The sequence below is a fragment of the Roseomonas sp. HF4 genome (assembly GCF_005222755.1).
GTDB lineage: Bacteria > Pseudomonadota > Alphaproteobacteria > Acetobacterales > Acetobacteraceae > Neoroseomonas.
In genome coordinates, this window is sequence record NZ_STGD01000002.1 from 56162 (window position 1) to 111786 (window position 55625).

51 protein-coding genes (1 of these 51 cut by a window edge) are annotated in these 55625 nt (G+C 72.1%); 26 read left to right on the top strand and 25 right to left on the bottom strand.

Annotated features, from left to right (window positions below; translation table 11 throughout):
* The 7 genes in view from phnH to E8M80_RS03265 are tightly spaced (at most 3 nt apart) and all read left to right on the top strand, a layout consistent with a single transcriptional unit that may run on beyond the window.
* Positions 1-245, top strand: partial view of a phosphonate C-P lyase system protein PhnH gene (gene phnH, locus E8M80_RS03235; RefSeq protein WP_137124228.1) — the 3' portion only. The gene continues 331 nt to the left of window position 1, outside the view; only the last 245 of its 576 coding nucleotides appear in the window; the start codon falls outside the window, past its left edge; it ends in the stop codon at positions 243-245.
* Between the two features lie 3 nt (positions 246-248).
* On the top strand, positions 249-1337 hold the full coding sequence (locus E8M80_RS03240; protein WP_137124229.1) for a carbon-phosphorus lyase complex subunit PhnI: 1089 nt from the start codon (positions 249-251) through the stop codon (positions 1335-1337).
* Positions 1334-2191 carry an alpha-D-ribose 1-methylphosphonate 5-phosphate C-P-lyase PhnJ gene (locus E8M80_RS03245; RefSeq protein WP_170979172.1) on the top strand — a complete coding sequence of 286 codons (858 nt, stop codon included), beginning with the start codon at positions 1334-1336 and terminating at the stop codon, positions 2189-2191. Before E8M80_RS03240 ends, E8M80_RS03245 begins: the two co-directional genes overlap by 4 nt.
* A complete protein-coding gene (gene phnK / locus E8M80_RS03250; RefSeq protein ID WP_137124230.1) occupies positions 2185-2931 on the top strand; it encodes a phosphonate C-P lyase system protein PhnK in 747 nt (248 codons plus the stop codon). The genes E8M80_RS03245 and phnK overlap by 7 nt, the downstream gene beginning before the upstream one ends.
* Entirely contained in the window at positions 2928-3626 is a 699-nt protein-coding gene (gene phnL / locus E8M80_RS03255) for a phosphonate C-P lyase system protein PhnL (RefSeq protein ID WP_137124231.1), read from the top strand. The genes phnK and phnL overlap by 4 nt, the downstream gene beginning before the upstream one ends.
* Entirely contained in the window at positions 3623-4765 is a 1143-nt protein-coding gene (locus E8M80_RS03260; RefSeq protein WP_137124232.1) for an alpha-D-ribose 1-methylphosphonate 5-triphosphate diphosphatase, read from the top strand. The genes phnL and E8M80_RS03260 overlap by 4 nt, the downstream gene beginning before the upstream one ends.
* Complete coding sequence (locus tag E8M80_RS03265; RefSeq protein WP_137124233.1) at positions 4762-5442, top strand: DUF1045 domain-containing protein; 681 nt, start codon at positions 4762-4764, stop codon at positions 5440-5442. The genes E8M80_RS03260 and E8M80_RS03265 overlap by 4 nt, the downstream gene beginning before the upstream one ends.
* On the opposite strand, the gene phnN is transcribed toward E8M80_RS03265, so the two are convergent.
* Positions 5408-5959, bottom strand: coding sequence for a phosphonate metabolism protein/1,5-bisphosphokinase (PRPP-forming) PhnN (phnN, locus tag E8M80_RS03270; protein WP_137124234.1), 552 nt, complete (start codon positions 5957-5959; stop codon positions 5408-5410). The genes E8M80_RS03265 and phnN overlap by 35 nt on opposite strands.
* Before the next feature lie 134 nt (positions 5960-6093).
* Between phnN and E8M80_RS03275 the strand changes: the two genes are divergently transcribed.
* From E8M80_RS03275 to E8M80_RS03280, 3 genes are read left to right on the top strand one after another with little or no spacing between them, the layout of a single operon-like run.
* Positions 6094-7878 (top strand): gamma-glutamyltransferase family protein, encoded by a 1785-nt coding sequence (locus E8M80_RS03275; RefSeq protein ID WP_137124653.1) that lies wholly within the window; start codon positions 6094-6096, stop codon positions 7876-7878.
* Positions 7878-8720, top strand: coding sequence for a calcium-binding protein (locus E8M80_RS25720; protein WP_170979173.1), 843 nt, complete (start codon positions 7878-7880; stop codon positions 8718-8720). Before E8M80_RS03275 ends, E8M80_RS25720 begins: the two co-directional genes overlap by 1 nt.
* Before the next feature lie 2 nt (positions 8721-8722).
* The gene (locus tag E8M80_RS03280) at positions 8723-9547 is read left to right on the top strand and encodes an amidohydrolase (protein WP_170979174.1); all 825 of its coding nucleotides are present in this window, start codon (positions 8723-8725) and stop codon (positions 9545-9547) included.
* On the opposite strand, the gene E8M80_RS03285 is transcribed toward E8M80_RS03280, so the two are convergent.
* Complete coding sequence (locus E8M80_RS03285; RefSeq protein WP_137124236.1) at positions 9544-10035, bottom strand: flavodoxin family protein; 492 nt, start codon at positions 10033-10035, stop codon at positions 9544-9546. The two genes, E8M80_RS03280 and E8M80_RS03285, sit on opposite strands and share 4 nt — an antisense overlap.
* Before the next feature lie 38 nt (positions 10036-10073).
* On the opposite strand from E8M80_RS03285, the gene E8M80_RS03290 reads away from it, so the two are divergent.
* Positions 10074-10484 carry a carboxymuconolactone decarboxylase family protein gene (locus E8M80_RS03290; protein WP_170979175.1) on the top strand — a complete coding sequence of 137 codons (411 nt, stop codon included), beginning with the start codon at positions 10074-10076 and terminating at the stop codon, positions 10482-10484.
* 65 nt (positions 10485-10549) lie between these two features.
* On the opposite strand, the gene E8M80_RS03295 is transcribed toward E8M80_RS03290, so the two are convergent.
* The 7 genes from E8M80_RS03295 to E8M80_RS03325 all read right to left on the bottom strand — a co-directional run bounded on the left by E8M80_RS03295 (position 10550) and on the right by E8M80_RS03325 (position 21137).
* Positions 10550-11668 carry a glycosyltransferase family A protein gene (locus E8M80_RS03295; protein ID WP_137124238.1) on the bottom strand — a complete coding sequence of 373 codons (1119 nt, stop codon included), beginning with the start codon at positions 11666-11668 and terminating at the stop codon, positions 10550-10552.
* Positions 11665-12879: an FAD-dependent oxidoreductase gene (locus tag E8M80_RS03300; protein WP_137124239.1), complete on the bottom strand. Its 1215-nt coding sequence runs from the start codon at positions 12877-12879 to the stop codon at positions 11665-11667. The genes E8M80_RS03295 and E8M80_RS03300 overlap by 4 nt, the downstream gene beginning before the upstream one ends.
* A gap of 34 nt (positions 12880-12913) precedes the next feature.
* Positions 12914-14677, bottom strand: a complete 1764-nt coding sequence (locus E8M80_RS03305; protein ID WP_137124240.1) for a thiamine pyrophosphate-dependent enzyme — start codon at positions 14675-14677, stop codon at positions 12914-12916.
* Between the two features lie 64 nt (positions 14678-14741).
* Entirely contained in the window at positions 14742-17867 is a 3126-nt protein-coding gene (locus E8M80_RS03310) for an efflux RND transporter permease subunit (protein WP_137124241.1), read from the bottom strand.
* A gap of 16 nt (positions 17868-17883) precedes the next feature.
* Entirely contained in the window at positions 17884-18999 is a 1116-nt protein-coding gene (locus E8M80_RS03315; RefSeq protein WP_137124242.1) for an efflux RND transporter periplasmic adaptor subunit, read from the bottom strand.
* A 75-nt stretch (positions 19000-19074) separates the two neighbouring features.
* Positions 19075-20055, bottom strand: a complete 981-nt coding sequence (locus tag E8M80_RS03320) for an ABC transporter ATP-binding protein (protein ID WP_137124243.1) — start codon at positions 20053-20055, stop codon at positions 19075-19077.
* 8 nt (positions 20056-20063) lie between these two features.
* The gene (locus E8M80_RS03325; RefSeq protein ID WP_240789870.1) at positions 20064-21137 is read right to left on the bottom strand and encodes an ABC transporter ATP-binding protein; all 1074 of its coding nucleotides are present in this window, start codon (positions 21135-21137) and stop codon (positions 20064-20066) included.
* A gap of 1053 nt (positions 21138-22190) precedes the next feature.
* Between E8M80_RS03325 and E8M80_RS03335 the strand changes: the two genes are divergently transcribed.
* Both E8M80_RS03335 and E8M80_RS03340 read left to right on the top strand, forming a co-directional pair.
* Positions 22191-22445: an Lrp/AsnC ligand binding domain-containing protein gene (locus E8M80_RS03335; protein WP_137124245.1), complete on the top strand. Its 255-nt coding sequence runs from the start codon at positions 22191-22193 to the stop codon at positions 22443-22445.
* A gap of 90 nt (positions 22446-22535) precedes the next feature.
* Positions 22536-22844, top strand: a complete 309-nt coding sequence (locus E8M80_RS03340; RefSeq protein WP_137124246.1) for a hypothetical protein — start codon at positions 22536-22538, stop codon at positions 22842-22844.
* A 6-nt stretch (positions 22845-22850) separates the two neighbouring features.
* On the opposite strand, the gene E8M80_RS03345 is transcribed toward E8M80_RS03340, so the two are convergent.
* Genes E8M80_RS03345 through ggt (E8M80_RS03355) form a run of 3 tightly spaced genes read right to left on the bottom strand, consistent with a single transcriptional unit; the run spans position 22851 to position 26511 of the window.
* Positions 22851-24347 (bottom strand): amidase, encoded by a 1497-nt coding sequence (locus E8M80_RS03345; protein ID WP_137124247.1) that lies wholly within the window; start codon positions 24345-24347, stop codon positions 22851-22853.
* The gene (locus E8M80_RS03350; RefSeq protein WP_137124248.1) at positions 24344-24847 is read right to left on the bottom strand and encodes a macro domain-containing protein; all 504 of its coding nucleotides are present in this window, start codon (positions 24845-24847) and stop codon (positions 24344-24346) included. The genes E8M80_RS03345 and E8M80_RS03350 overlap by 4 nt, the downstream gene beginning before the upstream one ends.
* A 59-nt stretch (positions 24848-24906) precedes the next feature.
* Positions 24907-26511: a gamma-glutamyltransferase gene (ggt, locus tag E8M80_RS03355; protein ID WP_137124249.1), complete on the bottom strand. Its 1605-nt coding sequence runs from the start codon at positions 26509-26511 to the stop codon at positions 24907-24909.
* Positions 26512-26688: 177 nt separating this feature from the next.
* Between ggt (E8M80_RS03355) and E8M80_RS03360 the strand changes: the two genes are divergently transcribed.
* Together E8M80_RS03360 and gpt are read left to right on the top strand one after the other, a co-directional pair.
* Entirely contained in the window at positions 26689-27030 is a 342-nt protein-coding gene (locus E8M80_RS03360; RefSeq protein ID WP_170979176.1) for a tRNA-binding protein, read from the top strand.
* Positions 27030-27506 (top strand): xanthine phosphoribosyltransferase, encoded by a 477-nt coding sequence (gpt, locus tag E8M80_RS03365; RefSeq protein WP_137124251.1) that lies wholly within the window; start codon positions 27030-27032, stop codon positions 27504-27506. The genes E8M80_RS03360 and gpt overlap by 1 nt, the downstream gene beginning before the upstream one ends.
* Here gpt and E8M80_RS03370 read toward each other — a convergent pair whose 3' ends face one another.
* On the bottom strand, positions 27507-28808 hold the full coding sequence (locus E8M80_RS03370; protein WP_137124252.1) for a hemolysin family protein: 1302 nt from the start codon (positions 28806-28808) through the stop codon (positions 27507-27509).
* 185 nt (positions 28809-28993) lie between these two features.
* Here E8M80_RS03370 and E8M80_RS25725 point away from each other — a divergent pair, with 185 nt between their 5' ends.
* The 3 genes from E8M80_RS25725 to E8M80_RS03385 all read left to right on the top strand — a co-directional run bounded on the left by E8M80_RS25725 (position 28994) and on the right by E8M80_RS03385 (position 30923).
* Positions 28994-29296: a hypothetical protein gene (locus tag E8M80_RS25725; RefSeq protein ID WP_170979177.1), complete on the top strand. Its 303-nt coding sequence runs from the start codon at positions 28994-28996 to the stop codon at positions 29294-29296.
* Between the two features lie 69 nt (positions 29297-29365).
* Positions 29366-29992, top strand: coding sequence for a bifunctional 4-hydroxy-2-oxoglutarate aldolase/2-dehydro-3-deoxy-phosphogluconate aldolase (locus E8M80_RS03380; RefSeq protein ID WP_137124254.1), 627 nt, complete (start codon positions 29366-29368; stop codon positions 29990-29992).
* Position 29993: 1 nt separating this feature from the next.
* A complete protein-coding gene (locus tag E8M80_RS03385) occupies positions 29994-30923 on the top strand; it encodes a sugar kinase (RefSeq protein WP_137124255.1) in 930 nt (309 codons plus the stop codon).
* 458 nt (positions 30924-31381) lie between these two features.
* Here the strand turns inward: E8M80_RS03385 and ggt (E8M80_RS03390) are convergent, their stop codons facing one another.
* Complete coding sequence (gene ggt / locus E8M80_RS03390) at positions 31382-33064, bottom strand: gamma-glutamyltransferase (protein WP_137124256.1); 1683 nt, start codon at positions 33062-33064, stop codon at positions 31382-31384.
* 18 nt (positions 33065-33082) lie between these two features.
* Here ggt (E8M80_RS03390) and E8M80_RS03395 point away from each other — a divergent pair, with 18 nt between their 5' ends.
* Positions 33083-33475 carry a YraN family protein gene (locus E8M80_RS03395; protein ID WP_137124257.1) on the top strand — a complete coding sequence of 131 codons (393 nt, stop codon included), beginning with the start codon at positions 33083-33085 and terminating at the stop codon, positions 33473-33475.
* Positions 33476-33643: 168 nt separating this feature from the next.
* Here E8M80_RS03395 and E8M80_RS03400 read toward each other — a convergent pair whose 3' ends face one another.
* The 3 genes from E8M80_RS03400 to E8M80_RS03410 are packed head-to-tail and all read right to left on the bottom strand — an operon-like array spanning position 33644 to position 37271.
* On the bottom strand, positions 33644-35158 hold the full coding sequence (locus tag E8M80_RS03400; protein WP_137124258.1) for a YifB family Mg chelatase-like AAA ATPase: 1515 nt from the start codon (positions 35156-35158) through the stop codon (positions 33644-33646).
* A 44-nt stretch (positions 35159-35202) separates the two neighbouring features.
* The gene (locus E8M80_RS03405; protein WP_137124259.1) at positions 35203-36240 is read right to left on the bottom strand and encodes a dipeptidase; all 1038 of its coding nucleotides are present in this window, start codon (positions 36238-36240) and stop codon (positions 35203-35205) included.
* Positions 36237-37271 carry a histone deacetylase family protein gene (locus E8M80_RS03410; RefSeq protein ID WP_137124260.1) on the bottom strand — a complete coding sequence of 345 codons (1035 nt, stop codon included), beginning with the start codon at positions 37269-37271 and terminating at the stop codon, positions 36237-36239. Before E8M80_RS03410 ends, E8M80_RS03405 begins: the two co-directional genes overlap by 4 nt.
* A 97-nt stretch (positions 37272-37368) precedes the next feature.
* Here E8M80_RS03410 and E8M80_RS03415 point away from each other — a divergent pair, with 97 nt between their 5' ends.
* The 3 genes from E8M80_RS03415 (at position 37369) to E8M80_RS03425 (ending at position 41488) form a co-directional block, all read left to right on the top strand.
* Positions 37369-38664, top strand: coding sequence for an ArgE/DapE family deacylase (locus tag E8M80_RS03415; RefSeq protein WP_137124261.1), 1296 nt, complete (start codon positions 37369-37371; stop codon positions 38662-38664).
* Positions 38661-39920, top strand: a complete 1260-nt coding sequence (locus E8M80_RS03420; RefSeq protein ID WP_137124262.1) for a Zn-dependent hydrolase — start codon at positions 38661-38663, stop codon at positions 39918-39920. Before E8M80_RS03415 ends, E8M80_RS03420 begins: the two co-directional genes overlap by 4 nt.
* A 65-nt stretch (positions 39921-39985) precedes the next feature.
* Positions 39986-41488 (top strand): M81 family metallopeptidase, encoded by a 1503-nt coding sequence (locus E8M80_RS03425; protein ID WP_137124263.1) that lies wholly within the window; start codon positions 39986-39988, stop codon positions 41486-41488.
* Between the two features lie 4 nt (positions 41489-41492).
* Here E8M80_RS03425 and E8M80_RS03430 read toward each other — a convergent pair whose 3' ends face one another.
* The 6 genes from E8M80_RS03430 to E8M80_RS03455 all read right to left on the bottom strand — a co-directional run bounded on the left by E8M80_RS03430 (position 41493) and on the right by E8M80_RS03455 (position 48196).
* The gene (locus E8M80_RS03430; protein WP_240789871.1) at positions 41493-42524 is read right to left on the bottom strand and encodes an ABC transporter ATP-binding protein; all 1032 of its coding nucleotides are present in this window, start codon (positions 42522-42524) and stop codon (positions 41493-41495) included.
* Positions 42517-43503 (bottom strand): ABC transporter ATP-binding protein, encoded by a 987-nt coding sequence (locus E8M80_RS03435; protein WP_137124264.1) that lies wholly within the window; start codon positions 43501-43503, stop codon positions 42517-42519. The genes E8M80_RS03430 and E8M80_RS03435 overlap by 8 nt, the downstream gene beginning before the upstream one ends.
* Entirely contained in the window at positions 43503-44417 is a 915-nt protein-coding gene (locus tag E8M80_RS03440; protein WP_137124265.1) for an ABC transporter permease, read from the bottom strand. The genes E8M80_RS03435 and E8M80_RS03440 overlap by 1 nt, the downstream gene beginning before the upstream one ends.
* Before the next feature lie 3 nt (positions 44418-44420).
* Positions 44421-45404 (bottom strand): ABC transporter permease, encoded by a 984-nt coding sequence (locus E8M80_RS03445; protein ID WP_137124266.1) that lies wholly within the window; start codon positions 45402-45404, stop codon positions 44421-44423.
* A gap of 54 nt (positions 45405-45458) precedes the next feature.
* The gene (locus E8M80_RS03450; RefSeq protein WP_137124267.1) at positions 45459-47042 is read right to left on the bottom strand and encodes an ABC transporter substrate-binding protein; all 1584 of its coding nucleotides are present in this window, start codon (positions 47040-47042) and stop codon (positions 45459-45461) included.
* A 65-nt stretch (positions 47043-47107) separates the two neighbouring features.
* Positions 47108-48196, bottom strand: a complete 1089-nt coding sequence (locus tag E8M80_RS03455) for an AI-2E family transporter (protein WP_240789872.1) — start codon at positions 48194-48196, stop codon at positions 47108-47110.
* 104 nt (positions 48197-48300) lie between these two features.
* On the opposite strand from E8M80_RS03455, the gene otnI reads away from it, so the two are divergent.
* Positions 48301-49083, top strand: coding sequence for a 2-oxo-tetronate isomerase (otnI, locus tag E8M80_RS03460; RefSeq protein ID WP_137124269.1), 783 nt, complete (start codon positions 48301-48303; stop codon positions 49081-49083).
* A 10-nt stretch (positions 49084-49093) separates the two neighbouring features.
* On the opposite strand, the gene E8M80_RS03465 is transcribed toward otnI, so the two are convergent.
* A complete protein-coding gene (locus E8M80_RS03465; RefSeq protein WP_137124270.1) occupies positions 49094-49654 on the bottom strand; it encodes a hypothetical protein in 561 nt (186 codons plus the stop codon).
* A 182-nt stretch (positions 49655-49836) separates the two neighbouring features.
* Here E8M80_RS03465 and E8M80_RS03470 point away from each other — a divergent pair, with 182 nt between their 5' ends.
* Both E8M80_RS03470 and E8M80_RS03475 read left to right on the top strand, forming a co-directional pair.
* Positions 49837-50721 carry a 2-hydroxy-3-oxopropionate reductase gene (locus E8M80_RS03470; RefSeq protein WP_137124271.1) on the top strand — a complete coding sequence of 295 codons (885 nt, stop codon included), beginning with the start codon at positions 49837-49839 and terminating at the stop codon, positions 50719-50721.
* 112 nt (positions 50722-50833) lie between these two features.
* Positions 50834-51712, top strand: a complete 879-nt coding sequence (locus E8M80_RS03475; RefSeq protein ID WP_137124272.1) for a helix-turn-helix domain-containing protein — start codon at positions 50834-50836, stop codon at positions 51710-51712.
* Positions 51713-51887: 175 nt separating this feature from the next.
* On the opposite strand, the gene E8M80_RS03480 is transcribed toward E8M80_RS03475, so the two are convergent.
* Positions 51888-54533 (bottom strand): GNAT family N-acetyltransferase, encoded by a 2646-nt coding sequence (locus E8M80_RS03480; protein WP_240789873.1) that lies wholly within the window; start codon positions 54531-54533, stop codon positions 51888-51890.
* 118 nt (positions 54534-54651) lie between these two features.
* Here E8M80_RS03480 and E8M80_RS03485 point away from each other — a divergent pair, with 118 nt between their 5' ends.
* Positions 54652-55605, top strand: coding sequence for an alpha/beta hydrolase (locus E8M80_RS03485; protein WP_137124273.1), 954 nt, complete (start codon positions 54652-54654; stop codon positions 55603-55605).
* The last annotated feature ends 20 nt before the right edge of the window (positions 55606-55625 follow it).

Consider the following 55625-nt stretch of genomic DNA (forward strand, 5'->3'; position numbering starts at 1 on the left):
AGGAACCCGAACGCGGCGCGACGCTGGTCGTGCAGGTCGCGTCGCTCGCGGAAGGCGACGGCTGGCGGCTCATCGGCCCGGGAATCGAGCGCGAACATCGCCTGGCGGTCGAGGGCCTGCCGCCCGGCTTCGTGCAGGCCTGGACCGCCAACCGCGCGCTGTTCCCGCGCGGCGTCGATGTCGTCCTCTGCGCGGGGGAGCATCTGGCCGCCCTGCCGCGCGGCATCACGATCGCGGAGGGCTGACGCATGTATGTCGCGGTCAAGGGCGGGGAGCGTGCCATTTCCGCCGCGCATGCCTGGCTCGACGAGACGCGGCGTGGCGACCCCGCCGTGCCGGAACTGACGGTGGCGCAGGTCGAGCAGCAGATGCCGCTGGCCGTCGATCGCGTCATGGCGGAAGGGTCATGCCACGACCGCTTCCTGGCCGCGCTCGCGATCAAACAGGCCAAGGGCGACCTGATCGAGGCCGCCTTCCTGCTGCGCGCCTATCGCACCACCCTGCCCCGCTTCGGCGCGTCCGCGCCGCTCGAGACCGGCGCGATGCGACTGCGGCGGCGGATCAGCGCGACCTACAAGGACCTGCCCGGCGGCCAGGTGCTGGGGCCGACCTTCGACTACACGCACCGGCTGCTCGACTTCGCGCTGGCCGCCGAGGGCACCGAGCGCGCCACGGCGCCCGAGGCCGACGCGCCGGTGCCCGCGGTGCCGCGCGTGACGGAACTGCTGGCGCGCGAGGGGCTGATGCAGCGGGAGGACCCCGGCGACGGCGAGCCCGGCGACCTGACCCGCGAGCCCCTGGCCTTCCCCGCGGCGCGCGACGTGCGGCTGCAGAACCTGGCGCGCGGCGACGAGGGCTTCGTCCTCGCGCTCGGCTATTCAACGCAGCGCGGCTATGGCGGCAACCATCCCTTCGTGGGCGAGATCCGCGTCGGCCACGTGGCGGTGGAATTCACGCCGCCCGAACTGGGCTTCCCGATCGAGATCGGCGAGATCGCCGTCACCGAATGCCAGATGGTGAACCAGTTCAAGGGCAGCCGCACGGAGCCGCCGCAATTCACCCGCGGCTACGGGCTGGTCTTCGGGCACGGGGAGCGCCGCGCCATGGCGATGGCGCTGGTTGACCGAGCACTGCGCAGCGCGGAACTCGGGGAGGACGTGACGGCGCCGGCGCAGGACCAGGAATTCGTGCTCTATCACTCGGACAACATCGAAGCGACCGGCTTCGTCGAGCACCTGAAGCTGCCGCACTACGTCGATTTCCAGTCGGAACTGGAGAACCTGCGCACCATCCGCGCCGCACTCGTGCGCGAAAGCCTGCGGGAGGCGGCGGAATGAACGCGCCATTGGAAGGCTACAACTTCGCCTACCTGGACGAGGCGACGAAGCGCATGCTCCGCCGCACCATCCTCAAGGCCGTGGCGATCCCGGGCCACCAGATCCCGTTCGGCGCACGGGAGATGCCGCTGCCCTATGGCTGGGGCACGGGCGGCATCCAGGTGACGGCCGCGATCCTCGGCCCCGCCGACACGCTGAAGGTGATCGACCAGGGCGCGGACGATACCACCAACGCCATTTCCATCCGCCGCTTCTTCACCCGCGTGGCGGGCGTGGCGACGACCGAGCGCACGGCGGAGGCGACCATCATCCAGACCCGCCACCGCATTCCGGAGGCGCCGCTGCGCGAGAACCAGGTCCTGGTCTACCAGGTGCCGCAGCCCGAGCCGCTGTCGAAGCTCGAGCCCCGGCGCGCCGAGACGAAGCGCCTGCACGCCCTGGCCGACTACGGGCTGATGCATGTGCGGCTCTATGAGGACATCGCGCGGCTCGGCCACATCGCCAAGGCCTACGACTATCCGGTGATGGTCGGCGGGCGGTACCTGATGTCGCCCTCCCCCATCCCGGCCTTCGACAATCCGAAGATGCACCGCATGGCGGCGCTGCAATTGTTCGGCGCCGGGCGGGAGAAGCGGATCTACGCGATCCCGCCGTATACGGACGTGCGCAGCCTCGACTTCGAGGACCACCCCTTCCGCCCGATCCGCGCGCCGCAGGATTGCGCGCTGTGCGGGTCGCGCGAGAGCTACCTGGACGAGGTGATCACCGACGACCGCGGCGGGCGGCTCTTCGTCTGCTCGGACACGGATTACTGCGGCGAGCGCGTCGCGGCCCGGGGGGCGGCGGCATGCTGACGGCCGAGGGGCTGACCCTGCATTTCGGCGTCATCCCCGCGCTGGTCGATGTCGCGATCGAGGTCGCCGAGGGCGAGGTCGTCGCCATCGTGGGCGAGAGCGGTTCGGGCAAGACCACGCTGCTGCGCGTGCTGTCGGGCCTGATGGCGCCGGATGCAGGCAGCGTTCGCTGGCTCGGCGCGGACGTGCACGCCATGGGGGAGGCCGCGCGGCGGCGCCTGATGCGCACGGACTGGGGCTTCGTGCACCAGAACCCGCGCGACGGCCTCCGCCTCAACGTCTCGGCCGGCGGCAATGTCGGCGAACGGCTGATGGCGGTGGGCGCCCGCCACTACGGCAATATCCGTGCGCAGGCGATCGAATGGCTGGCGCGGGTCGAGGTCGACGCGACGCGCATCGACGACCTGCCGCGCACCTTCTCGGGCGGAATGCAGCAGCGGCTGCAGATCGCGCGGACGCTGGTGACGAATCCGCGCCTGGTGTTCATGGACGAGCCGACGGGCGGGCTCGATGTCAGCGTGCAGGCGCGGCTGCTCGACCTGATCCGGACCCTGTCGCGGGAGCTGGGGCTTTCGGTGCTGATCGTGACGCACGACATCGCCGCCGCCCGGCTGCTGGCGGACCGCATCCTGGTGATGCGGCGGGGCCGCGTGGTGGAACAGGGGCTGACCGACCGGGTGCTGGACGACCCGCAGCATCCCTATACGCAACTGCTCGTCTCCTCGGTGCTGGCGGCATGAGCGCAGCGCTGCGGACCGAGGGACTTGCCAAGGCCTTCACGCTGCACCTGCAGGGCGGCGTGCGGATCCCCGTGCTGGGGGGCGTGGACCTGGCGGTGCATCCGGGCGAATGCGTCGCCCTGTGGGGGCCGTCGGGGGCGGGCAAGTCCACGCTGATGCGCTGCCTGTACGGCAATTACGGCGCCGGGGCGGGACGCATCCTGCTGCGGCATCGCGGCGCGGAGATGGACCTCGCGACCGCCGAGCCGCGCGCGGTGATCGCGGCGCGGCGGGAGACGATCGGCTATGTCTCGCAGTTCCTGCGCGTGATCCCGCGCGTGGCGACGCGCGACATCGTGGCCGAGCCGATGATCGCGCGCGGCATGGCGCGCGAGGAGGCGCTGGCGCGCGCGACCGCCCTGCTCCACCGGCTGAACCTGCCCGAGCGCCTGCATGGCCTGCCGCCGGCCACCTTTTCGGGCGGGGAGCAGCAGCGGGTGAACCTCGCGCGCGGCTTCGCGCCGGGCTATCCGGTGCTGCTGCTGGACGAGCCCACCGCAAGCCTCGACGCCGCCAACCGCGCCGTCGTCATCGCCATGATCAACGAGGCGAAGGCCGCCGGCGCCGCCATCATCGGCATCTTCCACGATGCCGAGGTGCGCGGGGCCGTGGCCGACCGCCTGTTCGACGTATTGCCCCACCAGGACGCCGCATGACCATCGAGACCATCCTGACCAACGCCATCCTCGTGCTGCCGGAGGAAGCGTTCCCGGGCACGCTGGTCCTGCGCAGCGGGCGCATCGCCGAGGTGCAGCCGGGTCGCAGCCACGCGGCCGGCGCGCGGGACCTCGAGGGCGACCACCTGATCCCGGGCATCGTCGACGTGCACACCGACAACCTCGAGCGCCAGGTGCAGCCGCGGCAGAATGCCCGCTGGCCGTCCCGTTCCGCCATGCTGGCGCATGACGCGCAATGCGCGGCCGCCGGCGTGACCACGGTGCTGGATGCGCTCTGCCTCGGGGACCTCGGCTTCGACACCGGGCGGCACCAGACCTTCCTCGACGGCGTGGCGGACCTCGATGCGCTGGCGCATACCGGGGCGCTGCGGTCGGAGCATTTCCTGCATCTGCGCTGCGAATTGCCCGCCGCCGACATGGTCGCGGCCATGGAGCCCGTCGCCGACCACCCGCTGGTGCGCATGGTCAGCCTGATGGACCACTCCCCAGGCATCGGCCAGTACCGGAACCTGGAGCGCTACCGCGCCATGCGCGTGCGCCAGGCCAACCTGACGCTGGACCAGGTGGAGAAGCGCATCGGCGAGCTGCTCGACCAGCGCGCGCGGCTGCGCGAGCCGCAGCGCGCCTGGCTGCTCGGGCGCATCCGCCACCGCGACCTGCCCATCGCCTCCCATGACGACGAGACGGCGGAGGATGTGCGCCGCAACCTCGCCGACGGCATCCGCATCAGCGAGTTCCCGGTGACCATGGTCGCGGCCGAGACGGCGCGCGACGCGGGGGTCGAGGTCATCGCCGGCGCGCCCAACATCGTGCGCGGCGGCAGCCATTCGGGGAATGTCGCTGCGGCCGACCTCGTGCGCGCGGGGGCGGCGGACGCCTTCGCGTCCGACTACGTCCCGGCGGCGATGCTCGAGGCGGCCTGGCGCACGGCTGAGGAGACCGGCGTCTCCCTGCCCGTGGCGGTGGCGATGATCACCGACCGGCCGGCGCGGATGGCCCGGCTCGACGACCGCGGCCGGCTGGCGCCGGGGCTGCGGGCGGACCTGGTGCAGTTGCGGCAGGTGGCCGGCCATCCCGTCGTGCGCCGCGTCTGGCGCGAGGGCGCGCGCGTCGCATGACGGCACATCGCGTCGCGCTCTACTGGGCGCCGGAGACGGACGACCCGCTGCATGCCCGCGGCAGCGCCTGGCTCGGGCGGGATGCCGCGGCGGGTGCCGCGCTGGCGCAGCCCGTGGTGCCCGGCATCGACCTTGCCGAGGTCACCGCCGACCCGCGTGGCTACGGGCTGCACGCGACGCTGAAGCCGCCGTTCCGGCTGGTGCAGGATTACGCCGCGCTGCTGGCCGAGGCGACGGCCTTCGCGGCGCGGGTCGCGCCCTTCGACCTGCCGCCGCTCGCGGTCCACGACCTCGACGGCTTCCTCGCGCTGCGCGAGACGGCGCCCTGCCCCGCCCTGCACGCGCTGGCGGATGGTTGCGTCGCGGCGCTTGACGCCCATCGCGCGCCGCCGGATGCGGCCGAGGTGGCGCGTCGCCGGCCCGAGCGGCTGGGCGCGGCACAGCGCGACAATCTCGACCGCTGGGGCTATCCTTATGTGTTCGGGGAATGGCGGTTCCACGTGACGCTCACGCGCCGGCTGGCCGCTGCCGAGAAGGCCGCGGTGATGCCCGCGGTCACCGACTTCCTGGGCGATGCGCCTGCCCGGCCGCGGCGCGTCGCGGCGCTGTCGGTCTTCGTGCAGCCGGCGCCGGGCGCCCACTTCACGATCGTCGCGCGTCTTCCGCTGCGCGGCTGAGCGCTTCGATGACCCGCGCGGCGCCGTCCTCCGGCGTCGTGTCGTTCGTCACGGTCGCGACATCTAGGCCCGGCGGCAGCGTCGCCTCGCGCGCCAGACGCGCGGCGATGTCGGCCGCGTCCTCCCGCCCCCGCGCGGCGAGGCGCGCGGCCAGAACGGCGACGGGCGCGGTGATGTTCAGCACGCGCAGCGGATAGCGCGCGGCGGCCTCGGCCAGCACGGCACGCGACAGGTTCGCCACCACCACGCGGCGCAGCGCGATGTCGGCCTCGATGTCGCGCGGAATGCCGTAGGACAGGCCATGCGCGCCCCACCACAGCGCGAAGGCATCGGCGGCGCGCTCGGCCTCGAAGGCGGCGGCGTCGAGGGCCCGGTGCGCCTCCCCGCCCGCTTCAGCCGGGCGCGTGATGGCGCGCTGCACGAAGCGGAAGCGCGCGTCCCCCGCAAGCCGCGCACGCGCCAGGCCCATCAGCGTGTCCTTGCCCGCCCCCGAGGGCCCGACCACCGCCAGCAGCATCGCCCTTCGCCCCCGCAGGATTGACGCGCCCCCTGTGCTGCGCGACGAACTTCCGCGCAAGTCCCCGAGGATGCACGCCGATGCCCGACGCCCGTCTGGAGATGATCGGCTTCCCCGCCAAGGAACCGCCCAGCATGTTCACCACCCGCCCCGAGATCATCGGCACCTTCGGCGCCGTCGCCTCCACCCACTGGCTCGCGAGCCAGGTCGGCATGGCGGTGCTGGAGCGCGGCGGCAACGCCTTCGACGCGGCCGCCGCGGCGGGCTTCACGCTGCAGATCGTGGAGCCGCACCTGAACGGCCCGGGTGGCGACTGCCCGATCATCCTGCACAGCGCGCGCACGGGCGGGCAGCAGGTGATCTGCGGCCAGGGGCCGGCGCCGGCGGGGCTGACCGTGGCGCACATGCGCGCGTTGGGGCACGACATCATGCCGGGCACCGGGCTGCTGGCAACGCCCGTGCCGGGCGCCTTCGACGCCTGGATGCTGATGCTGCGCGACCACGGGACGTGGAGCGTTCGGGAGGTGCTGGCCTACGCCATCGGCTATGCCCGGCACGGCGCGCCGATGGTGCCGCGCATCCGCGCCACGATCGACAGCGTGCGGCCCCTGTTCGAAAGCGAGTGGCCGACCTCGGCCGCGCTCTGGCTGCGCGATGGCGGGCCAAAGCCGGACGGGCTCTATGCCAACCCCGCGCTGGCCGACACCTATGAGCGCGTGGTGCGCGAGGCGGAGGCCGCCGGCGGCAGCCGGGAAAAGCAGGTCGATGCCGCGCGCGCCGCCTGGTACCGCGGCTTCGTGGCCGAGGCGATCGGCCGCTTCGCCGCCACCACCGAGGCGATGGACACCTCCGGCCGCCGCCACCGCGGCGTCATCACCGCCGACGACATGGCGCGCTGGTCGGCCACCATCGAGGCGCCGCTGGCCTTCGACTACCGCGGCCACACGGTGCTGAAATGTGGCCCCTGGAGCCAGGGGCCGGCGATGCTGCAGACGCTGGCGCTGATGGCCGGCTTCGACGTCGATGCGATGGACCCGGTGGGCAGCGACTTCATCCACCACGTGGTCGAGGCGCAGAAGCTCGCCTTCGCCGACCGGGAAGCCTTCTACGGCGATCCGGACTTCGTCGACGTGCCGATGGCCACGCTGCTGTCGCGTGCCTACGGCGATGCACGCCGGGCGCTGATCACGGACCGCGCCTCAATGGAATTCCGCCCCGGCAGCCCGGACGGATTGGCGCCGCGCACCGACTACGCGGCGGCCGTGCGGCGTTCGCAGGACATGGCGGCGGCAGCCGGGTCGGGGGAGCCGACGGTATCGCGCCTCGGCGCCTCGGGCGGGGATACCTGCCATGTCGACGTGATCGACCGGCACGGCAACATGGTGAGCGCGACGCCATCGGCCGGCTGGCTGCAATCCTCCCCAGCCATTCCGGAGCTCGGCTTCTGCCTCGGGTCGCGCTGCCAGATGTTCTGGCTGGACGAGACGCTGCCGAACGGCCTTCTGCCCGGCAAGCGACCGCGCACGACGCTCTCGCCGTCGATGGTGCTGCGCGACGGCGCGCCCTGGCTGTCCTTCGGCACGCCGGGCGGCGAACAGCAGGACCAGTGGCAGCCGATCATGCTGCTGCGCATGATCCACCACGGGATGAACATCCAGCAGGCGATCGACCTGCCGTCCTTCCATTCCGAACACTGGATCAGCAGCTTCTGGCCGCGCGGGGCGAAGCCCGGGAAGGTGGTGATCGAGGGGCGCTACCTGCCGATCGTGCTCGAGGAGCTGATCGCGAAGGGCCATGCGGCCGAGATGGGCGGCAATTGGTCCGAGGGCCGGCTGACCGGCGCGCGGCGCGAGCCGGACGGCACCATCCGCGCCGGCGCCAATCCGCGCGGCATGCAGGGCTACGCGGTCGGCCGCTGATGCGCGCCCTCGTCGCGCTGGTGCATTTCTTCCGGGCGGAGGAGGGCTCGACCCATTCCTCGACCGATGCGCATCGGCGCGACCAGCGCGCGGCCACGCTGAAGCGCGTGATCGACGGCTGGCGCGGCACCTTCGGCCCGACCACGGTCCTGAACATCGAGCACAAGCGCTTCGAGCGCCTGCGCGGCGTGGCGGACGGGCTCGACATCGTGGTGCTGACCAACGGCCAGGACCACCTGCTGGACGAGTCGCATGCGAAGGCGCGCGGGGTCCGGCACGTGCGCGTACAGCTCGACGACCCGCGCATGCTGGGCTTCGCGGCGCGGCGCCTCTTCGCCGATGCGCGCCATGCCTACGACCTGTTCTGCTATTCCGAGGACGATCTCCGCGTCGCCGACCCGGGCTTCCTGGCGAAGATCATGGCCTTCCAGGACGCGCACGGCCCGAAGCGCCTCCTGATGCCGAACCGCTTCGAATGGAACCCGGCGGGGCCGACGCTCAAGACCTGGATCGACGGCGACCTCCGCCCCGGCGCGACCGCCGCCTGGCGCGACCCGCTGCCGGACGAGGAGATGCTGCGCCTGCCGGGGGTCACCTTCCGCCGCGCGCTCAACCCGCACAGCGGCTTCCATGCCCTGACCGCCGTGCAGCTCGCGCACTGGATGCGCCAGCCGCATTTCGCCGACGGGGACTGTTCCTTCATCTCGCCGCTCGAGAGCGCGGCGACGCTCGGGGTCATGAAGGCCTTCCCGATCTACAAGGCCTTCGGGGCGGATGCGGGGTTCCTCGAGATCGAGCACCTCGACACCCGCTTCTCGTCCATGCCGCTGCCAGGAGGATGAGCATGAGGATCGTCGACGCGCAGATCCATATCTGGGCCAGCGGGACGCCGAGCGGCGACCACCGCCAGGTCCCGGTCTTCACGGCCGAGGAGGCGCTGGCCGAGATGGACGCGGCCGGGGTGGACGCCGCCGTGCTGCATCCGCCGGTATCCTGGGACCCGGGCGCGAACGCGGTGTCGGAAGCCGCTGCGGCGAAGTATCCGGCTCGCTTCTGCATCCTCGGCCAGGTGCCGCTCGATACGCCCGAGACGTCCCGCCCGCTGCTGGCCACCTGGCGCGAGAGGCCCGGGCAATGCGGCCTCCGCTACCCGCTGGTGCGCGCGGACCAGGAACGCTGGCCCTTCGACGGCACGATGGACTGGCTCTGGCCGGCGGCGGAGGCGGCGGGGCTGCCGATCGCCACCATGGCCTGGCGCTATCTGCCCGAATTCGCCCGCATCGCGGAACGCCACCCGCGCCTGCGCCTCATCATCGACCATTGCGGCGCGATCCGGCACGAGAAGGGTGCGGAGGCCTTCGCGAACATCGACGCCGTGACGGACCTCGCGCGCCTGCCGAATGTCGCGGTCAAGGCGACCGGCGCGCCGGGCTATTCGCGGGAAGCCTACCCGTTCCGGGACATCCATGACGGGCTGCATCGCCTGTTCGATGCCTTCGGCCCGGATCGCTTCTTCTGGGGCACCGATATCACGCGCATGCCGTGTTCCTGGACGCAGTGCATCACGCTGTTCACCGAGGAACTGCCCTGGCTGCAGGGCCCGGCGATGCCGCGCGTGATGGGCGGCGCCGTCTGCGACTGGATCGGCTGGCGGGCGCCCAGCGCCTAGAACATCCCGATCGAGAGGCCGGCGCCGAGGGTCGCGCCGAGTTCCTCGCAGCGGGCGAGGTCCTCGGCCGCGATGGTCTTGGGCGCGAGGATCGCTTCGGGCGTCTGGGCGTCGGTGCAGACGATGAGCGGTTCCGCGACCATGCGCAGGCGCCACCCGGTCGCGATGCGGGCGACCTGCCGTGCGGCGTTCGTGCCGTCACTGCCCGCGCAGATCATGGCGGCATAGGCCCGGCCTTCGATCCGCCCGAGCACTGCGTAGTAGGTTCGGTCGAAGAAATCCTTCATCAGCCCGGCGATCGCCGCGAGGTTCTCCGGCGTCGCCAGGACATAGCCATCCGCCGAGATCAGATCCGCTGCACCCGCATCCGGGGCGTGGAGGAGGCGCACGCGCACCCCCTGCCCTTCCGCGCCGCGCGCGGCGGCCTCGGCCATCTGCCGCGTGCCGCCGGTCATGCTGTGGAAGACGATCAGCAGCGTCTTCGTCATCCGCTATGCTCCCGCGCCACATCAACGGAGCGGATACGATGACGGACGAAACCGCGCATGGCGCGCTGCGCAGCACGGGCCGGCAGGCAATGCGGGAGGTGCTGGGCGAGGCTTATATGGCGCGCCGCGACGCAAGCACCACGCCGCTGAACCAGGCGCTGCGGCACCTCTCCGAGGAATTCCCCTATGCCAGCCTCTGGACGCGCGGCACGCTGACACGTCGGGAGCGCAGCATGGTGACGGTCGGCATGCTGGTCGCCATGAGCCAGCATCACGAACTCCGCGGCCACCTCGTTGGCGCCCTCAACAATGGCTGCACGCCGGAGGAGATCGCGGAGGTCATCACCCATGCCTGCGCCTATGCAGGCTTCCCCGCCGCCATCGCCGCCATGCGCACGGCCGAGGAGGTGCTGCGCGAGGTCGCGCCGCCCGCCGCGGGCAGCACCTGACCCCCCGGCGATCGCGCGGCATGGCGCCGCGGTCGCCATGGATCCGCCCTGGCCGCCGCCTGCCGTCATGGCCGCGACCCCGGGAGCCCTCCCGCCCGATCCGAGACCGCCCCGTCGGGCACGGCAGCCGCGACCTCCGTCGCGAGGCGCGCCAGCACGCCCAGCGCGCCATGCCACGGGCTGCCGCGCAGGCCGTCCGCGATCTCCGCCAGCCGAGGCGCGCAGGCGGGCTCCGCCAGGCAGGCGCGCAGCGCCACGGCCTCGGGACATGCAAGCACGTCGCCGGCGTCCGGCAGCAGGCCCGTCAGGCCATCCGTCCCGAGCCAGGCCGCGACGCGCCGCGCCATCGGCGCGGCTCTCAGGAAGGGCCACGGATCCGCGCAGTCCAGCAGCCGCAGCAGCGCCGCGGCGGCAACCAGGCGTACCGGCACCCGGCCGCCGGGCAGGCCATGGCTCGCGCGACGCGCCATGCGGTCCAGCACCGCGATCCCTGCCGCGAAATCGGTCTCCGGAGGCAGGCTCCACCAGGCGCCATGGGTGTTACGGTCGTGATAGCGCTTGCGCACCAGGATCCGCGGCACCCGGCGCAGCGCACCCCGGCAGGCGAGTTCCATCAGCCAGGCCGTATCCGCCGCGATGTCCCCCGGCAGCCCGGCGGGCAGCAGCGGCCGGGGCTGCCCGGGACGCAGGCGGAACAGGCCGCGAAAGGCGACGCAGGCACATTGGTGCAGCATCGTCTCGAGCCTGCGCGCAAGCCCCGGCCCGACAATCTCGGGCTGCGCGAAGGTGAACTCGCTGGTCCCGAAGGCCTCGAGGTCGGCATAGGCGCCCACCGCATCCGGGTCCGCGGCCAATGCCGCATGCAGCGACACGAGCCAGTCATCGGCCGGCAGGTCGTCATGCGGCATGATCGCGACGTGCTCGGTCTCCACCGCCTCGATCAGCGCGTTCGTATTGCCCACCCAGCCGAGCCGCCGCGGCTGGACAATCCGCGCAAAACGCGCATCGCCCAGGAAGGCGTCGCACACGGCCGCGGTGCCCGCATCGGCCCCGTCGATCGAGACCAGCACGCGCAGCCCGGGCACCTGCTGCCGCGCCACGGCCTCCAGCGTCTCGGCGAGGAAGGTGGTGGCATTCCAGGCCGGAACGCAGAGCGTGGTGCCGGGCAGCAGGCGCCCGGTCATGGCCTCGCCGTCCCCGCGCCAGCCGCGATCCGCGTGGCGAGGTCCTCGGCCAGCAGCGGCGCCAGCGTGTACTTGCCCGTGTCCACGGAGTGGTAGCCGTCCTGCGCCGCGACCAGTCCTACCTCGCTGCGCTGGTGCAGCCGGCTGCGGGGGTCGTCGATGTCCGTGGCGCCGAGCGCATAGATCGCTCCGCCATCCACGACGGGCCGCGCCCCCGCCACGACGGCGGCGAGGCGGGGACACAGCCGGGCGAGCGCCGCGATGGTCGCCGCCGCGATGGCCGGAGCGTCCAGCCCGGCGCGCACGGCCCTCCAATCGGTCCGCGCGACCTGCCTTGCAACGCCGACCATCCCGGCGGGGTACCAGGCCAGGTAGAGCCTGCCGCATGGCCAGGCGACGATGTCGCCGAAGGGCCCGAGCACGAAGGTGGTCGACGGCGCACCCCGGTCGGCCCCAGCCTCGGCCTGCAGGAAAAGCCCGACCTTGTGGCGTATCATCGCGGCCGGCCGCGCCTCGAGGCCGGACGCAACATCCACGGCCGGCCGGTTGGCCCAGAGGCAGTTGACGATCTGCGCGAAGGGGCCGTCCCGGCATGCCGCGCCCTGCACCGTGCCATGGACCCGGAAGGCGCCGGCCGTGCCGGCCACCGCGGCCACGTCGAAGCCCGTGCGCAGCTCGACGCGCGGGTCCGCGCGCAAGGCGTCTCGCAGGAGTTCCGCGACGCGCCCGGTATCGACGGCGCGCTCGCCGGTCCGATAGGCGGCCCGCACCAGGCCGGGGTCGAAGCTCGCCTCGAGTTCGCCGGGCGAAAGGCGTCGCCAGGCGGCCTGCTCGGGCGGCCCTGTCCAGAGCGCCTGCACCCGCGCGAAATGCGCCTCGATCGACGGCACCGACAGCTGGCTGTCCCGGTGCACCGCGTAGACGAAGGGCTCGGACTGCAACGGGTCGAGCACGCCTGCGCCAAGCCAGCGCTCGAGGATCGCCGCGAAGCAGGCCGCCCCGCGCTGCATCAGCGCCGCGGTGCGCAGCGACGGGTCCGCCGCATAGACGAAGCCGAGGTGCAGCTTTCCCTCGCTGTGCAGGCTGGCCTCGAGCATCGCTGCCTCGCGCCGCTCGAAGACCACGACCTGCAGGCCGCGCCGCGCGAGGGCAAGCGCGAGGCAGCAACCCATCAGCCCCGCGCCGAGAACCGCGATCCGCCCCGCCATCATGGCGGAAGCACCGCCGGGACGCGGGGCGCCCACGTTACCGCGTGCGCGGGCCGGTGCGGCGCGGCGCGGGCGTGCGCGCCGTCTTGGCGGTCGCGGGCTTGGCGACCGAGGCCGCCGCCTTCGCCGCCTGCGCCCGCAGGTCCGAGATGGTCGCGCGGTTCGTCACCTGCTCGGGGTTGGTGCGGATCTCGACCACCGCCGGCTTGCCGGAGGCCAGCGCGCGCTTGACCGCGGGCACGAGTTCCTCCGTGCGCTCCACGATCTCGCCATGGCCGCCGAAGGCCTCGATGAACTTGGCGAAGTCGGGGTTGGTCAGCGCGGTGCCTGAAACGCGGGCCGGGTAGGTCCGTTCCTGGTACATGCGGATCGTGCCGTACATCTGGTTGTTGAAGACCAGGATCACGGGGTTGACCGCATGGTGGAAGGCGGTCGCGATCTCCTGGCCCGTCATCAGGAAGCCGCCATCGCCCACGAAGCCGATCACCGCGCGCCCGGGCGCCGTGATCTTGGCGCCGATCGCGGCCGGCACGGCATAGCCCATGGCGCCGTTGGTCGGGCCGAGGAAGTCCTGCTTCTCGCCGAAATGCATGAAGCGGTTGGGCCAGGTGGCGAAGTTGCCGGCATCCGTCGTGAAGATGGTGTCTGCCGGCAGTTCCTTCTCCAGCGCCTGCAGCGCGCTGGCGAGGTTGAGCGGCCCCTCGTAGTCGGGCGGCACGGCCTGCGCGACGCGGGCGGCGCGGAGGTCCTTCGTCCAGGCGCCCCAGGCCGGCTTCTTCACCGCGCCCGCAGCCTTCGCCGCGGCGGCGAAGGCGTTGACCTCCGCGACGATGCCGAGCGCCGGGCGATAGACGCGCCCGATCTCCGCCTGGTCCGGGTAGACATGGATGATGGGCGTGGCACCCGCCATGTCGAGCAGCGTGTAGCCCTGGCTCACCGGCTCGCCGATCCGGGTGCCGATCGCGAGGATCAGGTCCGCGTCCTTCGCCTTCGCCACCAGCGCGCCGTCGGCGCCGACGCCAAGGTCGCCCACGTAGTTGGGCGAGGTGCCGTCGAAAAGCCCCATGCGCCGGAAGGCGACCGAGACCGGCAGGTCGTTGGCCAGCAGCCAGTCGCGGATGTCCGCCTTGCCCTGATCCGACCAGCGGGAGCCGCCCAGGATGGCCAGCGGCTTCTTTGCGCGTCCCAGCATCTCCATCAGCCGCGGCAGCGCCTCGGGCGCCGGGTGGGGCGGCAGCACCTCGGCCGGGCCGATGTCGGCCACGTTGGCCAGGCGCTTCTGCATCTCCTCGCTGATCGCGACGACCACGGGGCCGGGGCGGCCGGAGGTCGCGACATCGAATGCATGCGCCATGAGTTCGGGGATGCGGCGTTCGTCGTCGATCTGCGTGACCCACTTGGCCAGCGGGCCGAACATCTGGCGGTAGTCGACCTCCTGGAAGGTCTCGCGGTCGGTTTCCTCGACCGGGATCTGGCCGACCAGGAGCACCAGCGGCGTCGAATCCTGGAAGGCGACATGCACGCCGATCGCGGCATGGCAGGCGCCGGGGCCGCGCGTGACGATCGCGACGCCCGCCCGGCCGGTCAGCTTGCCGTAGGCCTCGGCCATGTGGACGGCCCCGGCCTCGAAGCGGCAGGTGACCAGTTGCAGCCGGTTGCGCACCGAATAGAGGCCATCCAGCAGGTCGAGGTAGGATTCGCCCGGCACGCAGAAGGCGTGCGTCACGCCCTGGGCCACCAGCGCATCCGCCAGCAGCTTGCCACCCGTGCGCCCGGTCGTGGCGCCACGTCGCTCGGTCATCCGGCCTTCCTTCCCAATCGCCCGGTTCAGATGCGCGGGAGGCTAACCTCTCCCGCGCGCCGCGTCACTCCGCCGGCTGCGTATCGTGCCGGACCGGACGCCGTGATTCGAGGTCCGCCAGCCGTGCGGCGATGGCCCCGATCGGTTTCGTGTAGGGGGCCAGCAGCAGGTAGAGCGCGGGGACCGCATAGAGCGTCACGAAGGTCGAGAAGGTGATGCCCCAGGCGATGACGATGCCGAGCGCCGAGCGGCTTTCCGCCCCCGCCCCGGTCGCCATGGCGAGAGGAAGCGCGCCGAGGACGGTCGCGATCGAGGTCATCAGGATCGGCCGCAGGCGCACCACGGAGGCTTCGAGCACGGCATCGCGCACGCTCATGCCCCGGTCGCGCAACTGGTTGGCGAATTCCACCACCAGGATGCCGTTCTTCGCCATCAGGCCGATCAGCAGGATCATGCCGATCTGGCTGAAGACGTTGAGCGACTGCCCCGTCCACCAGAGGCCGAACAGCCCGCCGGTGATGGCGAGCGGCGTCGAGAGCAGGATCACAAAGGGGTGGACGAAGCTCTCGAACTGCGCGGCGAGCACGAGGAAGACGACCAGCAGCGCCATGGCGAAGGTGACGTAGAGGGCGCTCGAGGATTCACGGAATTCGAGCGACTGGCCGCGGTAGGAGATGCGGGCCTCCTGCGGCAGCGCGGCGCGCGCGGTCGCGTCCATGAAGTCGAGCGCCTCGGCCAGCGAATAGCCGGGGGCCAGGGAGGCGGTGATGGTGATGGCGCGCACCCGGTCCTCGCGCGCCAGGGTCTGGGCGCGGGCGCGTTCCGAGAGGGTCACGACGTTGGACAACGGCACCAGCCCGCCCGAGGACGACCGCACGAAGACGTTCTGCAGGTCGTAGGGCGACAGCCGCGCTTCCTCCGGCGCCTGCAGCAGCACCTTGTATTCCTGCCCGCCCACGACGTAGGTCGTGACCTCGCGCGAGCCGAGCATGGTCTCGATGGTGCGGCCGACGGCCGCGATCGAGATGCCGAGGTCGGCCGCGCGCCGGCGGTCGATCTCGACGCGGATCTCGGGCTTGGTTTCCTTGAAGTTGTGGTCGAGGTTCACGAGCCGCGGGTTCTGCCGGGCGCGTTCCAGGAACAGGTCGCGCCACTGGATCAGGGTGTCGTAGTCCGGCCCGCCGATCACGAACTGCACCGGCGGCTGGAAGCCGCGCTGGCCCAGCGAAGCCGGGTTGAGCGCGAAGCCGCGCACACCCGGGATGGCCGCGATGGTCGGGAAGATCTCGGCGGCGATCTGCTGCTGCTTGCGCTCCCGGTCGGCCCAGGGGGCCAGGCGGACGAAGATATTGGCGACGTTGCCGACCGCCGGCCGCTGGAAGCCGCCCACCGTCGCGAAGACCGCGACCGCCTCCCCGCTGTCGACGTAGCGCTGCAGCAGGCGCTCGATCTGGTAGACATGCTCGAGCGTGTAGCCGAAGGACGCGCCTTCCGGTCCCGTCGTCGGGATGATGACGACGCCGCGATCCTCGGTCGGCGCGAATTCCTTGGGCAGCACCGAATAGAGCACCGCCGCGAAGCCCGAGATTGCGACGACGCCGCCCATCACCAGCAGCGGCGCACGGAGCGCCCGGTCGAGCGACCAGCGCAACGCCGCGTTCATGCCGAGGAAGACCGGCTCCGTCGTGCGGATCAGCCAGCTTTCGCCCTCGTGCGACTTCAGCAGCTTCGAGCACATCATGGGCGTCAGCGTCAGCGCGACGAAGCCCGAGAAGACAACCGAGGCCGCCAGCGCCAGGCCGAACTCGACGAAGAGCCGCCCCGTGTTGCCCCCCATGAAGGACAGCGGCACGAAGACGGCGACGAGCACGAGCGTCGTCGCGATGACCGCGAAGGCGATCTCGCGCGCGCCGCGGAGCGAGGCGAGCAGCGGCTCCTCCCCCTCCTCGATCCGGCGGTGGATGTTCTCGAGCACCACGATCGCGTCGTCGACCACGAGCCCGATCGCGAGCACCAGGCCGAGCAGCGTCAGCACATTGACCGAGAAGCCGAGCGCGGCCGTCGCCATGAACGAGGCGATGATGGAGACCGGGATCGCGACGGCCGGGATGATCGTCGCGCGCACGCTGCGGAGGAAGATGAAGATGACGCCGACCACCAGCGCCAGCGCGATCATCAGCGCGTGCTCCACCTCGTAGATGGACTGCGCGATGAACAGGCTCTCGTCGTAGCCGACCTGGACGGTGATGCCCTCGGGCAGGCTGGCGCCGATGCGCGCCATCTCGGCCTTCACGCCGTCGGCGACCGAGAGCGTGTTGGCCGTGGACTGGCGCAGGATGCCGAGGCCGATGGCGGGCAGGCCGTTGATCCGGTAGGCGCCGCGGGTGTCCTCGGCGGCGACCTCTACGCGCGCGACCTCGCCCAGCAGCACCTGCGCCCCGCCGGCGCCGCGCGCGATGACCAGTTCGCGGAACTGCTCGGGCCGGGACATGCGGGAATCGGTTCGGACAGTCAGTTCCCTGGCTGTGCTCTCGATCCGGCCACCGGGCAGTTCCACGTTCTCCCGCCGGATCGCCTCCTCGATGTCCTGGACGGTCAGGTTGCGAGCCGCCAGCGCCTGGCGGTCGAGCCACACGCGCATGGCGAAGCGCCGCTCGCCCGAGATGATGATCTGCGCGACGCCTTCGACGATCGCCAGGCGATCCACGATCCGCCGCCGCGCGATGTCCGTCAGGTCGAGCGGCGAGAGCGTGTCCGACGACAGCGCGATCCAGAGGATCGGTCGGCTGTCGCCATCCACCTTGGCGACGATGGGCGTGTCCGCCTGTTCCGGCAGGCGGGCCAGCGCGCGGGCCACGCGGTCGCGCACGTCGTTGGCGGCCGAATCCACGTCGCGCGAGAGCAGGAACTCCAGCGTCACCTGGCTCCGTTCGTCGCGCGACTGGGAGGACATGACCTTCACGCCCTCGATCCCGGCGACGGCGGCCTCGAGGATCTCGGTGATCTGGCTGTCCACCACAGGCGCCGAGGCGCCGCGGTAGGTGGTCGTGATCTGGATGACCGGCGGGTCGATTTTGGGATATTCCCGGATCGGCATCCGCTGCAGGGCGAACAGCCCGAGCACGGTCAGCATGAGCGAAATGACCGTCGCGAAGACCGGCCGCTTGATCGAGATGTCGGAAAGGACCATCGGCGCCGCGCCCTTGTCAGCTGGTCGGCCGGGCGCGGGTCTCGACCACGCGCACGGGTGCGTCGTTGCGTAGCCGCTGGATGCCGCGCACGATCACGGGCTCACCGGCCGCGAGGCCCTCGCGGATCTCGACCTCGCCCGGCAGGCGCAGGCCGAGCCGCACCTCCTGGCGTCGCGCGCGCCCGTCGCGCACCACGTAGACGAAGGCGCGGTCGCCCACGGGGTCGATCGCCTCCTCGGCCACCAGCAGCGCGTTCGGCCGTTCCTCGAGCACCAGTTCCACGGTCAGGAACAGGCCGGGGCGCAGCGCCTCGTCGGAATTGTCGAATTCGGAGATGACGCGGATCGAGCGGGTCGCGGGGTCGATCCGGGTGTCCACCACCGCGACCTCGCCCCGGAAGCGCCGCTCGCCATAGGCGGCGCTGCGCGCGGTCACGCCGCTGCCGACCCGGATGCGCGCGAGATGCACCTCGGGCACCGAGAACTCGACCCGGACGCGCGACGTGTCGTCCAGCGTCGTGATGGTCGTCCCGGGCTGGATCAGTGCGCCGGGGCTCACCTGGCGAAGGCCGACCCGGCCGGAGAAGGGCGCGATCACGCGCAGTTCCTCGAGCCGCGCGCTCGCCTGGCGCACGCGGCCCTCGGCCTGGCGCGCCAGGGCCTCCAGCGTCTCGAGCCGCTGCGCCGCGATGGTCTGGCCCGCCTGCAGCTGCCGGGCGCGGGAGAGCTGGTTGCGCGCGTCGTCCAGCAGCGCCCGCGCCTGGTCGAGCTCCGCCCGCAGCGCCGCGGCATCGAGCTGCACCAGGTCCTCGCCGGCCTCGACCCGCTGGCCCTCGGCGAAGCGGATCGTCTCGACCATGCCGGCGACCTTGCTGGTGATGATCACCGCTTCGCGGGCGCGGACAGTGCCGACGCTCTCGACCCGGTCGACCACCGTCGCTGTCCGGACCGGCTGCACCACCACGCCGACGGGCCCGCCCGCGGCGCCGCGGCGCCCCGCCTGCTGGTCCGCGGCCTCGAGCCCCAGGAGCCTGAGGGGCGGCGGCAGGCCAATCTGTTCCCCATACATGTGCCAGCCGACGGCGCCGCCGCCGAGCAAAGCCAGCACCGCAACCTGGGTCATCATGCGCATTGGGCGGAAGCCTCTTGACCACCAATATGTGAGGGCAGACGCAAGTCCCGGCAAGTTGCGACTTGTTGCGCCCCCTCAGGCGGCGGGAACCCGGATGCAGCGGGCCGTCCGGCCCGGTCCGGCGGGCCTGGCCTCGGGCACCCCCGCGAGGCACGCGGCCTCGGCCCATTCGCAGCGCGGCGAGAAGGCGCAGGTGGTGGGCTCCGTCTCGAGGCTCGGCGGCGCGCCGGGAATGGTTGTCAGGCGCTTGCCACGCATCCCGGGATGCACGGTGGCCCCCAGCAGGCCCTGCGCGTAGGGGTGCAGCGGGCCGGCCATGAAGGGGCCGATCGGCGCTTCCTCCACCACGCGCCCGGCGTACATGACCGCGACGCGGTCGGCGATCTCCCCCGCCACGCCGAGGTCGTGGGTGACGAAGATGACCCCCATGCCGAGCTTTTCCTGCAATTCGCGCAGCAGCAGCAGCACCTGGATCTGGACCGTGGCGTCGAGCGCGGTGGTCGGCTCGTCCGCCAGCAGCAGCTTGGGCCGGCAGGCCAGCGCGACCGCGATCATGGCGCGCTGCCGGAGCCCCCCCGACAATTCGTGCGGGTAGGCCGCGAGCCGTCGCTTCGCCGAGGGGATCTGCACCAGCTCCAGCAGTTCCAGCGCCCGCGCGTCGGCCGCGCTGCGGGACGCGCCCTCGTGCCGCTGCACCGCCTCGGCGATCTGCCGGCCGATGGTGAAGACGGGGTCGAGCGCCGTCATCGGTTCCTGGAAGATCATGGCGACGTCGCCGCCGCGGAAATCGGCCAGCTCGCGCTCGTTCATCGCCTGCACGTCGCGCCCGGCGACCTCGATCGAGCCGCCGACGCGCGCCTGCCGCGGCAGCAGCTTCATCAGGGCGCGCAGCGTGACCGACTTGCCCGACCCCGATTCGCCGAGCAGGCAGAGCACCTCCCCTTCCGCGACATCGAGGTCGACGCCGTTCACCGCATGGACGGTCGTGTCGCGGTTGACGAAGCGGACCGTGAGGTCGCGCGCGCGGACCAGGGGCGCGGGGGCGGCGGGTTTCATGGCGGCACTCATGCGGCAACCCCCGGGGCGGCGGAGTGCCCGGATCCGGGCGTCACGGCGTGGCAGGCGGCGTCGTGGCCGGGCACCAGCCGGGCTGCGGCGGGCTCGCGCGCCGCGCAGACATCCTCGGCCATCACGCACCGGGTGCGGAAGCGGCAGCCCGAGGGGGGGTTCACCGGGTTGGGCGGGTCGCCGGTCAGCGGCGGCTCGGTGCGCCGGTTGGCGGGGTCCATCGAGGGGCGGGACGCCAGCAGCGCGCGGGTATAGGGGTGGGCGGGACGGTCGTAGATTTCCTCGACCGGGCCCTGCTCGGCCACCTTGCCGAGATACATCACCAGCACGCGGTCGCTGATGTACTGCACCACGTTCAGGTCGTGGCTGATGAAGGCGTAGGTCAGGCCGAACTTGTCCTTGAGGTCGACCAGCAGGTTCAGCACCTGCGCCTCCACGGATTTGTCGAGCGCCGAGACCGGCTCGTCCAGGATGACCAGGCGCGGCTGCAGCGCCAGCGCGCGCGCGATGTTGATGCGCTGGCGCTGGCCGCCCGAGATCTCGTGCGGGTAGCGCCGCGCGAACTGCGCGGGTGCCAGGCCCACGGCGGCGAGCAGGTCGTGCGCCCGCGTCCGTGCCTCGCGCGCGCCCACGCCATGTACCTGGGGCGCGAAGGCGATGGTTTCCTCGATGGTCAGGCGCGGGTTCAGGGAGGCGTAGCTGTCCTGGAACACCATCTGGACCTGCCGGCGATAGTCGCGCAGCGGCAGGCCGCCCGCCTGGTCGTTGCCGCCGACGCGCTCGCCGTCGAAGACCATCTCGCCCGCATCGGGGTCGAGCAGGCGCATCAGCAGGCGCGCGGTGGTGGACTTGCCGCAGCCCGATTCGCCGACGATGCCGAGCGTCTCCCCCTTGCGGATCGCGAGACTGATCCCGTCCACGGCGCGCACCGTCGCGACCTTGCGGCCGAGCAGCCCGCCGCGGATGGGAAAGTGCTTCACGAGGCCGGTGACCTCGAGCAGCGGTTGCGCCGGGCCGCCGCGGTCGGGCGTCTGGGTGAGTGCGATCATGTCGTCGGGCGATGCAACCATCGTGCCGATGCTCCGTGCCGCCACGACTCTGCCATTGGTGGGCCCGGCGCTCAAATTCCGGGCTGGCTGCTCTTCTCGCGGGCACAAGCACAACCCGGCCTGTGACTGCGTCTCGGCCGAAAACTTTGCCGGTCGAGCATTCGCCGTCGCGCACCAGGCGGAACACACTTCGCTGGGCTCGGAGCGCCGCAGGATGCAGAAGGGAACCGCCGGCTACGACCGATACCAGTCCCTCAAGGGATAGCATGAATCCGAGCTCTTCACGCTTCGGGACGAGGATTACTACCGGGCCGAGTTAAGCGGGTTCCGCATTCGTGGCGCCCGCGTCGTCGAACTCGGCTTCGGGGCTGGCCATTGCCTGGCATGGCTGCGCGAAACGGGGGCCGTGGCAAGCGGGATCGAGGTGCAGGAGGCGCTGGTGACGGCCGGGCGGGCGAAAGGGTTCGACACCCATCTCCCGGAAACCTTCGACTCTCCCGAAAACCTTCGACTGGACGTCGCTGCAGGGGTCCGTGGACCTGATCCTCGGGTTCGACGTGTTGGAACACCTGACCGACGCGGACATCGTGGCAGTCCTCCGCAGGGGCGCCGACGCACTTCGCCCTGGCGGTGCCATGGTGTTTCGGTTCCCGAACGGATCCTCACCATTCGGCCTGCATTATTTCGCGGCCGATCCCACGCACCGCACACCGGTCAGCGGACCGCGCCTCACGCACCTCCTCACCGAGAACGCGATCGATGGGCTCACTGTCGAGGCTTGGCGCGACCCGTCCCTGCCGGCGGCGCGCGGCTTCCAAGGACGCGCCCGGAGGGGCCTTTCATCTGCCCTTCGAGCCGCCACCCGGGCGGTTCTTCATCATGGATACCTGCGAGGCGAGCCAATTCCGCTCGCGATGAATGCCGTCGCGGTGATCCGCAAAGGCCCGCGCGGCGGCCGGTCAGCAGAATGGCCGCCGAAGGGACTATCCCAGGACGGGGCCGCATGCTGCTGTTGCGCCGCGGGCAGCGTGTCCGGTGAACGACGCGACCCCCGGGCTGCAACAGGATGTTCCGATGCGCGCGATATTCGTGATGATCAAGTGCGAGATGGGCCAAGCCTACCGCGTGGCCCGCGAGATGGCCGACGGGATCGAGGAACTCTCGGAGATGCATTCCATCTCCGGCCAGTATGACCTGCTGGGCAAGTTCTACCTGGAGGCCGACCGCGACATCGGTTTGTTCGTGGTCGAGAAGGTGCAGACCGTGACGGGCGTGAAGGACACCTACACGCTGCAGACCTTCAACGCCTTCTCCGGCGCGCGGGGCTGATACAAAGCCCCATCGTTCCGCCATGTTTCGGCCCTGGCACCTCCGCAGTCGGGGCGTCTGATGCCTCCACGACGCCGGAGGACCACGACCATGCCGACCACGCGGAAACTGCCGATCCTGGCCCTCGGGGCCATGCTGCTCACCGCGGGTTGCTACGACCCGTACGGCAACCTCGACCCGGGGCGGACGGCGCTGCTCGGCGCGGGCATCGGCGCGGCCGCGGGGCTCGGCATCGCCGCCGCCTCGCAGCCGCCGCGCCGGCACTACCAATACTACGAACCGCGCCCGGCCTATTACGGGCGTCCGCGCGGCTACTACGCACCGCGCCCGGGCTACGCCCATGCCGGGCCGCCGCAGCCGATCTACGGGCGGCCGCGGCCCTACTACGACCGGTGGTAGGCGCGGTCAGTCCCAGCCGATCGCGCCCGGCATCCCCGTGATCGGCGCCGCAGCCGCCAGCGCGGCCAGGTCGGGCGCAGGGCGACGGAACACCGGGTCGTGCGCGAAGGCCTCCTCGATCGTGGCCGCGACGCGCAGCACCAGCGCATCGCCGCCACGGGGCCCCACGATCTGCAGGCCGAAGGGCATGCCTTCCCGGTCGAGGCCCATCGGCAGTGAGATGGCCGGGTGGCCGCAGAGCGTCACGTAGTAGGCGAGCGCCAGCCAGTGGAAGTAGGTCCGCGTCGGCTGGCCGTCGATCTCGGCCGGGTAGAGCTCCGTCCACGACCGGGGGGAGATGGTGATCGCCGGCGTGATCAGGATGTCGTGGCGCGCGAAGAAATGCTGCCAGGCGCGGTACATGCGCGTCTGCGCAGCGGCCGCCTTCGCCCCGTCCTCCAGCGTGTAGCGCAGCCCTTCCTCGACATTGGCGCGGACGTTGGGGCCGACATCCTGCGAGCGGGTGCGCACCTTCTCGGCGTGGGCGGACAGGAAGGCCTGGGCGCGCAGCACCTCGAAGGCCTCGTCGCCGCCGCGGCAGTCGGGCGCCGCCTCCTCGGTCGATCCGAACAGCTTCGCGACCGCGCGCGCACGGCCGGCGAAGACCTCGCGGATGTGCTTCTCGACCGGCGCCTGGCCGAAATCGGCGCTGACGGCGAGGCGAAGCGAAGCGAGGTCGACCGGCGGCAGCGGGTGGAAGCGGCCGGGGACGCCGCGCACCGCCTCGTGCTGCAGGGTGTAGGCCAGCGGGTCCATCGCATCGTCGGACGCCATGGCCGACAGCATCAGTGCCGCATCAGCCACGTTGCGCGCCATCGGCCCCAGCACCGGCAGCGGCGACCAGCCATGGCCGCGTTTCTCGGACGGCACCAGCCCCGGCGACGGCCGGTAGCCCACGATGCCGTTGAAGGCCGCGGGGTTGCGCAGCGAGCCGCCGGTGTCGGATCCCGAGCAGATCGGCACCATGCCGCACGCCAACGCCACGCCCGAACCGCCCGAGGACCCGGCCGCGGACTTCGCGGGATCGAAGGGATTGCCCGTCACGCCATAGACGGCGTTGCGGGTATTGGCGCCGGCGCCGAATTCCGGCGTGTTGGTCTTGCCCACCACCACCGCGCCGGCGCGGCGGAGGTTCGCCACCATCCCGCAATCGGCCTCGGGCACGAAGTCCTTGAAGATCGGGCTGCCATAGGTGGTGACGAGGCCCCGGGTCTCCTCGAGGTCCTTGATGCCGACCGGCAGGCCGTGCAGCACGCCGAGCGGGTCGCCCTGCATCACCGCCGCCTCGGCCGCCTTCGCGCGGGCGCGCGCGGCGGGTTCGTCGATCGCGACCATCGCGTTGACGGCGTGGTTCACCTGGCCGATCCGCTTCAGGCAGGACTCCAGAAGTTCCACCGGGGAGAGCGCGCGGCGGCCGATCAGGCGCCGCGCCTCGAGCGCGCTGAGGTCGCAGGGTTCCGTCATGGACCGAGTTCCTTCCGGTAGGTGTCGAGCGTGTGCTGGTCGAAGCACGCGAAGATGATGTCGAGGTCGCTGTGGGCGGCAATCTCCTCCCGCGTCGTCGCGACGGCAATCCGGGTCGCGGCCGCCAACGGGTAGCCGAAGATCCCCGTGGAGATGGCGGGGAAGGCGATCGAGGTGCCGCCGGCGTCCCGCAGCAGGCGCAGGCTGTTGCGGTAGCAGGCGGCGAGTAGTGCCGCCTCCCCTGCCCCGCCGCCCTGCCAGACAGGACCGACGGCGTGGATGACGTGGCGCGCCTTCAGCGCGAAGCCGGGCGTGATGCGCGCCTCGCCGGTCGGGCACGGCGCCAGCGGCGCGCAGGCCTGGCGCAGCAGGTCCGGCCCGGCCGCGCGGAAGATGGCGCCGCAGACGCCGCCGCCCATCGCGAGCCCTTCATTCGCGGCATTGACGACGGCATCGACGTCGAGGGTCGTGATGTCGGCGAGGATGGCGCTGAGCGGCATGGCCCGTCCCCCGTCACGCGGCGCGGTGCCCGGCGCGTGGGCCGAGCACCGCGGGCGCATCAGTAGCCCATCGCGCAGCCATCCTTGCGCGGGTCGGACCCGCCGACGAGGCAGCCCTTCTCCCGGTCGATCAGGATCGCCTGGCCGCCGCCATGCGGCTTGTCGATGAGCTCGCAGGCATGGCCGAGCCGGTTCAGCCGGTCCACCACGCTGCCGGGGATGCCGCGCTCGATCTGCACCTTGCCGTCCTGCGGCATCAGGCGCGGGTGGTCGATCGCCTGTTGGACGTCCATGCCGAACTCGAAGTGGTTGGTCAGGAACAGCGACTGGCCCATCGGCTGGAAGCGCCCGCCCATCACGCCGAACGGCATGACCGCCTGGCCGTCCTTCATCACCATGCCGGGGATGATGGTGTGCAGCGGGCGCTTGTTGGGCGCGATGCAGTTCGGGTGGCCTTCCTGCAGGCGGAAGCCGAAGCCCCGGTTCTGCAGCATGACGCCCGACTTCTCCGCCAGGATGCCGGTGCCGAAGCCCTCGAACAGGGAATTGATGAAAGAACAGGCGTTGCCGTCCCTGTCCACCACGCAGAGGTAGACGGTGTCCTTGTGCTTCGCGAGGTCGCTCTCGCCGGCGGGCGGCAGCTCGGCCATGGCGGCCTCGTCGCGGATCAGGCCGGCGAGCCGCCCGAGATATTCGTCCGCCAGAAGCCGCGCGACCGGCACGTCCACCTGGGACGGGTCGGCCAGGAAGGCATCGCGGTCGCGGTAGACCAGGCGCGCGGCCTCGATGTGGCGGTGGAAGCGCTCGGCGCTCAGCGGCCCCTGCTCGGGCGTCGTGAACTTCGCCAGGATGCCCAGGATCTGAAGCACGTGCATGCCCACGCCATTGGGCGGGCACTGGAAGACCTCCATGCCGCGCCACTTCAGGGAAATCGGCTCGACGAATTCCGCCACGTCCGCGCCGCGGGCGAAGTCTTCCTCGGTGTGCAGGCCACCCACGGCGCGTAGCGTCGCGACGATGTCGGTCGCGACCTCGCCCTCATAGAAGGCGGCCTTGCCGCGCGCGGCGATGGCGCGGAGCGTGCGCGCGAGTTCGGGCTGCACGAAGCGGGAGCCCAGCGCCGGCGCCTCGGCCCCGCGCAGGAAGCGCCGGGCGGAGGCCTCGTGCTTCGAAAGCTTGCCGACCGAGCCCACCCAGTCGCTGTGTACGCGGGGCGAGATGGCGAAGCCTTCCTCGGCATGGCGGATCGCCGGCTGCAGGATCGCATCGAGGCCGAGCCGCCCATGGGTGCGGTTCAGCAGGTCCCAGGCGCTGATCGCGCCGGGCACCGTCACCGAATGGGCGGAGGTGTTGACCATGGCGGTCAGGCCGGCGGCGCGCAGCGCCTCGGGCGTCGCGGCCGCCGGCGCGCGGCCGGAGCCGTTCAGCGCGATGACTTTGGACGATCCGGCCGGGACGTAAAGGCAGAAGCAGTCGCCGCCGATGCCGGTCGATTCCGGCTCGATCACGCATTGCACCGCGCAGGCGGCGATGGCCGCGTCGAGCGCATTGCCCCCGGCGCGCAGGATGTCGAGGGCAGCCAGCGTCGCCTGGGGCATGGAGGTGGCGGCCATGCCGTTGACGCCATAGGCCGGGCTGCGCCCGGGCAGGTGGAAGTCGCGCATCCTGGTATCGTTCCCGTGAGGAAGTTGCCCCCTTCCTGCAACGGCCGGGCCGCCGGGGAAAGCCCCCCACGGCCCGCGGGCGGGCATGGCAGGGGTGCGCGGGCGCGTCAGGCCGCCGAAAGCGCCCGTCGCACCAGGGGAGTTCCCAGGTCCCGGACCGTGCTCTAGACGCTGGCCATGGACCCGAACGCCACGATCGAAGATTTCGACCGCATCGACATCCGCGTCGGCACCGTCGTCGATGCCCAGCCCTTCCCCGAGGCGCGCAAGCCCTCGATCCGGCTCTGGGTGGATTTCGGCGGCAGCCTCGGGGTGAAGCGATCTTCCGCGCAGGTCACGGTGCACTACGCGCCCGACCGGCTGATCGGCCGCCAGGTGATGGCCGTGGTGAACTTCGCGCCGCGCCGGATCGCGGGGTTCGAGAGCGAGGTGCTGGTTCTCGGCGTGCCGGACGAGAATGGCGCCGTGGTGCTGCTGAAGCCGGACCTGCGCGTGCCCAACGGGGGGAAGATGTTCTGATGGCCGAGAAGTACTACACGGTCAGCTGGGACCAGCTGCACCGGGACAGCAAGGCGCTGGCCTGGCGGCTGCTGGAAAAGGGCCCCTGGCGCGGCATCGTCGCCATCACCCGCGGCGGCCTCATCCCGGCCGCGATCATCGCGCGGGAACTGGATTGCCGGCTGATCGAAAGCGTCTCGATCCTGACCTACGAGGAGGAGGCGCGCGGCGAGCCCCGCGTGGCCAAGGCGCCCGTCGCGGCTGGCGACGGCGCGGGCTGGCTGATCCTCGATGACCTTGTCGACACCGGCACCACCGCGCGCGTCGTGCGCGGCCTGCTGCCGAAGGCGCATTTCGCAACCATCTACGCGAAGCCGGCCGGAAAACCCGCGGTCGACACCTTCATCACCGAGGTTTCGCAGGACACCTGGATCCTGTTCCCCTGGGACACGGAGCCGCAATTCATCGCGCCGATCGCGAAGTCGGCGGCGCGGTAGTCACGCGGCCGCCGCTTCCTCCCGGCTCGCCAGTACCTTGTCGACGCGCCGCCCGTCCATGTCCACGATCTCGAAGCGCCAGCCGGCCCAGACGATCCGGTCGCCCTCCTTCGGCACGCGCTTCAGCAACGCCAGCATCAGGCCGGCAACCGTGTGGTAGGTCCCGCTGCCGGGCAGTTCCGGCAGGTCGAGCCGCGCGCGCAGCTCATCCGACGGCATCGAACCGTCGAGCAGGAGCGATCCGTCGTGCCGTTCGATGGCCGTCCCGTCCGTTGCGGGCTCGGGCGGTCCGAGGTCGCCCACGATCGCCTCCAGCAGGTCGGAGGCCGTGACGACGCCCTCGAAGGACCCGTATTCGTCCATCACCAGCGCCATGCCGAGCCGGTCGCCGCGCAGCCGTTCCAGCGCATCGAGGGCCGAAAGCGTGTCGGGCAGCACGAGAGGCTGGCGGAGCACGGCCGCCACCGACATGGTCGCGCCCTCCAGGATCTGGTCGAGCAGGTCCTTGGCCACCACCACGCCCACCACGTTGTCCACGCGCCCGTCCGCCACCACGAAGCGCGTGACGTCGGAGGCGCGGAGCCTGGTCGCGATCTCCGCCGGGGTGTCGGAACGGTCGAGCCAGGCGAGGTCGTTGCGCGGCGTCATGAGCGCGCGGACCGGCTTGTCGGCGAGCCGCAGCACGCGCTCGATCATGTCCCGTTCCTCGTGCTCGAGCGCGCCGGCCTCGGCGCCCTCGGCGACCACGGCCTTGACCTCCTCCTCCGTCACGTAGTTCGCGGTCGGGTTGGCCGGACCGAACAGGCGGAGCACGACGGCCGAGGACTGGCCGAGGACCCATACGATCGGCCCCGACCAGCGCGCCAGCGCCGTAAGCGGAAGCGCGACGACCACCGCGACCTTCTCGGGATTACGCAGCGCCACCTGCTTCGGGACCAGCTCCCCCAGGATCAGGCTGAGGTAGGTGATGGCGATGACGACCAGGGTGAAGGCGATCTCGCCGCCATAGGGCGCGATCCAGGAAATGGTGTTGAGCGCCCCCCCCAGCGTCCCGGCCAGGCGGGCGCCGCCGAAGGCGCCGGCGAAGATGCCGACCAGGGTGATGCCGACCTGCACCGTGGGCAGGAAGCGCTGCGGGTCCTCGGCCAGGGCGAGCGCCGCCTGGGCGCCGAGGCTGCCCTTGCGCTGCAGCGCCTGCAGCCGCGCCCGGCGGGAGGAGACGATGGCCAGTTCGCTCATGGCGAAGGCGCCGTTCAGCAGCACCAGCACCAGGATGATCGTGATCTCTAGGGCGATGCCCATGGGTGTTCCACCTCCGGCGCGGTCATAGAGCATCGGCGGGATGGCGGGAAACCACGGGCCATCAGGGTCGGCCTCGCGGCCGATTCGCCCAATTTCGCGACAATTTCTTGAATTCGAGAATTTTTGCGCTCGTCTTCGCCACACAGATTTGCTAACTCTCGGTTAACGCGCAGCGCCGAGGTCCCATGCAATCCCCCCCCGACACCGCCCAGACCGACGCAACACAGTCGAGCATCGCCGTATTCCCCACGCGTCCCGAGGACCGCCTTCGCCTGGCGCTGCGCCGCCTCGACGAGGCCATCGGCGAGCAATCTGACGCCGTCGCAGGCCTGCGCGAGGCGATCGGCGACCTCTCCGGCACGATGGCGCGCCTGGGCGCGAGCGTGGTCGGCTACCGCGGCGCCCTCGACAGCACGGCGCTCGAGATCGAGCGCGCCCTCGCCAGCGCCCGCACACTGCACGCTACCGCCGACCGCATGGTCGTCTGACGCGGGCGCGCCCGGGCCTTGCCGCGGGCGCGCTGCCGGCCAAGCATGGCGGCCGGAGGCCCTGACGCCATGCACCACATCGTCCCCCGCCTGACCGCCGCGCGCATCGTCCCGGTGGTGCGCGCCTCGACCGCCGCCCGAGCCGCGACCGCCGTCGCCTGGCTGCAGGAAGCAGGCATCACGACCTTCGAGATCACGATGACCGTGCCCGAGGCGCCGGCCCTGATCCGCGCCCTGGCCAGTGACCCTTCGCTGCTGGTCGGCGCCGGCACCGTGCCCGATGCCCGCACCGCGGACGCCTGCCTCGAGGCCGGCGCGCGCTTCATCGTGGCACCCTGGGTGGATGCGGACCTCGCCGCGCCCGTGAAGGCCGCCGGCGCCTGCCTGATGCTGGGCGCGCTGACGCCGACCGAGGTGCGCGCCGCCCTCGCCGCCGGCGCCGACGTCGTGAAGATCTTCCCCGCCGCCTCAGCCGGCGGGCCCTCGCATATCAAGGCGTTGCGCGCCGTCTTTCCGGATGTCGCCTTCTGCCCGACCGGCGGCGTCGATGCGCGCAACGCGACCGACTACCTCGCGGCCGGCGCCGCCTTCGTGGGCATCGGCGGCCGGCTGGTGGACGAGGCGCTGATCGCCGCCGGCGACCGCGCCGCCGTGCAGCGCGCGGCGGAGGATGCGCTCGGCATCATGCGGGCCTGAGATGCCCGACCTTCTCTGCCTCGGCGAGCCGATGCTCGAATTCAATCGCCAGCCGCCCGGGCCGGACGGGCGAATCCTGTATCTCGAGGGACATGGTGGGGATACTTCCAACACCGCCATCGCCGCAGCCCGGCAGGGTGCCTCGGTCGGATACGTGACCGCGATCGGCCGGGACGGGCCGGGCGATGCCTTCATGGCGCTCTGGGCGCGGGAGGGAGTGGACACCGCGACCGTGCTCCGCCGCGCCGATGCGCCGACCGGCATCTATTTCGTCACGCATGACGCCGGCGGGCACCATTTCACCTTCTACCGCACGGGCTCCGCCGCCGCGCGCTACCGGCCGGAGGACCTGCCGGAGGACGCGATCGGCGCGGCGCGCATCCTGCACGTCTCGGGCATCAGCCAGGCCATTTCGGACAGCGCCTGCGACGCAGCGTTCCGAGCCATCGCGGCGGCACGCGCGGCTGGGGTGCGGGTGTCCTACGACACCAACCTCAGGCTGCGCCTCTGGCCCGCGGCACGCGCGGCGGCCGTCATCCATGCAGCGATCGGCATGGCGGACATCGCGCTCCCCTCGCTCGACGACGCGACCGCGCTCACCGGCCTGACCGACCCGGAGGAGGTTGCGGCGTTCTACCTGCGGCTCTGTCCCCTGGTGGTGCTGAAATGCGGCGCGGCGGGATGCCTGCTGGCCACGCGGGACGGGACGCGCCTCAGCCTGCCGTCGCATCGCGTGGCGGCGGTGGATGCGACCGGCGCCGGGGATACCTTTGCCGGCGCGTTCCTGGCCCGGCTGCTGGCGGGTGATGGCGCGCCGGACGCCGCGCGCTACGCCAATGCGGCGGCGGCCCTGTCCACGACGGGATACGGGGCGGTCGCGCCGATCCCCCGCCCCGCCGAAGTGCGCCGCCTGCTGGCAGGCGCTCCGTGACGCCGGGCGCCCGGCCGGCCGGGCCGGGGCCTTTTCGGGCGGTCGCACCGCGAAGCGCATGAACGCCGTTCCGGGGCGGATGGCCCACGGGCCAGCGAGGCCGACCGAGCCTTTGCCGCAGCACCACGCCGGCGTTGGCCTGCGTCTCGACGGCCGCGGACGCGGCGTCGCGGTCGGGCCGCGAGAGGCGCGCGTCCCGTGCCTGGATCAGCAGGATGGGCAGGATCATGACTGCCGAGCCCAGGGCCAGGACGACCCATTGGCCGCGATGGATGACGCCGAACACCAGGTCGATCAGCAGGATGGCGCCGAAGACGACCGCCAGCACGAAGCCGAGGCCGCCGAGGCCATCCAGCAGGTGGGGCCGCAGCGCTCCGGCCTGCGCCGCGGCAAGGGACCGAATCCGCGCGCCTTCCTCGGCCGTCGCGGGCGCGGCCAGCGTCGTGTATCGATGCGGCTCACTCGCCAAGCGCGACCCCCTCCCGCCGCAGATCCGCCCCGCCCAGCAGCCCGTCCCGCGTCACGCGGATGATCTGCAGGCCGGAATTCATGTCCCGCACCTGCACCTCGTGCCCGCGCGCGCGCAGCGCCGGCGCCAGCGCCGCGGCCGGCGTCTCGGCCTCCAGCTCCACCGCGCCGCCGATCGTGCCGACATGCGGCAGGCCCGCCGCCTCCTGCGGCGTCAGGCCCCAATCGAGCAGCGCGACCAGCGCCTGCGCGACGTAGCCGATGATGCGCGCCCCCCCGGGCGAGCCCACCACCGCCTGCAGCCGCCCCTCCCCGTCCAGCACGATGGTGGGCGACATCGACGACCGCGGCCGCTTGCCGCTCTCGACGCGGTTGGCGACGGGGCGGCCGTCGCGTTCCGGCAGGAAGGAGAAGTCGGTCAGCTCGTTGTTCAGCAGGAAGCCGCGCACCATGACGCGCGCGCCGAACAGCGCCTCGATGGTGGTGGTCATCGAGACCGCGTTGCCCTCCCCGTCCACGATCGAGACATGGCTGGTGCCGGCCTCGAACTCCTGTGCCTGGGGGGCGAAGCGGGTCTCGCGCCAGGGCGGGTTGCCGGGGCGCGGCGCGGCGATGGCGCGGTCTCGGTCGATCAGCTGCGCGCGGGCCGTGAGGTAGCCGGCGTCGAGCAGGCCGCGCACCGGCACGGGGACGAAGTCGGCATCGGCCACGTAGGCGTTGCGGTCGGCGAAGGCGAGGCGCCCGGCCTCCCCCAGCAGGTGAGCGGCCTCTGCGCCGCGCGGGTCGAGCCGCGCGACCTCGAAATGCCCGAGCAGCCCCAGGATCTGCCCGACCGCGATGCCGCCCGACGACGGCGGCGGGAAGCCGCAGACCCGGAAGCGTCGATACGGCAGGCAGACCGCCTCCCGCCGCCGCGGCGCGTAGGTCGCGAGGTCTGTGGCGGCCATGACCCCCGGATTGGTCGGGTGGCCCGTGACGGCGGCCAGGATCTCCGCGGCGACCGGCCCGCGCGCGAGCGCGCCCGCGCCCTCCGCGGCGATGGCGCGCAGCGTCGCGGCCAGCGCGGGGTTGCGCAGCCGGTGCCCCTCGGGCAGCGGCAGGCCGGCCTCGCTGAAGAAATAGGCCGCGGCGCCGGGATCGCGGCGCAGCAGCAGCATGTCCGAGGCGATGTCGCGCGCGAGCCGCGCGCTGACCGGGAACCCCTCCTCCGCCAGGCGGATGGCGGGTTCGATCAGCCGCGGCCAGGCCAGGCGGCCGTGCTCGCGATGCGCGGCCTCCAGCACCGCGACCGTGCCCGGCACGCCGACCGCGCGGCCGCCCACCATCGCCTGCAGGAAGGGCATCGGCCGGCCTTCGCGCAGGAACAGGTCCGGGCCGGCGGCGGCGGGCGCCGTCTCCCGCCCGTCCCAGGCCGCGATGCGGCCGCTGCCGGCGTGCAGATGCAGCAGAAGCGCGCCGCCGCCGATGCCCGAGGATTGCGGCTCGACCAGCGTCAGGACCATCTGGATGGCGACGGCGGCATCGACCGCGGTGCCGCCGTCGCGCAGCACGGCGAGGCCGGCCTCGGCCGCGAGCGGGTGCCCCGCGGCCACCATGTGCCGCCGCGCGGGCTCGCTGGCGGCCACGGTGCCGGTGAGGAGGAACAGGACGAGGATGGCGCGGCGCAGGATCATGCCGGCAGGATAGCCCGCATGAACGGGTTCGGGGACGAAACGCGCCGCCTTTTGCGCGGACGGCGCGCCGAGGCGGCCGGGCGCGACGCGGAGGCGGTCGCGGCGGCGGCGCTGGTGCGGGATGGCTGGGACGTGCTCGCGCGGCGCGCGCGCACGCCGGCCGGGGAGATCGACCTCGTGGCCGAATGCGCGGGGGTGCTCGCCTTCGTCGAGGTAAAGGCGCGGCCCTCCCTGGCCGAGGCGGCGCACGCGCTCGGCGCGCGGCAGCGGGCGCGGCTGGTGGCGGCCGCGGAATGCTGGATGGCGGAGAATCCGGGGCACGGCGCGGCCGGGGTGCGCTTCGATGTCGTGATCGTGGCGGCGGACGGCACGGCACGGCGGATCGCCGATGCCTTCCGGATCGGGGACTGACGGCGCCGCCTTCAGCCCGGCAGCGTCACGCGCACCCGCATCCCCTGCCCCGGCGCCGTGTCGAAGGCGATGCCCGCGCCGAGCGCCGCGGCCTGCTCCGCCACGATGGCCAGGCCGTGGAGCGCGACCTTCGTCCGTTCGGCATGGGATCCGCGTCGCGCGGCGCGTTCAGGCCGCGGCGCGGCCCGGCATGCGGTGCCGGAAGGCCAGCGCCTCGGCGACATGCGCGCGCCGGATCGTGGCGCTGCCCGCGAGGTCCGCGATGCTGCACGCGACGCGCAGCGTCCGCACATGCCCGCGGGAGGACAGGCGCAGCCGCACCGCGGCCGTCTCCATCAGCGCCGCGGCATCCGGTTCGAGCAGCGGCATCAGCGCCTCGATCCCCGCTTCGGCGTTGCTGGCGGGGCCGCCGGCGCCCCACCGCGCGCGTTGCGCGTCGCGCGCCGCCTGCACGCGCGCGGCGACGCTGGCGCTGGTCTCGCCGGACGGCGCGCGGGCGAGCTCGGCCGCAGGGATCGGCATGACCTCGATGGTCAGGTCCATGCGGTCGAGCAGCGGGCCCGAGAGGCGCCCCTGGTAGTCCTCCCCGCAGCGTGGGGCGCGGCCGCATTCCCGGCCCGCCTCGCCGAGATGCCCGCAGCGGCAGGGGTTCATCGCCGCGATGCACTGGAAGCGCGCGGGATAGGTGACATGCGCATGGACGCGGCTGATCACGGTGCGCCCGGTCTCCATCGGCTGGCGCAGCGCCTCCAGCGCGGGGCGGGGGAATTCCGGCCATTCGTCGAGGAACAGCACGCCGCGATGCGCCAGGCTGATCTCCCCGGGGCGCCCGCGCGCGCCACCGCCGACCAGCGCGGGCATGGAGGCCGAGTGGTGCGGGTCGCGGAAGGGCGGGCGCGTGACGAGGCGCCCGCCCTGCAGCAGGCCGGCCACGGAATGCACGAGTGAGACCTCCAGCGCCTCGGCCGGCGAGAGGTCTGGCAGCAGCCCGGGCAGGCGCGCGGCGAGCATGGACTTGCCCGCGCCGGGCGGCCCGACCATCAGCAGGTTGTGCGCGCCGGCGGCCGCGACCTCGATGGCGCGCTTGGCGCTTTCCTGCCCCTTCACCGCAGACAGGCACGGGGCCGCCCGCGTCGGAAGCGGCGCCGGCGGCGCCGGCGGGGCCAGCAGTTGCACCCCGCGGAAATGGTTCAGCAGCGCGGCGAGGTCGGGCGCCGCCAGCACCTCGATCTGCCCGGCCCAGGCGGCCTCGCCGCCCTGCGCCGCAGGGCAGATCAGGCCGAGGTCGCGCGCGCTGGCGCCGAGCGCGGCCGGCAGCACGCCGGCGACCGGCATGATGCCGCCATCGAGCGAGAGCTCGCCGAGCGCCGCGTAGCCGGCCGCTTCCTCGCGCGGGACGATCTCCATCGCGGCCAGCAGCGCCAGCGCGATGGGCAGGTCGAAATGCGACCCTTCCTTCAGGATGTCGGCCGGCGCCAGGTTCACGAGCACGCGCTTGGGCGGCAGCGACAGGCCGAGGCCGGTCAGCGCGGCGCGCACCCGCTCCCGGCTTTCGGCCACCGCCTTGTCGGGCAGGCCGACCAGCAGGAAGGCCGGCAGGCCCTGGGCGATCTGGACCTGCACCTCGACCGGCACGGGCTCGATACCGGAGAAGGCGAAGGTCGCGATGCGGGCAATGGCCATGGCGCGCGAGAGTGGCGTGCCATGGGCTGTTTATCAACCTGAAGTTATACGGCGCCGCGCTGCACCAGCCGTCGCACCCGCCGGAAATTGCCCGACCAGAGCAGGTCGATCTCGCGCGCGCCGTAGCCGCGGCGGTGCAGTTCGGCGGTCAGGTTGCCGGTCTCGGAGGCATCCCGCCAACCCGGCACGCCGCCGCCGCCGTCGAAGTCCGACGAAAGGCCCACATGGTCGATGCCGATCCGCGCCACCGCGTGGTCCACGTGGTCCACGATGTCGGTCACCGTCGCGGGGGAGCGGCCGCCCTGCGGCGCCGGGCGCAGAAACACGTCGAGCGCGGTGATCTGAATGAGCCCGCCCGTGGCGCGCAGCATGTCGAGTTGTTCGTCGTCGAGGTTACGCGGATGATCGCAGAGCGCGCGACAGCAGGAATGCGTCGCCACCACGGGCACGCGGGAAAGCTCCGCCGCCTGCATCATCGAGGATTTCGCGCTGTGCGAGACATCGACCAGCAGCCCGACGCGGTTCATCTCCGCGATCGCCTGGCGGCCAAGGGCGGAGAGCCCGCCATGCTCCGCGACGCCGTCGCCGAGGTCCGGCTTGGGGCGCGCCGCATCCGCCAGGTCGTTGTGCCCGTCATGGGTGATGGTGACATAGATGGCGCCGAGGTCGCGCCAAAGCCTGAGGCGCGACAGGTCGCGCGCCATGGCGTTGCCGTTCTCGACCGCCGAGAGCACGGCGAGCGCACCGGCGCGATGCGCCGCTTCGAGTTCGTCGGCCGTCGTGCAGAAGCGGCGCGCGGCGCCGTCGGCGCGGGTGCGGATGTGGCGCAGCATCGCCTCGGCGCGCGCGGCGGCGGTCGCCAGGCCCTCGGCGTCGCGCTTGCCCTGCGGCGTGAAGGCGATGAAGACCGCGGCCTTCAGCCTGCCGCGCAGCATCTTCGGGAAATCGACGCGGCGGTCGGTCTCGGCGGTCGCGTCCGGCGGATCGGGCCAGCGGATGTCGATATGCGTGTCGAGCGTCAGCGTCGCGGCGTGGATCGCGGCGGCATCGGTTGCCGGTAGGGTGGCGACGTCATCGGTCATGCGGCACTCCAGCCCGTGAGGAAGCGTTCCAGGAGGGTGCCGATCACCTCGACATTGTAGCCACCCTCCTGGGTGATGGCGGTCGGCAGGCGGAGCGCGCCGATCATGGCACCGGCGCGCAGGAACCCTTCCCCGGTGACCGCCAGCGCGCCGAGCGGCTCGTCCTTCGAGGCATCGAAGCCCAACGCCACGACCAGAGCATCCGCCTTGAAGTCCCGGATCGGCGCGAGCGCGTAGCGCAGCGCCTCGAGCCAGCCCTCGTCGTCGGTGCCGAAGGGCAGCGGCATGTTCATGTTGCGCCCGTCCCCCGCCCCTGCCCCGCGTTCGGCCGTGCGACCGACGAACCAGGGGTAGTAGCGATCCGGGTCGGCGTGGATCGAGATGGTGAGCACGTCGCCACGCTCCCAGAAGATGCCCTGGGTGCCGTTGCCGTGGTGGCTGTCGATGTCAAGCACGGCGACGCGCGCCGCGCCGGCGTCGCGCAGGCGCTGCGCCGCCAGCGCCGCGTTGTTCACGTAGCAATGCCCGCCCGCGCGCCCCGCATAGGCGTGATGCCCGGGCGGGCGGCAGAGCGCATAGGCGGTGCCGCCGCGCGCGGCTTCCTCCGCCGCGGCCAGGGCGCAGGCCGCGGCGCCGCGGATCGCCTCCCACGAACCGGGGCCGATCGGGCAGGCGGTATCGGCCGTGTACCAGCCGGCGCGGGCGATGATGTTGCCGCCGACGCGGGCGCCCTGCGCGACCATCTCGGGCACCGGGTGGATGTTCGCGACCACCTCCGGCCCCGGGTCGGGCAGCGCCGCCCAGTCGGCCGCGGCGGTGGCGAGGAAGTCGAGGTAGTCCGCCCGGTGCACGGCCTCGAGCGCGGCGGCGGTCAGCGCCGGCGGCGCCGCGGGCGCGAGGCCCATGCGGTGCAGCGCGGCCTCGAGCGCGGCGGCGCGGGCCGGCACCTCGAAGTTACGCCGCACCTGACCGCGCTGGAGGAAGAAGGACGGCGTGTGCGCCGCCTGGGCGGGATGCGCGAAGGTCTTCATACAGGACGGAACGCTAGCCCGGATGGCGCGCGCAGGAAACCGGGCCGCCTTGGCGCGGGGACGGGCGGGCGATAGCGTGGCGCCCATGCCCGATCCGATGAGCCCTCCCCTCGACCCCGGTGCGCGGCGCGCGATCCTGGAGGCGGCCGATGCGCTGCGCGAGGACGCCGTGCGCATGCTGGAACGCCTGGTGCGCTGCCCCTCGACCCTCGGCAACGAGCAATCCGCGCTGGCCGAGATGGCGCGCATCTACGAAGGGATCGGGCTTGCCCCGCGCCGCGTGCCGACGGACCCGGCGGCGCTGGCGTCGCATCCCGGCTTCTCGCCGCCGCTGGTGTCGTATAACGGCCGCGACAACGTCGTGGCGGTGCATGCGCCGCGCGAGAGGCGTGGCCGCAGCCTGGCCTTGCAGGGCCATGTCGACGTCGTGCCTGAGGGCGCGGCCGACATGTGGGAAACGCCGCCCTACGAGCCGTCCATCCGCGGCGGGCGCATGTACGGCCGCGGCGCGGGGGACATGAAGGCGGGCATCGTCTCCTACGTCACGGCCTTCCGCGCGCTGCGCCTCGCCGGCCTGCAGCCGGCGGCCGAGGTGCAGATGCAGTCGGTGATCGAGGAGGAGTGCACGGGCAATGGCGCGCTCGCGGCCATGCTGGCGCTGCCGCGGACCGATGCCGTCATCATCCCCGAGCCCGGCCCCGGCCTGCCGGCGATGTATGCGGCCGAGGTCGGCGTGGTCTGGGCCTGGGTGACGGTGTCGGGCCGCCCTGCCCATGTGCGCGACATGCAGGCGGGCGTGAACGCCATCGAGGCCGCCGCCGCCGTCGCCGCCCGCTTCAAGGCCTACCAGTCCGAGATGAACCGCGCCGAGCGCATTCATGCGTCCTTTCGCGGCGTTAACCACCCGGTCAACGTGAACCTCGGCACGATCGAGGGCGGCGAATGGAATTCCTCGGTCGCGACGCGCTGCCGGATCGGCATGCGCGTCGGCGTCATGATGGGATACACAGCGGCGCAGACGAAGGCGGACATCGAGCGCCTGGTCGCCGAGGCCGCCGCCGACCCCGCGCTGAAGGGCGCGACGGTGAAGCTGGAATTCAAGGGCTTCATGGCCGATCCCTGCGTCTTCGACATGGACGCGCCGATCGTGGCGCTGGCGAAGCGCAACTTCGCCGATGTCTCGGGCGCCACGCTGCGGGACTACCCCGCCACGGGCCTGACGGACGGCCGCTTCTTCGCGCTGTACCAGGCGACGCCCGTCGCCTGCTTCGGCCCCGACGCCCAGGAGATCCACGGCATCGACGAGAGCGTCGGGCTGGACAGCATGCACGACATCACCCGCACCATCGCGCTGACCATGGCCGAATGGTGCGGGGTGGAGGCTTCAGCATGAGCACGACGAACATCCCGCTGTCCGGCGAGCGCCTTTGGGACAGCCTGATGGAGATGGCGCGGATCGGCGCCACCGCCAAGGGCGGCTCGAACCGCCAGACGCTGACGGACCTCGATTCCGAGGGCCGCCACCTGCTCCGCCGCTGGGCGGAGGCGGCGGGCTGCAGCGTCGCGGTCGACCGGCTCGGCAACATGGCGCTGACGCGACCAGGGCGCGATCGGGCGCGGAAGCCCGTCGCCTTCGGCAGCCACCTCGACACCCAGCCGACGGGCGGGAAGTTCGACGGCGTGCTCGGCGTGCTGGCGGGGCTCGAGATCCTGCGCGCGGTGCACGAGGCCGGCATCGAGACCGAGGCGCCGCTCATGCTCATCAACTGGACGAACGAGGAAGGCGCGCGCTTCTCGCCGCCCATGATGGGCAGCGGCGCGGCCATGGGCATCTTCACCGAGGCCGAGGTGCTGGCGAAGCAGGACCCGGAGGGCAAGGCCTTCGGCGCCGAACTCGCGCGCATCGGCTGGCAGGGCGACGCCGACCCCGCCGCGCTGCAGGATATCGCCGCCTATTTCGAGCTGCACATCGAGCAGGGCGCGCTGCTGGAGCGCACCGGCCTCGATGTCGGCGTGGTCACGCAGGCGCTGGCGCAGTCCTGGTACGAGGTGACGGTCGAGGGCGAGGAAGCGCATGGCGGTTCCCCCATGGCCGGCCGGCGCGACGCGATGATGGCAGCCGCGCCGCTGGTCGCGGCCATCGAGGAGATCGCGCTCGGCGCCGTCGGTGCAGCAGGCGAGCCGGGGCGCGCGACGGTCGGGCGCCTGACGGTCTATCCCGACAGCCGCAATATCGCGCCGTCGCGGGTCTGGTTCTCGATCGACACGCGCCACGGCGACCCGGCGCTGCTGGCGCGCATGGGCGAGGAGATCCGCGCCCGCGCCGCCGCCATCGCGGCCGCGCGCGGCGTGCGCATCGCGGTCGAGGATTTCTGGCATTCGCCGCTGACGCCCTTCGACCCGGCGCTGGTCGGGCGGGTGCGCGATGCGGCGGTGCGCCTCGGTATTCCGCACATGGACATGCCGACGGGCATCGGCCATGACGCGGTCTATGTCGCGCGGAAGGTCCCGGCGGCGATGATCTTCTGCCCCTGCCACGGCGGCATCAGCCACAACGAGGCCGAGAGCATCACGCCCGCATGGGCCGAGGCCGGGCTGCGCGTGCTGGCCGATGCCGTGCTCGCCACCGCCGGCATCGCGAAAGGCTGACGCGCCCGGTGACCGGAGCGCCGAAGGGCACGAAGGCCTGAACCGGTCGCGCAAACGGAGGAAAGATGACCCGCATCGCCATCGGCGGATTCCTGCACGAGAGCCATTCCTTCGCGCCGCTGCCGACGGGCTGGGCCGAGTTCGTGAAGCCCGGCGGCTTCCCGCCGCTGCAAAAGGCAGCGACGCTGGTCGAGGCGCTGCGCCCGACCTCCTGCCCCGCCGCGGGCGCGATCATGATGGCCGAGCAGGAAGGGGTGGAGATCGCGCCACTCGCCTGGTGTTTCGCCAACCCGGCCGGCCCCGTGACGGCCGAGGCCTTCGAGCGCATCGCGGCCCTGCTTGTTGCCGCGCTGTCGGATGCGCTGGAAGCCGGCCCCCTCGACGGCGTCTATCTCGACCTGCACGGCGCCATGGTCGCGGTCGGCTTCGATGACGCGGAGGGGGAGGTGCTGCGCCGCGTGCGCGCCGTGGTCGGCCCGGACGTGCCGATCGCCGCCAGCCTCGACCCGCATGCGAACAAGACCGCGCTGATGGTGCTCCATTCCGACGTGCTGGTGCCCTTCCGCACCTATCCGCACATCGACATGAAGCCCGCCGGCGCTGAGGCCGCGCGGCTGCTGCTGCGCATGATCCGCCAGGGCCGCCGCCCGGCCAAGGCGTTCCTCGAGCTCGACTATTGGACCCCCCTGCCCGGCCAATGCACAATGGTCGCGCCGATGGCCGACGTCATGGCCGAGCGCGCGCGGATCGCGCTGGCGCCGGGCGTCTGGGAACTCGGCTTCTGCTTCGGCTTTCCCTACGCGGATTTCCCCGGCTGCGGCATGGCCATCGCGGCCTATGCCGACACGCTCGGCCAGGCGGAAGATGCTGCCGCCGCGCTCGCCGCCGTCATCGCGGCGAAGGAGACGGAGTTCGCGCTCGGCGTCCTGCCCGCGGCCGAGGGCGTAGCGCGGGCCATGGCGAACCGCGACACGCAGGGGCCGGTCATCCTCGCCGACACGCAGGACAATCCCGGCGGTGGCGGGCATGGCGACACGACCGGACTGCTCGCGGAACTGATCCGCCAGGACGCGCAGGGGGCCGTGCTGGCGCCGATGAACGACGCGGAGGCCGCCGCGCTGCTTCACGCGGCGGGCGAAGGGGCGACGGTCGAACTCGACCTCGGCGGCCGCAGCGACGGCGCGCCGCTGCGCGTCACCGCGCTGGTGGAACGCCTGACCGACGGGCGCTTCACGCTGACCGGGCCGATGGGCCAGGGCAATCCCGCCGATCTCGGGCCCAGCGCGCTGATCCGCGTGGCGCCGGGCGTGCGCGTGGTGGTGGTCAGCCGCAAGATGCAGGCGCATGACCAGGCGCTGTTCCGCCACATCGGCATCGAGCCGGCCGAGCAGCGCATCGTGGCCGTGAAGTCGAGCGTGCATTTCCGCGCCGACTTCCAGCCGATCGCGAGCGAGGTCATCGTGGTGACGGCGCCGGGGCCGGTGGTGGCCGATCCTGCGGTGCTGCCCTTCACGAACCTCCGCCCGGGGCTGCGGCTGCGGCCGGGGGACAACAGGCGGACGGGCTGACGCCTCAGGCGGCGTCGCGCGCGATGGCGGGCAGCGGCATGGCGTCGTCGCGCTCTTCCTCGACCGCGTGGCACGCCACAAGCGCATCGCCGGCCGGCTTCATCTCCGGCCGTTCACGCTTGCAGCGGTCATTCGCCAGCGGGCAGCGCGGATGGAAGGCGCAGCCGGAGGGCGGCGTGATCGGCGACGGCACCTCGCCACCCACCGGGATGCGTTCCCGCCCCGTCATGTCGAGGTCCGGGATCGCTTCCATCAGCGCGCGCGTATAGGGGTGGCGCGGGCGGCGGAACAGCGTCTCGGCCGGCGCGAGTTCCGCCAGCCGCCCGAGATACATCACGCCGATCCGGTCGCTCACCTGGCGCACGACGGCCAGGTTGTGGCTGATGAACAGGAAGGTCAGCCCGAGCCGCTGCTGCAGTTCCTTCATCAGGTTCAGGATCTGTGCCTGGACGCTGACGTCGAGCGCGCTGGTCGGCTCATCGCAGACCAAGAATTCCGGGTTCGAGGACAAGGCGCGCGCGATCGAGATGCGCTGGCGCTGCCCGCCCGAGAACTCATGCGGGAACTTCACGCGATCGAGCGGCGAAAGCCCCACCTGCGTCAGCAGTTCCGCGACGCGGTTCTCCTGCTCGGCCCGCGTCCGAACCAGGCCGAAGGCGCGGATCGGCTCGGCGATGATGTCGCCGACCCGCCAGCGGGGGTTCAGGGACGCATAGGGGTCCTGGAAGATCATCTGCATGCGCCGGCGCTGGTCCGCCAGCGCGCGCGCTTCGGCCAGGTCCCTCCCGTCGAAGACCACGGCGCCCGCGGTCGGCGCATAGAGCCCGACGCAAAGGCGCGCGACGGTCGACTTGCCGCAGCCGGATTCGCCCACCAGCGACAGCGTCGTGCCCTTCGGGACCGCGAAGGAGATGCCGTCCACGGCGCGGAGCGTGCGCTTGCCTTCCCGCGCCACCAGGCGCTGGAGCAAGGGGCGGGAGACGTCGAAATGCCGGGCGAGGTCCAGGACCTCGAGCATCGGTGGCGCGTCAGCCACGGGCGGCCTCCGTCGCGTAGAGCCAGCAGGCGGCGCGCGTCGTGCCCGCGTCGATCAGGTCGGGCCGGTCCTCGCGGCACTTCGCGAAGACCTGGGGGCAGCGCGGGTTGTAGGCGCAGCCCCGCGGGATGGCGGAGAGCCGCGGCATTGCGCCGTCGATCTGCGCGAGGCGCTCGACGCGCCGGTCGAGCGGCGGGATCGACGCCATCAGCCCCGCGGAATAGGGGTGGCGGGCGTGCTTCACGACCTCCCGCACGGGACCGATCTCGGCGATCCGGCCGGCATACATCACGGCGACGCGGTCGGCGGTCTCCGCGATCACGCCCATGTCGTGCGTGACCAGCATCATCGCCGTCCCCTTCTCCCGCGCCAGGGTCTTGAGCAGCGCGATCACCTGCGCCTGGATGCTGACATCGAGCGCGGTGGTGGGTTCGTCCGCCACGATCAGCTTCGGTTCGGCGCAGAGGGCCAGCGCGATCACCACGCGCTGGCGCATGCCACCCGAGAACTCGTGCGGGTAGCTGTCAATGCGCTGTGCCGCGGCCGGGATGCCGACCAGCTCCAGCCATTCGATCGCACGCTTCTTCGCCTCGGCGGGGCCGATCGGCAGGTGCGTCGTCATCGTCTCGGCCAGTTGCTTCCCCACGGTATAGAGGGGGTTCAGCGTGGTCAGCGGGTCCTGGAAGATGGCGCCGATCTCGCGCCCGCGGATGCGGCGCATCTCCTCGTAGCGGAGATTGTCGATGCGCTTGCCGTTCAGCAGGATCTTTCCCCGTGCGATGCGCCCGGGCGGTTCGAGCAGGCCGATGATCGCGGCGCCGGTCATCGACTTGCCGGCGCCGGATTCGCCGACCACGCCCAGCACCTCGCCGGGGCTGATCGCGAACGACACGTCGTCGAGCGCAACCAGCGTTCCCCGCCGCGTCGGGAACTCCACGCGCAGGTTCTGCACTTCGAGCAGGGGGGGCGTGTTCGACATCAGCGGAGCTTCGGGTTGAGCGCGTCGCGCAGCCAGTCGCCCAGCAGGTTGACCGACAGCACCATGGCAATGAGGGCGAGGCCCGGGAAGATCGTGATCCACCACTCGCCCGAGAACAGGAAGTCGTTGCCGATCCTGATGAGCGTGCCGAGGGAGGGCTGCGTGGGCGGCACGCCGACGCCGAGGAAGGACAGCGTCGCCTCCGACAGGATCGCGAGGCCGAGGTTCAGCGTGGCCACCACGAGCACCGGCCCGATCACGTTGGGCAGCACGTGGCTGACCATGATGCGCGCCCGCTTCACGCCGATGACGCGCGCGGCCTGGACGTATTCCTTGTTGCGCTCGACGAGCGTCGAGCCCCGCACCGTGCGCGCGAATTTCGGCCATTCGCTGATGCCGATGGCGAAGATCACGACGAACAGCGCGATCTGGTCATGCGATTCCCGCGGCAGCACGGCGCGCACCACGCCGTCCACCAGCAGCGCGACCAGGATGGAGGGGAAGGTCAGCTGGATGTCGCAGATGCGCATCAGCAGGCTGTCGAGCGCGCCACCCACATAGCCCGCCAGCAGCCCGAGCGTGACGCCGAGCAGCGTCGCGAAGATGGTGGCCGAAAGCCCGACCAGCAGCGACACGCGCGCGCCATACATGATGGCCGAGAGCACGTCCCGCCCCTGGTCGTCGGTGCCGAGCAGGTATTCGCGCGCGCCATCCTCCTCCCAGCTCGGCGGCTTGAAGGCATCCGACAGGTTGAGCGACGCCAGGTCGAAGGGATTGTGCGGCGCGATCAGCGGCGCGAAGACCGCGCCCAGGATGCAGATGGCGGCGACGATCGCGGAGACGACCGTGACCGGCGACCGCGTGAAGGACCACCAGAGGTCGCTGTCGAAGAAGCGCCTGACGGCAGCGGCCATGGCTCAGTGCCCCCCCTTGCCGCGGCCGATGCGGAGCCGGGGGTCGACCGCGTAGTAGAGCAGGTCGACGATCAGGTTGATGGTCACGAAGACCAGCGATATCAGCAGCAGGTAGGCGCCCATGATTGGCACGTCGGCGGCGCCGACCGACTGGATGAACAGAAGCCCCATCCCCGGCCACTGGAACACAGTTTCGGTCACGATCGCGAAGGCGATGATGGCACCGAGCTGCAGGCCCACGATGGTGATGACCGGCACCAGCGTGTTCTTGAGCGCATGGCCGAAATGGACGGCACGGTTCGGCAGGCCCCGGGCGCGGGCGAACTTGATGTAGTCGGTGCGCAGCACTTCCAGCATCTCGGCCCGCACCAGGCGCATGATCAGCGTCAGCTGGAACAGCCCGAGCGTGATCGCCGGCAGCACCAGCGCCTTGATCCCCGACCAGGTCAGGAACCCCGTGCTCCACCAGCCGAGCGCGACCGTGTCCCCCCGCCCGAATGACGGCAGCCAGCCGAGCCAGACGGCGAAGACCAGGATGAGCAGGATGCCGATCAGGAAGGTCGGCAGCGACACGCCGATCAGGCTGAAGGTCAGGAAGAAGCGGCTCAGCCAGGAATTCCGGTACAGCCCCGTGTAGACCCCCATCGGCACGCCGACGAGAAGTGCCAGTGCCGCCGCGGTGAACGCCAGTTCCAGCGTCGCCGGCGCGCGTTCCGCGATCAGGTCGGCCACGGGGCGGGACAGGCGGTAGGACAGGCCGAATTCGCCCTGCGCCGCATTGCCGAGGAAGACGCCGAACTGTACCCAGAAGGGCTGGTCGAGCCCGAGTTCCGCCACCAGCGCGTCGCGCTGCGCCTGCGTGTAGTCCTGGCCCAGCATGATCGCCACCGGATCGCCCACATAGGCGAACATGGCGAAGGAGATGAGGGCCACCGACAGCAGGACCGGCAGCGCCTGCATGATGCGGCTGATGATGAAGGCGAACATCGGGTCACTCCGCCAGGGGCGCGGCAGCCGGGGCCGCCGCGCCCGCGGCCAGGGTCAGTTCATGCGGGCCCAGCGGAAATACGGCTGGTTGTTCGCCATGTGCGGGATCTGCACATTCGACCGCATCGCCCAGGGGATCATCTGGTGATGCAGCGGGATGTGCGGCACGTCCTCGCGGTAGATGCGCAGCGCCTCGCGGATCGCGGCGTTGCGGGGCTCGCCGGACTGCGTGACCATGACATTGATCAGCTCGTCCATGCGCGGGTTGGAATAGCGCCCGTAGTTCCAGATCCCGTTGCCCTGGCCGCCGTCGCGCGAGCGCAGCAGCGACTGGAAGGAATAGAGCGCATCGAGCGTCGGCACGCCCCAGCCCAGCAGGTAGATCGAGCTGTCGTCGCGCTGGATCTTCGGGAAGAACAGGTTGAGGGGCATGGCGTTGAGCTGCGCCCGCACGCCGATCCGCGCCCACATGGCGACGATCGCCTGGCAGATCTGCTCGTCGTTGATGTAGCGGTTGTTCGGGCAGTCGAGCGTGATGCCGAAGCCGTTCGGGTAGCCGGCTTCCGTCAGCAGCGCCCGCGCGCGTGCCTGGTCGTAGGGCAGGCGCACGTCCTCGGACTGGGTGTAGCCGTTCACCTGCGGCGGGAAGAAAGTGCCGGTCACGACCGACTGGCCGCGCATGGTGGTGCGATGGATCGCCTGGATGTCGATCGCGTGATAGAGCGCCTGGCGAACCCGCAGGTCCTTCAGCGGATTGCGGTCCGTCACGTCCGAATAGAGCAGCCGGTCGCGGTGCAGGTCCATCGCGAGGAAGATGGTGCGGACCTCGGGGCCCTCGAGCACCCTGATGTTCTGCGCCTGGCGCAGCCGGTTGAGATCCTGCAGCGGCGGGTCGAGCACGAAGTCGACCTCGCCCGACAGCAGGGCGGCGATGCGCGTGGCGTCCGAGGAGATCGGGCGATAGACGATCTCCGTCACGTTCGCCTCGCGGCTGGACGGCTCGCTCCAGCCCCACCAGTCGGCGTTGCGCGCCAGCACGGTGCGCACGTCCGGCTCCCGGGTCTGCAGGCGGAAGGCGCCGGTGCCGTTGGTCGCGCGGACGGTGTGCATTTCCTCGCGCGCGCGAGTGTTCTGCGGGCGGGTCGCGTTGTTCGCCTCGGACCAGGCGCGCGACATGATGAACAGCGACGCGACCTTGTTGGGCAGGATCGGGTCCGGCACGCGGGTGATCACGTCGACGACCATGGGCTCGACGGCCACGGCGCGCTCGATCGTGTCGACGAAGATGCCGTAGTTGGAGGTCGGCGCCTGCGCGCGGGTGATGCTGAACACCACGTCGTCCGCGCCGAAGGCCTGGCCCTCGTGGAACTTCACGCCGTCGCGCAGCCAGAAGCGCCAGCGGTTCGGCTCGACCTGCTCCCACCGCGTGGCCAGGCCGGGCGCGAGGCCGAGGTCCTGCGTACGGCTGATCAGGGTGTCGTAGATCTGCTGCAGCACCATCGTGACGGTGCCGAGGTTCTGGCTGTGCGGGTCCATCGTGTTCGGATCGCCCGAGGCGGCCCAGCGCACCGTGCGCGCTTCCGCCATCCCGGCGCCGAGCCCCGCGGCGAGCGCCGCGGCCATCAGCAGCTTCCGCATTCCCTTGCTCTCCCCTTGTTTGGAAACCCGGCCCCGCCGCCATGGCGGCTCCCGGCCATCGGCGCCTATAGGGCGGCCGGCGGCGGCGGGGAAGGGGTTTGCGCGTCCCCGGCGACGGCGCCGGCGAATTCCAGCATCAGCGTGTAGCCCACCGCCAGCACCACCGGGCCGAGGAAGAGGCCGAGGAAGCCGAAGGCGAAGACGCCCCCGAGCGCGCCCAGCAGCGTGAGCAGCAGGGGCAGGTCCGCCCCCCGCGCGATGGCCCAGGGGCGGATGAAGTTGTCGACCGAGGAGATGACCAGCCCGCCATAGAGCGCCATGAAGATCCCCCACCCCGTCTCCCCCTGGGTGAACAGCCAGAGGGTCGCGGGGATCCAGATGAGCGGCGCGCCGACCGGGAAGATCGAGATGACCCCCGTCACCACGGCCAGCAGCCCGGCCTGCGGCACACCGGCAATGCTGAGTCCGATCCCGGTCAGGATGCCCTGCGCGACGGCCGTGCCGATCAGCCCCCAGACCACGCCCCGCGTCACGTCCGCGGTCAGGCGCAGCATGCGCGTGCCCGTGTCGCCGCCGAGGCGCCCCATCAGCGCCTTCAGGCGTTCCGCCATGGCTGGCCCGTCGCGGTAGAAGAAGAAGGCCAGCAGGATCGCGAGCAGCAGTTCCGCCAGCCCCGAGAGCACCGCCAGCAGCACCGCCACCGTGTGCTGCGTGATGGTCCCCGCATAGGGCCGCAACAGCCCCGCGACGCCGAGGAGGTCGAACTCCCCTTCGCCGATCCAGGCCATGACGTAGGGCCCGACCACGGGCAGCGACGCGAGCCAGGCGCCAAGCCCAGGCAGGCCGCCCACCAGCAGGCGCTCGATCGAGGCGCTGAGCGCCTCCACCTCCCCGCGCCGGGTCGGCGCAGCCAGCACGATCGGCAGCCCCACGAGCAGGAACATCGCGAGCACCATCAGCCCGGCCGCCCAGGACGGGCGGATGCCTGCCCGATCGCGCAGGACGGCGAAGACCGGCCAGGTCGAGAACGCCAGGATCGCCGCCCAGAGCAGGGCCGAGATGAAGGGTCGGAGCACCAGGAGGCAGGCGACGGCGAGCGCCGCCAGCGCGGCGAGGCCGACCAGGCGGGCGGCGCGCTGGGTTTGCAGGGCCATGGCAGGCATCCTGCCGCAAGCGCCCGCGGGTGGCGAGGCCGGGCTGGCGGCCAGGCGCCTGCCGATCTAGCCTCGGCGCCTCAGGCCACAGGGGACATGCCGGAATGCCGCGCTTCGCCGCGAACCTCTCGATGATGTTCAATGAGGCCCCGTTCCTCGACCGCTTCGCGCTGGCCGCGGATGCCGGCTTCAAGGCGGTCGAATTCCTGTTTCCCTACGACTTCCCCGCCGCGGATATCGCCACCCGGCTCAAGGACAACGGCCTGTCGCAGGTGCTGTTCAATGCGCCGCCGGGCGACTGGGCGGCCGGGGAACGCGGCATGGCCGCCCTGCCCGGCCGGCAGCAGGAATTCCGCGACGCCATCCTGCGCGCGCTCGACTACTGCGCGGCGCTGTCCTGCCCGCGGCTGCACGTCATGGCGGGGGTCGTGCCCGCGGCGGGCGTGCCGCACGACACGCTGACCGCGACCTACGGCGCGAACCTGGCGTGGGCAGCGGAGGAATGCGGCAGGGCGGGCGTGAAGCCGGTGATCGAGCCCATCAACCACCGCGACATCCCGGGCTTCTTCCTGAACACCACCGACCAGGCGGCCGCCGTCATCCGGGCGGTCGGGCCCGAGAAGGTCGGCATGCAGTTCGACCTCTATCACTGCCAGATCACCGAGGGGGACCTCGTGAAGCGCGTCGAAAAGCACCTGCCGCTGATCGCGCACATGCAGGTGGCCGACAATCCGGGCCGCAACGAGCCCGGCACGGGCGAGGTCAACTGGCCCTTCGTGTTCGAGCGGATCGACGCGCTCGGCTTCCGGGGCTGGATCGGCTGCGAGTACCGCCCGGCAGGCGAGACGGCGGCGGGGCTCGGCTGGTTCCAGCCCTGGCGGGGCTGACGCGACCGCCTCAGCCGGCCCGGCGCGCCAGGGCCGGGCGGCGGGGCGCATCGCAGGCGCGGGCGAAATCGGTCATCTCCCGCACCAGCGCATCGCGGCCGACCGAGACGCCGACCGCCTCACCGATGACGAGCCGCGCCTCGGCGTCCCGGGCGTCGGGGTAATCGGCCCGCGCCTGCGCGAGCGCCACCCGGAAGGCCGCCCGGTCGAGGCTGAGGCTGATGCTCCGGTCGTGGTAGCCGGCCGGAACGACGCGCACCTCCGCCCAGCCGCCGGCGGGGTCGCCGAAGCCGAAGGCCACTGCCGTGCCGTCGGGCGCGCGGACGCCCTTCACCGCGATCGTCCAGGCGTCCGGCCGGGGGCATGCGAGTTCTACGGTCAGGCTGGCAAAGGGAAGTCCGAGGCCGGTGCCGAGCACCGACAGCACCGGCCGCCCGGTCGCCGGGTCCTGGTACCGCACGAAACTGTCCTGCGCAGACGCCATCGCCGGGGCGCCGAGCAACGCCGCGGCCAGCGCCACCCCGCGGAGGCACGACCGCCGCGACACGACGCAGAAAGGAATGACGCTCATTTTTTGGATCATCCTCCATGGTTTTTCTACCATTGGGATGGTCGCGATGCACGCCCTAACTTTCCCCGCATCGCGTCGCCGCCCGGCTGCGGCATGTTCGGCGCCGCGCTCCTCGGCTATGTCTCGCGGCGGCGGCCCGTCGGCCCGCCGCACGCACCACGCGCCGCTTCGGAGAGAAACGCATGAAGATCGCCTTCATCGGCCTCGGCATCATGGGCCGTCCGATGGCCGGACACCTGAAGGTCGCAGGCCACGACATCACCGTGGTCGAGCGCGCGAGCCTGACGGCCGAGGACCGGGCGAATTTCGCCGTCGCCCCGGACGCCGCCGCGGCTGCGGCCGGCGCCGAGGCCGTCATTCTTATGGTGCCCGACACCCCCGACGTTGAGGCGGTGCTGTTCGGCGCCCGGGGCGTGGCCGAGGGCGTGAAGCCCGGCGCCCTCGTGATCGACATGTCCTCGATCAGCCCGACCGCGACCAAGGGCTTCGCCGAGAAGCTCGCGGCAAGGGGGGCCGACTACGTCGATGCCCCCGTCTCGGGCGGCGAGGTCGGCGCGAAGCAGGCCACCCTGACCATCATGTGCGGCGGCACCGAGGCCGCCTTCGCCCGCGCGAAGCCCCTGTTCGAGGCGATGGGCAAGAACATCACCCTGGTCGGGCCGGTCGGCGCCGGGCAGACTTGCAAGGTCGCCAACCAGATCATCGTCGCGCTGACGATCGAGGCGGTGGCCGAGGCGCTGACCTTCGCCTCCAAGGCCGGCGCCGATCCGGCCAAGGTACGCCAGGCGCTGATGGGCGGACTTGCCACCTCCCGCATCCTGGAACTGCACGGGGAGCGCATGATCAAGCGCACCTTCGCGCCCGGCTTCCGCATCCGGCTGCACCAGAAGGACCTGAACCTGGCGCTACAGGCCGGGCGGGACCTCGGCGTGGCGCTTCCCAACACCGCCTCCACGCAGCAATTGTTCGCGGCCGTCGCGGCGGCGGGCGGGGCCGATCTCGACCATTCGGGGCTGGTCAAGGCGCTCGAGACGCTGGCGGCGCACAAGGTGGCCGAGGACAGCTGAGCATATCCCGGGCGCGGCACCCGGCCCCGCCCGATGGAGGCTGCGGAATAGTGTCTCGAAAACCGATGCGTTATCGCTTATCCTGATACGGGCTTCGTGTCCGGAGGGTGAGATGCGGTTTGCGGAAATCGGTCAGCAATTGCGGGCCTACCGCCTGGAATCGGGATTGCGGGCGGAGGAAATCGCCGCCCGCCTCGGCGTGTCGCGCGCGGCCCTCTACCGTTACGAGAAGGGGGAGGTGATCAAGCTCGACACCATCCGCCGGCTCGCGGAACTGCTGAAGATCTCGCCACTGTCGTTGCTCGGCATCGGCGTCGAGTATTTCGCCCGCCCCGCCGCCTTCCAGGAACGCCTCCGCCAGGTCGAGGAGCAGTCCGACCAGGTACTGCAGGTGGGCGGTGCGCTCTGCTACCCCGTGACCACCGACGCCTTCGACGGCGCCATCGGCGAAGCCTGGACCGAAGCGGCGGAAGCCGCGCCCGACCGTCTGCTCGCGCGCACGCAGGTCGAGCAGATGCTCGGTCTGCTGACCGCGCGGAAGCGCCTGCAGCAGGCGCGCAAGCCCAACATCACCGCCATCCTGGGCGAGGGCTCTCTGCGCCGGATGCTCGCCGACGGCGTGGCGCCCGGCCTCTCGCTCTCGGAGCGTGCGCGCACGCGCTGCCGCCTCGCCGCCCGGGCTGAGGTCCAGGCCATCGCCGACCAGATGGAAAGCGTGCCGATCGGCCTGCAGCTCGGCCTGATCGCGGGCGTCGAGCCCTCCGGCCCCTTCGCGGTGCTGCGCGGGCGCGAGCGCGCCCATGTCGTCGGCAGCGCCTTCCCGCCGGACACCCATCCCGCGGCGGCAGCCGGCGTATCCTTCATCACCTCGGCCGACGAGGCGATCGGCACCCACCAGCGCGTGGCCGAGACCGCGTGGCGGGAGGCGCTCAAGGGCAGCGAGGCGGCCGCACGGGTCCGCGCCATCCTGGAGGAGGTGCCGGTCGCCTGAGGGCGGCGCGGCCCCGCCCGGGCGCGTCCCGGGGACAGCCGCCGGTCGGCGACCATCGCCCTTGGCGTGAAGCCAGGGAGGATCCACAGGCCGGCAGCTTGGATCGAATTTCAGGCTGGCCGTTCAAGACAATGATTTTTCTATATATATAACGATTCCAGGGGCGCCGTCCGCGTCACAGCCCGCGCCGCGCTTCCATCACCTCGGCATCCTCGGCGCTGGCCCGCACCCGGAAGCCGAGCGCCCTGACGAAGCCCAGCATCGGGGCGTTGTCGGCCAGCACCGAGCCGACGACCTCGCGCACGCCGACCTCCTGCCCCCATTCGAACAGGCGCTCCATCAGGTGCCGCGCGAGGCCCTGGCCCTTCCACGACGCCTCGACGATGACCGCGAATTCCGCCTCCGCCCCGCCGGGCTCCCGGATCAGGCGCGAGACGCCGACCGTGCGGTCCGGCGCGCCGGGGACCGCCTCGACCGCCACGAAGGCGATCTCCCGGTCGTAGTCGATCTGCGTCATCCGCGCGATCTGCGCAGGGCTGAGTTCCGCCAGCGCCGAGAAGAAGCGATATCGGATGTCCTCCGGCGTCAGGCGCGCGAAGAACTCGGCATGGGCCGCGGCGTCCTCGGGGCGGATCGGGCGCACCATCACCTGTCGGCCGTCCCGCCCGCGCCAGGGGCGCGCGAGCTCAGCCGGATAGGGCGGGATGGCGAGCAACGCCCGCTGCCCCTCCGGCCGCATCCTGACGGCGGCATCAAGAGCGAGGACACCTTCGGAATCCGCCAGCAAGGGGTTGATATTGCAGCATTCGATCTCGGGGAAGTCGACCGCGATTTGCGACAGCCGCACCAGCGCATCCGCGATCGCCGGGACATTCGCCGGCGCCAGGTCACGCCACCCCGCGAGAAGCCGCGCCGTGCGCGTCCGCCCGATCAACGCCCGCGCCAGGGTGAGGTTCAACGGCGGCAGGTCGAAGCCCTCGTCGGGGTCGATGTCCGCCGCCGTGCCACCGCGGCCGAAGCCGATCCAGGGGCCGAACATCGCATCCTCGCCGAGGCGCAGCCGCAATTCCTGGCCCCGCCCCGCCTGGCGCTGCACCAGGAAGCCCGACAGGCGCGCATCAGGCCGCGCCGCCGCGATGCGCGCCGCCATCGCCGCCGCGGCCTCCCGCACAGCGGCGGCCGATGCGAGGCCGAGCACGACGCCGCCCACCTCCGTCTTGCGCGGAAGATCCGGGCTCAGGATCTTGAGGACGATCGGAAAACCGAGCATGGCGGCGGCGGCCCCCGCTTCCTCGGGACCGGGGACGGCGCGACCCGGCACCGTCGGCACGCCATAGGCGGCGAGCACCGCGAGCGCCTCCTCCTCCGTGAGGTCGTGCCGGCCCTGCGCCCGCAGCCGGGCCAGCAGCGCCGCGACAGTCACCCTGTCGGGCGCGAGATCGAGCACGTCCCGGGCCGGCAGTTCCGCCGCGACAGCCCGGTTGCGCCGGTCATCGGCCAGGTGCAGCGCGCCGCGCACAGCGGCCTCGGGCGTGTCGAACACCGGCACGCCCGCGGCGGCGAGGCGCGCCCGCTGCGGGCCCGCCGTCGCCTGCCCGGGCCAGCCGACCAGGATGGGCGCGCCGCGGCTCGCCGCGACCGCGGCAGCCAGGCCTTCCCGCACGAGGTCGGGGTCGGCGTCGGCCATCGGGGCATGCAGCGCGACAACGGTGTCGACCTCCGGCAGGGCCGCGACCATGGCGGCAGCCTCCCCGAGCCGGGCTGCCCCCGACGGGCCGAGCGCCAGTGGATTGCGGCCGCTCCAGCCCTCCGGCAGGCCGAGCGCGATGGCGGCGAGCCCCGGGTTCCCCAGTTCGGCGAGCCGCCCGCCGCCGGCCAGGACCGCATCGGCGGCGAGCGCGCCGAGCCCGATGCCGTCCGTCACAACCGCGATCCGGTCGCCCGGCCCGGTGCGTCGCAGGCTCCGCCGCGTCAGCGCAAGTGTCTCGGCGGCCACGAGGAAGGCCTCGAGCCCCGCGACGCGCAGCACACCCGCGCGGCGGAGCGCCGCCTCCATCACCTCGTCCGCCAGGCCGCTGCCATCGGCCAGGCGCCCCCCGGCGCGGATCGCGACCACCGGCCGGGTGCGCGCCGCGGCCCGGGCGGCCGAGACGAACATGCGCCGGTTCTTGATCCGCCGGAGGTCAAGCAGGATCGCCGCCGTCCCGGCATCCCGCGCCAGCCAGTCAAGCACGCCGGCGAAGCCGTAGTCCTGGTTGCCGCCGATGCCGACGACATGGCTGAAGCCGACGCTTTCCGCCGCCGCCCAGTCGAGCACGGTTCGCGCGATGGCCGAGGATTGCGTGACCAGCGCCAGCCGCCCCGCGGCGGGGGCGATGTGGCTCAGCGTCGCGTTGAGGCCGATCGCGGGAACCGCCACGCCGAAGGACCCCTGGCCGAGCGCGCGCACGCCCGTCTCGGCCGCGATCACGCCGAGGTCGGGCGCCGCGCCCGGCACAACGGCCGCGTGGCAGCCCCGCGCCGCGAGGTCCCGCATCGCCGCCGGCAGCCGCGCCGCCGGCAGGCAGAGCACCGCGAGGTCGGGCGCGACCGGGAGCTCCGCGATGCTCGCAGCCGGCTCGAACCCCGCGGGCTCGCCGCCCACGGCCATGAGGCGCCCGCGGAAGCCCCCGCCGGCCAGGTTGCGCGCGAGGACCGGCGCCTCGGCACTCGCCGCGTCGAGCAGCAGTACGACGCTCTCCGGGCGGAGCAGCGCCCGGTCGCGGAAGCCCCCGGCGCGCGCGGGCTGGATGAAGGCATCCGGCATTGTGCGGTGCAGCATGACGCTCGCATCCCCATCCCGCAACCACCTCAAGGTGCCAGCGGCCCCGCGCCCGCGCCACCCCCTTGCCGTCGCGCCCCGCCGGGCTTCCACTGCGGCCCTGCACAGGGAGCGATGCATGAGTCAGGACCGCTGGGACCCCGAGATGCGCGCCTTCACGGCGATGATGGAAGACCGCGCCCGCGCCTTCCCGCCCGTCGACATGACGGGGCCGATGGATGCGGCGCGCGCCGCGAATGACGGTCCGGGGTTGACGCTCGCCGCCGGCGGGCCGCGCATGGCCGAGAGCACCGATCGCTGGCTGTCCGTCCGCGGTCGCCGGCTGCTCTGCCGCGTCCACCGGCCGACCACGACCGGCCCCCTGCCCGTCATGGTCTATATCCATGGCGGCGGGTGGGTCTGGGGCAGCGTGGACACGCACGACCACATCATGCGGGGCTATGCCATGGCCGCGAATTGCGCGGTCGTCGGCCCCGACTACGCGCTGAGTCCCGAGGCGCCCTTCCCCCAGGCGCTCGAGGAATGCGCGGCGGTGGTGCGCTGGGTGGCGGCGCACGGGGCCGAATGGGGCCTCGACACCTCCCGCATCGTGGTGGGCGGCGATTCGGCCGGGGGCAACCTGGCCGTGGCCACGGCGCTGCTGCTGCGCGAGACGGACCCGGCGCTGGCGCTGCGCGGGCTGCTGCTGAACTACGGCGTCTTCGATTCCCGCACCGACACGGCGTCCTATCGAGACTTCGGCACCGGCCACACGCTGACGCAGGAGAAGATGGACTTCTACTGGCGCTGCTACGCGCCGCGGGAGGCGGACCGGCTGCACCCGCTGGCCGCGCCGCTCCGCGCCGACCTGCGCGGCCTGCCGCCCTGCCTGCTGCATGTCGCGGAACTCGACGTGCTGGCCGCCGAGAATGCCGCGATGGAAGCCCGCCTGCGCGAAGCCGGCGTCGCGGTGGAGGCGACGACCTTCCCCGGCGTGCTGCACGGCTTCCTGCGCGCGGCCGGGCATGTGGCCGCCGCCGACCGCGCCATCGCGGAAGCGAGCGCCTGGCTCGCCCGGCGCCTTGCCTCCTGAAGCCGAACCCGCTTCGTCGA

Coding starts and splice junctions, on each gene's coding strand:
- E8M80_RS03465 (WP_137124270.1), bottom strand. CDS start 49,654: ATGAGCGTCATTCCTTTCTGCGTCGTGTCGCGGCGGTCGTGCCTCCGC.
- E8M80_RS03475 (WP_137124272.1), top strand. CDS start 50,834: ATGCGGTTTGCGGAAATCGGTCAGCAATTGCGGGCCTACCGCCTGGAA.
- gpt (WP_137124251.1), top strand. CDS start 27,030: ATGGCCGAGAAGTACTACACGGTCAGCTGGGACCAGCTGCACCGGGAC.
- E8M80_RS03480 (WP_240789873.1), bottom strand. CDS start 54,533: ATGCTGCACCGCACAATGCCGGATGCCTTCATCCAGCCCGCGCGCGCC.
- E8M80_RS03445 (WP_137124266.1), bottom strand. CDS start 45,404: ATGTTCGCCTTCATCATCAGCCGCATCATGCAGGCGCTGCCGGTCCTG.
- E8M80_RS03335 (WP_137124245.1), top strand. CDS start 22,191: ATGCGCGCGATATTCGTGATGATCAAGTGCGAGATGGGCCAAGCCTAC.
- E8M80_RS03315 (WP_137124242.1), bottom strand. CDS start 18,999: ATGCGCATGATGACCCAGGTTGCGGTGCTGGCTTTGCTCGGCGGCGGC.
- E8M80_RS25720 (WP_170979173.1), top strand. CDS start 7,878: ATGCGCGCCCTCGTCGCGCTGGTGCATTTCTTCCGGGCGGAGGAGGGC.
- E8M80_RS03385 (WP_137124255.1), top strand. CDS start 29,994: ATGCCCGACCTTCTCTGCCTCGGCGAGCCGATGCTCGAATTCAATCGC.
- E8M80_RS03425 (WP_137124263.1), top strand. CDS start 39,986: ATGACCCGCATCGCCATCGGCGGATTCCTGCACGAGAGCCATTCCTTC.
- E8M80_RS03395 (WP_137124257.1), top strand. CDS start 33,083: ATGAACGGGTTCGGGGACGAAACGCGCCGCCTTTTGCGCGGACGGCGC.
- E8M80_RS25725 (WP_170979177.1), top strand. CDS start 28,994: ATGCAATCCCCCCCCGACACCGCCCAGACCGACGCAACACAGTCGAGC.
- E8M80_RS03265 (WP_137124233.1), top strand. CDS start 4,762: ATGACGGCACATCGCGTCGCGCTCTACTGGGCGCCGGAGACGGACGAC.
- E8M80_RS03290 (WP_170979175.1), top strand. CDS start 10,074: ATGACGGACGAAACCGCGCATGGCGCGCTGCGCAGCACGGGCCGGCAG.
- E8M80_RS03285 (WP_137124236.1), bottom strand. CDS start 10,035: ATGACGAAGACGCTGCTGATCGTCTTCCACAGCATGACCGGCGGCACG.
- E8M80_RS03435 (WP_137124264.1), bottom strand. CDS start 43,503: ATGTCGAACACGCCCCCCCTGCTCGAAGTGCAGAACCTGCGCGTGGAG.
- E8M80_RS03455 (WP_240789872.1), bottom strand. CDS start 48,196: ATGGCCCTGCAAACCCAGCGCGCCGCCCGCCTGGTCGGCCTCGCCGCG.
- E8M80_RS03370 (WP_137124252.1), bottom strand. CDS start 28,808: ATGGGCATCGCCCTAGAGATCACGATCATCCTGGTGCTGGTGCTGCTG.
- E8M80_RS03280 (WP_170979174.1), top strand. CDS start 8,723: ATGAGGATCGTCGACGCGCAGATCCATATCTGGGCCAGCGGGACGCCG.
- E8M80_RS03320 (WP_137124243.1), bottom strand. CDS start 20,055: ATGAAACCCGCCGCCCCCGCGCCCCTGGTCCGCGCGCGCGACCTCACG.
- phnL (WP_137124231.1), top strand. CDS start 2,928: ATGAGCGCAGCGCTGCGGACCGAGGGACTTGCCAAGGCCTTCACGCTG.
- E8M80_RS03410 (WP_137124260.1), bottom strand. CDS start 37,271: ATGAAGACCTTCGCGCATCCCGCCCAGGCGGCGCACACGCCGTCCTTC.
- E8M80_RS03405 (WP_137124259.1), bottom strand. CDS start 36,240: ATGACCGATGACGTCGCCACCCTACCGGCAACCGATGCCGCCGCGATC.
- E8M80_RS03340 (WP_137124246.1), top strand. CDS start 22,536: ATGCCGACCACGCGGAAACTGCCGATCCTGGCCCTCGGGGCCATGCTG.
- E8M80_RS03485 (WP_137124273.1), top strand. CDS start 54,652: ATGAGTCAGGACCGCTGGGACCCCGAGATGCGCGCCTTCACGGCGATG.
- E8M80_RS03240 (WP_137124229.1), top strand. CDS start 249: ATGTATGTCGCGGTCAAGGGCGGGGAGCGTGCCATTTCCGCCGCGCAT.
- E8M80_RS03420 (WP_137124262.1), top strand. CDS start 38,661: ATGAGCACGACGAACATCCCGCTGTCCGGCGAGCGCCTTTGGGACAGC.
- E8M80_RS03470 (WP_137124271.1), top strand. CDS start 49,837: ATGAAGATCGCCTTCATCGGCCTCGGCATCATGGGCCGTCCGATGGCC.
- ggt (WP_137124256.1), bottom strand. CDS start 33,064: ATGATCCTGCGCCGCGCCATCCTCGTCCTGTTCCTCCTCACCGGCACC.
- E8M80_RS03345 (WP_137124247.1), bottom strand. CDS start 24,347: ATGACGGAACCCTGCGACCTCAGCGCGCTCGAGGCGCGGCGCCTGATC.
- phnN (WP_137124234.1), bottom strand. CDS start 5,959: ATGCTGCTGGCGGTGGTCGGGCCCTCGGGGGCGGGCAAGGACACGCTG.
- E8M80_RS03360 (WP_170979176.1), top strand. CDS start 26,689: ATGGACCCGAACGCCACGATCGAAGATTTCGACCGCATCGACATCCGC.
- E8M80_RS03300 (WP_137124239.1), bottom strand. CDS start 12,879: ATGATGGCGGGGCGGATCGCGGTTCTCGGCGCGGGGCTGATGGGTTGC.
- E8M80_RS03400 (WP_137124258.1), bottom strand. CDS start 35,158: ATGGCCATTGCCCGCATCGCGACCTTCGCCTTCTCCGGTATCGAGCCC.
- E8M80_RS03325 (WP_240789870.1), bottom strand. CDS start 21,137: ATGGTTGCATCGCCCGACGACATGATCGCACTCACCCAGACGCCCGAC.
- E8M80_RS03440 (WP_137124265.1), bottom strand. CDS start 44,417: ATGGCCGCTGCCGTCAGGCGCTTCTTCGACAGCGACCTCTGGTGGTCC.
- E8M80_RS03310 (WP_137124241.1), bottom strand. CDS start 17,867: ATGGTCCTTTCCGACATCTCGATCAAGCGGCCGGTCTTCGCGACGGTC.
- E8M80_RS03305 (WP_137124240.1), bottom strand. CDS start 14,677: ATGACCGAGCGACGTGGCGCCACGACCGGGCGCACGGGTGGCAAGCTG.
- phnK (WP_137124230.1), top strand. CDS start 2,185: ATGCTGACGGCCGAGGGGCTGACCCTGCATTTCGGCGTCATCCCCGCG.
- E8M80_RS03295 (WP_137124238.1), bottom strand. CDS start 11,668: ATGACCGGGCGCCTGCTGCCCGGCACCACGCTCTGCGTTCCGGCCTGG.
- E8M80_RS03245 (WP_170979172.1), top strand. CDS start 1,334: ATGAACGCGCCATTGGAAGGCTACAACTTCGCCTACCTGGACGAGGCG.
- ggt (WP_137124249.1), bottom strand. CDS start 26,511: ATGCGCGACTTCCACCTGCCCGGGCGCAGCCCGGCCTATGGCGTCAAC.
- E8M80_RS03260 (WP_137124232.1), top strand. CDS start 3,623: ATGACCATCGAGACCATCCTGACCAACGCCATCCTCGTGCTGCCGGAG.
- E8M80_RS03350 (WP_137124248.1), bottom strand. CDS start 24,847: ATGCCGCTCAGCGCCATCCTCGCCGACATCACGACCCTCGACGTCGAT.
- E8M80_RS03415 (WP_137124261.1), top strand. CDS start 37,369: ATGAGCCCTCCCCTCGACCCCGGTGCGCGGCGCGCGATCCTGGAGGCG.
- otnI (WP_137124269.1), top strand. CDS start 48,301: ATGCCGCGCTTCGCCGCGAACCTCTCGATGATGTTCAATGAGGCCCCG.
- E8M80_RS03275 (WP_137124653.1), top strand. CDS start 6,094: ATGTTCACCACCCGCCCCGAGATCATCGGCACCTTCGGCGCCGTCGCC.
- E8M80_RS03450 (WP_137124267.1), bottom strand. CDS start 47,042: ATGCGGAAGCTGCTGATGGCCGCGGCGCTCGCCGCGGGGCTCGGCGCC.
- E8M80_RS03380 (WP_137124254.1), top strand. CDS start 29,366: ATGCACCACATCGTCCCCCGCCTGACCGCCGCGCGCATCGTCCCGGTG.